General features: G+C 64.0%; 58 protein-coding genes (1 of these 58 running past the window's edge). 37 read left to right on the forward strand and 21 right to left on the reverse strand.

Translation table 11 applies throughout. The annotated features are described in order from the left end of the window. Positions 1-78: 78 nt before the first annotated feature. From QN397_RS05100 to QN397_RS05115, 4 genes are read left to right on the forward strand one after another with little or no spacing between them, the layout of a single operon-like run. On the forward strand, positions 79-402 hold the full coding sequence (locus tag QN397_RS05100; RefSeq protein ID WP_323500252.1) for a metalloregulator ArsR/SmtB family transcription factor: 324 nt from the start codon (positions 79-81) through the stop codon (positions 400-402). After that, positions 402-836 carry a YeeE/YedE family protein gene (locus QN397_RS05105; RefSeq protein ID WP_323500253.1) on the forward strand — a complete coding sequence of 145 codons (435 nt, stop codon included), beginning with the start codon at positions 402-404 and terminating at the stop codon, positions 834-836. The genes QN397_RS05100 and QN397_RS05105 overlap by 1 nt, the downstream gene beginning before the upstream one ends. An 11-nt stretch (positions 837-847) precedes the next feature. Then, the gene (locus tag QN397_RS05110) at positions 848-1285 is read left to right on the forward strand and encodes a YeeE/YedE family protein (RefSeq protein WP_323500254.1); all 438 of its coding nucleotides are present in this window, start codon (positions 848-850) and stop codon (positions 1283-1285) included. Between the two features lie 9 nt (positions 1286-1294). Next, on the forward strand, positions 1295-1975 hold the full coding sequence (locus QN397_RS05115; RefSeq protein ID WP_323500255.1) for a DUF599 domain-containing protein: 681 nt from the start codon (positions 1295-1297) through the stop codon (positions 1973-1975). Positions 1976-1986: 11 nt separating this feature from the next. On the opposite strand, the gene QN397_RS05120 is transcribed toward QN397_RS05115, so the two are convergent. Continuing rightward, complete coding sequence (locus QN397_RS05120) at positions 1987-2166, reverse strand: DUF2892 domain-containing protein (RefSeq protein WP_323497189.1); 180 nt, start codon at positions 2164-2166, stop codon at positions 1987-1989. Between the two features lie 263 nt (positions 2167-2429). On the opposite strand from QN397_RS05120, the gene QN397_RS05125 reads away from it, so the two are divergent. Then, the gene (locus QN397_RS05125; protein WP_323500256.1) at positions 2430-3158 is read left to right on the forward strand and encodes a glutathione S-transferase; all 729 of its coding nucleotides are present in this window, start codon (positions 2430-2432) and stop codon (positions 3156-3158) included. On the opposite strand, the gene rsmI is transcribed toward QN397_RS05125, so the two are convergent. Continuing rightward, positions 3155-4141: a 16S rRNA (cytidine(1402)-2'-O)-methyltransferase gene (gene rsmI, locus QN397_RS05130; RefSeq protein WP_323500257.1), complete on the reverse strand. Its 987-nt coding sequence runs from the start codon at positions 4139-4141 to the stop codon at positions 3155-3157. The genes QN397_RS05125 and rsmI overlap by 4 nt on opposite strands. Positions 4142-4174: 33 nt before the next feature. On the opposite strand from rsmI, the gene QN397_RS05135 reads away from it, so the two are divergent. Genes QN397_RS05135 through QN397_RS05145 form a run of 3 tightly spaced genes read left to right on the forward strand, consistent with a single transcriptional unit; the run spans position 4175 to position 5973 of the window. After that, complete coding sequence (locus tag QN397_RS05135) at positions 4175-4546, forward strand: YraN family protein (RefSeq protein WP_323500258.1); 372 nt, start codon at positions 4175-4177, stop codon at positions 4544-4546. A gap of 48 nt (positions 4547-4594) precedes the next feature. Beyond that, positions 4595-5203: an SIS domain-containing protein gene (locus QN397_RS05140; protein WP_323497185.1), complete on the forward strand. Its 609-nt coding sequence runs from the start codon at positions 4595-4597 to the stop codon at positions 5201-5203. Then, the gene (locus QN397_RS05145; RefSeq protein WP_323500259.1) at positions 5200-5973 is read left to right on the forward strand and encodes a BON domain-containing protein; all 774 of its coding nucleotides are present in this window, start codon (positions 5200-5202) and stop codon (positions 5971-5973) included. The genes QN397_RS05140 and QN397_RS05145 overlap by 4 nt, the downstream gene beginning before the upstream one ends. A 17-nt stretch (positions 5974-5990) precedes the next feature. Here the strand turns inward: QN397_RS05145 and QN397_RS05150 are convergent, their stop codons facing one another. From QN397_RS05150 to QN397_RS05160, 3 genes are read right to left on the reverse strand one after another with little or no spacing between them, the layout of a single operon-like run. Continuing rightward, complete coding sequence (locus QN397_RS05150) at positions 5991-6914, reverse strand: NAD(P)-dependent oxidoreductase (RefSeq protein WP_323497183.1); 924 nt, start codon at positions 6912-6914, stop codon at positions 5991-5993. A 23-nt stretch (positions 6915-6937) separates the two neighbouring features. Further along, the gene (locus QN397_RS05155; RefSeq protein ID WP_187054055.1) at positions 6938-8074 is read right to left on the reverse strand and encodes a PilT/PilU family type 4a pilus ATPase; all 1137 of its coding nucleotides are present in this window, start codon (positions 8072-8074) and stop codon (positions 6938-6940) included. A 31-nt stretch (positions 8075-8105) separates the two neighbouring features. After that, complete coding sequence (locus QN397_RS05160; protein WP_187054056.1) at positions 8106-9149, reverse strand: type IV pilus twitching motility protein PilT; 1044 nt, start codon at positions 9147-9149, stop codon at positions 8106-8108. A 47-nt stretch (positions 9150-9196) separates the two neighbouring features. Here QN397_RS05160 and QN397_RS05165 point away from each other — a divergent pair, with 47 nt between their 5' ends. From QN397_RS05165 to QN397_RS05175, 3 genes are all read left to right on the forward strand, one after another. Continuing rightward, complete coding sequence (locus tag QN397_RS05165; RefSeq protein ID WP_323500260.1) at positions 9197-9883, forward strand: YggS family pyridoxal phosphate-dependent enzyme; 687 nt, start codon at positions 9197-9199, stop codon at positions 9881-9883. Between the two features lie 101 nt (positions 9884-9984). After that, positions 9985-11259 carry a Glu/Leu/Phe/Val family dehydrogenase gene (locus QN397_RS05170; RefSeq protein ID WP_187054058.1) on the forward strand — a complete coding sequence of 425 codons (1275 nt, stop codon included), beginning with the start codon at positions 9985-9987 and terminating at the stop codon, positions 11257-11259. A 123-nt stretch (positions 11260-11382) separates the two neighbouring features. Then, positions 11383-12027 carry a DUF2242 domain-containing protein gene (locus tag QN397_RS05175; RefSeq protein WP_323500261.1) on the forward strand — a complete coding sequence of 215 codons (645 nt, stop codon included), beginning with the start codon at positions 11383-11385 and terminating at the stop codon, positions 12025-12027. 16 nt (positions 12028-12043) lie between these two features. On the opposite strand, the gene QN397_RS05180 is transcribed toward QN397_RS05175, so the two are convergent. Continuing rightward, complete coding sequence (locus tag QN397_RS05180; RefSeq protein ID WP_323500262.1) at positions 12044-12511, reverse strand: response regulator; 468 nt, start codon at positions 12509-12511, stop codon at positions 12044-12046. A gap of 68 nt (positions 12512-12579) precedes the next feature. Further along, positions 12580-13491, reverse strand: coding sequence for an arginase (gene rocF / locus QN397_RS05185; protein WP_187054061.1), 912 nt, complete (start codon positions 13489-13491; stop codon positions 12580-12582). A gap of 149 nt (positions 13492-13640) precedes the next feature. On the opposite strand from rocF, the gene QN397_RS05190 reads away from it, so the two are divergent. From QN397_RS05190 to QN397_RS05210, 5 genes are all read left to right on the forward strand, one after another. Beyond that, the gene (locus tag QN397_RS05190) at positions 13641-15320 is read left to right on the forward strand and encodes a wax ester/triacylglycerol synthase family O-acyltransferase (RefSeq protein ID WP_323500263.1); all 1680 of its coding nucleotides are present in this window, start codon (positions 13641-13643) and stop codon (positions 15318-15320) included. 125 nt (positions 15321-15445) lie between these two features. Further along, on the forward strand, positions 15446-15943 hold the full coding sequence (locus QN397_RS05195) for a hypothetical protein (RefSeq protein WP_323500264.1): 498 nt from the start codon (positions 15446-15448) through the stop codon (positions 15941-15943). Between the two features lie 175 nt (positions 15944-16118). Beyond that, on the forward strand, positions 16119-16466 hold the full coding sequence (locus tag QN397_RS05200; protein ID WP_323500265.1) for a phasin family protein: 348 nt from the start codon (positions 16119-16121) through the stop codon (positions 16464-16466). Positions 16467-16500: 34 nt separating this feature from the next. After that, positions 16501-17133 carry a TetR/AcrR family transcriptional regulator gene (locus tag QN397_RS05205; protein ID WP_323500266.1) on the forward strand — a complete coding sequence of 211 codons (633 nt, stop codon included), beginning with the start codon at positions 16501-16503 and terminating at the stop codon, positions 17131-17133. Positions 17134-17208: 75 nt separating this feature from the next. Then, complete coding sequence (locus QN397_RS05210) at positions 17209-18003, forward strand: esterase/lipase family protein (RefSeq protein ID WP_323500267.1); 795 nt, start codon at positions 17209-17211, stop codon at positions 18001-18003. A gap of 23 nt (positions 18004-18026) precedes the next feature. Here QN397_RS05210 and QN397_RS05215 read toward each other — a convergent pair whose 3' ends face one another. After that, entirely contained in the window at positions 18027-21254 is a 3228-nt protein-coding gene (locus tag QN397_RS05215; protein WP_323500268.1) for a bifunctional cytochrome P450/NADPH--P450 reductase, read from the reverse strand. Positions 21255-21354: 100 nt separating this feature from the next. Then, positions 21355-22008, reverse strand: a complete 654-nt coding sequence (locus tag QN397_RS05220) for a TetR/AcrR family transcriptional regulator (protein ID WP_323500269.1) — start codon at positions 22006-22008, stop codon at positions 21355-21357. 128 nt (positions 22009-22136) lie between these two features. On the opposite strand from QN397_RS05220, the gene QN397_RS05225 reads away from it, so the two are divergent. After that, entirely contained in the window at positions 22137-25433 is a 3297-nt protein-coding gene (locus tag QN397_RS05225) for a carboxyl transferase domain-containing protein (protein WP_323500270.1), read from the forward strand. Between the two features lie 175 nt (positions 25434-25608). Beyond that, entirely contained in the window at positions 25609-26847 is a 1239-nt protein-coding gene (locus QN397_RS05230; RefSeq protein ID WP_323500271.1) for an SGNH/GDSL hydrolase family protein, read from the forward strand. A gap of 40 nt (positions 26848-26887) precedes the next feature. Here the strand turns inward: QN397_RS05230 and QN397_RS05235 are convergent, their stop codons facing one another. The 4 genes from QN397_RS05235 to purU are packed head-to-tail and all read right to left on the reverse strand — an operon-like array spanning position 26888 to position 30392. Beyond that, a complete protein-coding gene (locus QN397_RS05235) occupies positions 26888-27613 on the reverse strand; it encodes an LrgB family protein (protein WP_323500272.1) in 726 nt (241 codons plus the stop codon). A 1-nt stretch (position 27614) separates the two neighbouring features. Continuing rightward, positions 27615-27992: a CidA/LrgA family protein gene (locus QN397_RS05240; RefSeq protein ID WP_323497169.1), complete on the reverse strand. Its 378-nt coding sequence runs from the start codon at positions 27990-27992 to the stop codon at positions 27615-27617. Between the two features lie 10 nt (positions 27993-28002). Next, a complete protein-coding gene (locus QN397_RS05245; protein WP_323500273.1) occupies positions 28003-29508 on the reverse strand; it encodes an FAD-linked oxidase C-terminal domain-containing protein in 1506 nt (501 codons plus the stop codon). A 32-nt stretch (positions 29509-29540) separates the two neighbouring features. Then, positions 29541-30392: a formyltetrahydrofolate deformylase gene (purU, locus tag QN397_RS05250; RefSeq protein WP_187054075.1), complete on the reverse strand. Its 852-nt coding sequence runs from the start codon at positions 30390-30392 to the stop codon at positions 29541-29543. Positions 30393-30481: 89 nt separating this feature from the next. Between purU and QN397_RS05255 the strand changes: the two genes are divergently transcribed. Continuing rightward, positions 30482-31816, forward strand: coding sequence for an aminotransferase class III-fold pyridoxal phosphate-dependent enzyme (locus QN397_RS05255; RefSeq protein WP_323500274.1), 1335 nt, complete (start codon positions 30482-30484; stop codon positions 31814-31816). Positions 31817-31856: 40 nt separating this feature from the next. Here QN397_RS05255 and QN397_RS05260 read toward each other — a convergent pair whose 3' ends face one another. From QN397_RS05260 to QN397_RS05270, 3 genes are all read right to left on the reverse strand, one after another. After that, entirely contained in the window at positions 31857-32609 is a 753-nt protein-coding gene (locus QN397_RS05260) for a ChaN family lipoprotein (RefSeq protein ID WP_323500275.1), read from the reverse strand. A 203-nt stretch (positions 32610-32812) separates the two neighbouring features. After that, on the reverse strand, positions 32813-33091 hold the full coding sequence (locus tag QN397_RS05265) for a DUF3567 domain-containing protein (RefSeq protein ID WP_323500369.1): 279 nt from the start codon (positions 33089-33091) through the stop codon (positions 32813-32815). 143 nt (positions 33092-33234) lie between these two features. Then, the gene (locus QN397_RS05270) at positions 33235-34491 is read right to left on the reverse strand and encodes a DUF3108 domain-containing protein (protein WP_323500276.1); all 1257 of its coding nucleotides are present in this window, start codon (positions 34489-34491) and stop codon (positions 33235-33237) included. A gap of 71 nt (positions 34492-34562) precedes the next feature. Between QN397_RS05270 and QN397_RS05275 the strand changes: the two genes are divergently transcribed. Next, the gene (locus tag QN397_RS05275) at positions 34563-35678 is read left to right on the forward strand and encodes a fumarylacetoacetate hydrolase family protein (RefSeq protein ID WP_323500277.1); all 1116 of its coding nucleotides are present in this window, start codon (positions 34563-34565) and stop codon (positions 35676-35678) included. Positions 35679-35723: 45 nt separating this feature from the next. On the opposite strand, the gene QN397_RS05280 is transcribed toward QN397_RS05275, so the two are convergent. Further along, positions 35724-36137 carry a VOC family protein gene (locus QN397_RS05280; RefSeq protein ID WP_323500278.1) on the reverse strand — a complete coding sequence of 138 codons (414 nt, stop codon included), beginning with the start codon at positions 36135-36137 and terminating at the stop codon, positions 35724-35726. A 54-nt stretch (positions 36138-36191) separates the two neighbouring features. Between QN397_RS05280 and QN397_RS05285 the strand changes: the two genes are divergently transcribed. From QN397_RS05285 to QN397_RS05330, 10 genes are all read left to right on the forward strand, one after another. Next, positions 36192-36563 (forward strand): DUF2946 family protein, encoded by a 372-nt coding sequence (locus QN397_RS05285; protein WP_323500279.1) that lies wholly within the window; start codon positions 36192-36194, stop codon positions 36561-36563. A 101-nt stretch (positions 36564-36664) separates the two neighbouring features. Further along, a complete protein-coding gene (locus QN397_RS05290; protein WP_323500280.1) occupies positions 36665-39043 on the forward strand; it encodes a TonB-dependent receptor in 2379 nt (792 codons plus the stop codon). Positions 39044-39069: 26 nt separating this feature from the next. Then, the gene (locus QN397_RS05295; RefSeq protein ID WP_323500281.1) at positions 39070-39981 is read left to right on the forward strand and encodes a copper chaperone PCu(A)C; all 912 of its coding nucleotides are present in this window, start codon (positions 39070-39072) and stop codon (positions 39979-39981) included. A 63-nt stretch (positions 39982-40044) separates the two neighbouring features. Next, positions 40045-40815 carry a PhaM family polyhydroxyalkanoate granule multifunctional regulatory protein gene (locus tag QN397_RS05300; protein WP_323500282.1) on the forward strand — a complete coding sequence of 257 codons (771 nt, stop codon included), beginning with the start codon at positions 40045-40047 and terminating at the stop codon, positions 40813-40815. Between the two features lie 4 nt (positions 40816-40819). After that, entirely contained in the window at positions 40820-42097 is a 1278-nt protein-coding gene (locus tag QN397_RS05305; protein WP_323500283.1) for an FIST signal transduction protein, read from the forward strand. 112 nt (positions 42098-42209) lie between these two features. Beyond that, on the forward strand, positions 42210-42542 hold the full coding sequence (locus tag QN397_RS05310; RefSeq protein WP_323500284.1) for an FHA domain-containing protein: 333 nt from the start codon (positions 42210-42212) through the stop codon (positions 42540-42542). 110 nt (positions 42543-42652) lie between these two features. Then, positions 42653-43084 carry a DUF805 domain-containing protein gene (locus tag QN397_RS05315; protein ID WP_323500285.1) on the forward strand — a complete coding sequence of 144 codons (432 nt, stop codon included), beginning with the start codon at positions 42653-42655 and terminating at the stop codon, positions 43082-43084. Positions 43085-43186: 102 nt separating this feature from the next. Then, positions 43187-43582 (forward strand): hypothetical protein, encoded by a 396-nt coding sequence (locus QN397_RS05320; RefSeq protein ID WP_323500286.1) that lies wholly within the window; start codon positions 43187-43189, stop codon positions 43580-43582. 455 nt (positions 43583-44037) lie between these two features. Continuing rightward, positions 44038-44559, forward strand: a complete 522-nt coding sequence (locus tag QN397_RS05325; protein ID WP_323500287.1) for a hypothetical protein — start codon at positions 44038-44040, stop codon at positions 44557-44559. Positions 44560-44584: 25 nt separating this feature from the next. After that, positions 44585-45301, forward strand: coding sequence for a response regulator transcription factor (locus QN397_RS05330; protein ID WP_187054087.1), 717 nt, complete (start codon positions 44585-44587; stop codon positions 45299-45301). A gap of 73 nt (positions 45302-45374) precedes the next feature. Here the strand turns inward: QN397_RS05330 and QN397_RS05335 are convergent, their stop codons facing one another. Further along, on the reverse strand, positions 45375-46106 hold the full coding sequence (locus QN397_RS05335; protein ID WP_323500288.1) for a helix-turn-helix domain-containing protein: 732 nt from the start codon (positions 46104-46106) through the stop codon (positions 45375-45377). Between the two features lie 158 nt (positions 46107-46264). Here QN397_RS05335 and QN397_RS05340 point away from each other — a divergent pair, with 158 nt between their 5' ends. The 6 genes from QN397_RS05340 (at position 46265) to QN397_RS05365 (ending at position 51899) form a co-directional block, all read left to right on the forward strand. After that, complete coding sequence (locus tag QN397_RS05340; protein WP_323500289.1) at positions 46265-47161, forward strand: hypothetical protein; 897 nt, start codon at positions 46265-46267, stop codon at positions 47159-47161. Between the two features lie 23 nt (positions 47162-47184). Further along, complete coding sequence (locus QN397_RS05345; RefSeq protein ID WP_323500290.1) at positions 47185-49149, forward strand: MFS transporter; 1965 nt, start codon at positions 47185-47187, stop codon at positions 49147-49149. Between the two features lie 64 nt (positions 49150-49213). Continuing rightward, positions 49214-49783: a phosphatase PAP2 family protein gene (locus QN397_RS05350; RefSeq protein WP_323500291.1), complete on the forward strand. Its 570-nt coding sequence runs from the start codon at positions 49214-49216 to the stop codon at positions 49781-49783. Between the two features lie 252 nt (positions 49784-50035). Beyond that, positions 50036-50260, forward strand: a complete 225-nt coding sequence (locus tag QN397_RS05355; protein WP_323500292.1) for a hypothetical protein — start codon at positions 50036-50038, stop codon at positions 50258-50260. A gap of 6 nt (positions 50261-50266) precedes the next feature. Then, entirely contained in the window at positions 50267-51382 is a 1116-nt protein-coding gene (locus tag QN397_RS05360) for a serine endopeptidase (protein ID WP_323500293.1), read from the forward strand. A gap of 124 nt (positions 51383-51506) precedes the next feature. Next, positions 51507-51899, forward strand: coding sequence for a DUF3597 domain-containing protein (locus QN397_RS05365; protein ID WP_323500294.1), 393 nt, complete (start codon positions 51507-51509; stop codon positions 51897-51899). A gap of 93 nt (positions 51900-51992) precedes the next feature. Here QN397_RS05365 and QN397_RS05370 read toward each other — a convergent pair whose 3' ends face one another. Beyond that, positions 51993-52805, reverse strand: coding sequence for an SDR family oxidoreductase (locus QN397_RS05370; RefSeq protein ID WP_323500295.1), 813 nt, complete (start codon positions 52803-52805; stop codon positions 51993-51995). Between the two features lie 86 nt (positions 52806-52891). Between QN397_RS05370 and QN397_RS05375 the strand changes: the two genes are divergently transcribed. Further along, entirely contained in the window at positions 52892-53830 is a 939-nt protein-coding gene (locus tag QN397_RS05375) for an aldose 1-epimerase (protein WP_323500296.1), read from the forward strand. A gap of 34 nt (positions 53831-53864) precedes the next feature. Here the strand turns inward: QN397_RS05375 and tgt are convergent, their stop codons facing one another. Together tgt and QN397_RS05385 are read right to left on the reverse strand one after the other, a co-directional pair. Next, positions 53865-55061, reverse strand: coding sequence for a tRNA guanosine(34) transglycosylase Tgt (gene tgt, locus QN397_RS05380; protein ID WP_323500297.1), 1197 nt, complete (start codon positions 55059-55061; stop codon positions 53865-53867). Continuing rightward, positions 55058-55565, reverse strand: partial view of a PQQ-dependent sugar dehydrogenase gene (locus tag QN397_RS05385; RefSeq protein ID WP_323500298.1) — the final stretch only. The gene runs 716 nt beyond the window's last position; the window shows 508 of its 1224 coding nt (coding positions 717-1224); its start codon lies off the right edge, out of view — the gene reads right to left on this strand; the stop codon is at positions 55058-55060. The genes tgt and QN397_RS05385 overlap by 4 nt, the downstream gene beginning before the upstream one ends.

Genomic DNA, 55565 nt, shown 5'->3' on the forward strand with positions numbered 1-55565 from the left:
GTATAGTATATATATAAATATAATGAAGAGAACCGATTGACCTGCTGTCCGCTCAACATACTGCTGCACTGACGCTCCATGAAACGCCCGAAAGCCGTCATCGATCCCGAAGTCCTCCGCCATGCAGCGGACGAGGCTGTCAGCGCCCTCAAGCTGCTGGCCAACGTTGAGCGCATGCTGCTGCTGTGCCAGCTTGCGCAAGGCGAGATGTGCGTCAGTGAACTCGAAGAACATCTGGAGATCCGTCAACCAACGCTTTCACAGCAGCTCGGCGTTCTGCGCACAGAGGGGGTCGTCAGCACGCGCCGTCAGGGCAAGAACATTTTCTACAGCGTCGCAAATCCAAACCTGCTCGAAATCCTGGCCGTGCTCTACCGGCTCTACTGTCCCAAGGAACAATGATGTCCATCGCCTTGAATGAATTCACCCCCTGGTCCGCCTTGGCCGGTGGGATGCTCATAGGTCTGGCCGCGGCGATGTTCGTGCTGCTGAACGGCCGCATCGCCGGTATCAGTGGCGTCATCGGCGGGCTGTTCAAGCCGAACAAGGGCGACCTGGCCTGGCGTGCCGCATTCGTGCTGGGCCTCGTGGGTGCGCCCTGGGTCTATGAGTTGGTCGCGGCGCTTCCCCAACCCCGAATCGATGCGTCTTTTGGTGCTTTGGTGATCGCCGGCCTGCTGGTGGGTGTGGGCACTCGGTACGGGTCGGGTTGCACCAGTGGACATGGCGTGTGCGGGTTGGCGCGTTTGTCGCCGAGATCGATGGTCGCCACTGGGGCCTTTATGGTTGCTGGCTTCGCGACCGTGTTCATCATCCGCCATTGGCTTGGCATCTGAGGAGACATTGAATGACGGTTTTTACATCGTTGCTGGCCGGCCTCGTCTTCGGACTTGGCCTCATCGTGTCTGGCATGGCTAATCCGGCCAAGGTGCTGGGCTTCTTGGACCTGGGTGGCGCCTGGGACCCTTCGCTGGCCTTTGTGATGGCGGGCGCGATTGCCGTCGGAGCGCTGGCGTTCGCGCTGGCCAGGAAGCGCACCGTGTCATTCCTCGGTGCGCCGATGAAGTTGCCCACGTCGCGGGACATCGACAGTCGTCTGCTGATCGGCAGCGTCGTATTCGGTATCGGATGGGGTGTCGCCGGTTTCTGCCCCGGGCCCGGTCTGGTCGCACTGGGAATGGGCGAGGTCAAGGCGCTTGTATTCGTAGCGGCGATGCTCGTGGGCATGGGCGCCTTCGAACTGCTCGAGCGTCGCAAGCAGCCTGCCGGCCTTCGACCCACCTGAATCAAAGCGATGTCCGCCGTCCTCGCCTGGCTGAGTACTCTGGTGACCATCGCAGTGTTGGTGGCGTACGAGACGGTGCTCATGGTCGCGCAGCGACGCCGCCCCGAGCGCATGGCACGCAGCGCGCATGCGGCGCTGCGGGAAGACTGGTTCATTGCCGTGTCGCAGAACCCTGGCTCGGAGATTCTCGCGGTGCAGACGCTGCGAAACTCGCTGATGTCGGCGACCATGACGGCATCGACAGCGATGCTTGGATTGATCGGCACTGTCACTCTTGCTGCACCCTCACTGCATGCGAGTCTGGATGAAGCGGCGATGCTGCCGAGCCTGACTCCGAAGCTGGTGCTCGAGCTCCTGTTGCTTGCGTTGCTGTTCGCCTCACTGGTGTGCTCGGCAATGGCTGTTCGCTACTACAACCATGTGGGTTTCATCAGCGGCGTGCCGGTGGAGTCCGCATTGCGCAAGCGCTGGAATCAGGCCGGCATCGCCTACGTGCGTCGCGCCGGCTTGTTGTATAGCTGGGGTCTGCGTCACCTTATATTGGTAGCCCCGATCCTTGCTTGCCTGCTCCACCCCTTCGCAGGGCCGGTCGCGGCGACCGTTGTAGTCCTCGTCCTGGTCCGATTCGACAAGGTAGCCGCCAGCGGATCGCCCAACTCCACGGCGTATTTGGGAAGCCGTTCCAACTGATCGACAGCCGCTCAGTTGGGCGGTACCTGCGAGAACTCTTCAAACCCGGCGATGGCATGGGCTGCCTGCGTCAGCGAAGGGCCCCGCCCATGATTAGCCTTGCCGATGGTGCCGAGTACGCTGGCCGCGATCAAGCCCGGGCCAATTGCGATTCGCATGATGCGGTCAGCGGTGCCGACGTTGGGCTTCATTTATTGTTCCTTTGCACAATCAACACCATGGCGCAGCGAGCTGGACTGGCATGTGATGTGGATCAATAAACCAGGCTGTCGGATGGCCGCGTCGAATTTCAGAGGCCGACAAGGCCCAAGTTTCAGCCCGCACGATCTATTTGGGAGCGGGTTTTTCTTTGGCCGGGAAGTTGCCTTGCGCCGATGAACTGCACGCACCTTCGACAACGTCGGTCCCCTCGGCTTGCCTGCTTGCATGCAGGCAAGTTCTGAGAAGATTGCCTATGGCTTATCGATTGCATTACTGGCCGACCATTCAGGGCCGCGGTGAATTCGTGCGACTGGCGCTCGAAGCTGCCGGCGCCGAGTATGTCGACGTCGCGCGTCAATCGCCTGCAAAGGGTGGTGGTGAAGCGGCGCTGGGGCGCAGCCTGCAAGATCCGAAGAATACGCGCGCATCGTTCGCGCCGCCGTTCCTTGTCGATGGCGAAGTTGTGGTCGGGCAAACCGCCGCCATCCTTCTATACCTCGGGTCGCGGCTCGGCCTCGCGGGCGCGGGCGAGGTCGATGGGCTGTGGACGCATCAGTTGCAATTGACCATCGCCGACGCGGTGGCCGAGGCGCACGACACGCACCATCCGATCTCGGTCGATGCCTATTACGAAGACCAGCGTGCTGCCGCCTTGGAGCGTGCCAAGGCCTTTCGGGAAGAGCGCATGCCGAAGTTCCTGGGATGGTTCGAGCAGATCTTGCAACGCAATCCGGCCGGCGATCTGCATCTGGTTGGCAGTGCGCTCACCTACGCGGACCTGTCGCTGTTCCAGTTGGTCGCCGGTCTGCGCTATGCGTTTCCCAAAGCCACTGCACGCGTTCTGGCCGACACGCCTCTCGTTTCCAAGCTTCACGGCAATGTGAGTCGCCGCGAGCGGGTGCACGCCTATCTGCAGAGTCCGCGCCGCATCGCCTTCAACGAAGAGGGCATCTTCAGGCACTACCCGGAACTTGACGGCTAATCGCTCGGCTCGTCGTCGAGATCGCTGTTCGTGTGGTGGTCGCCATCACGCCTGCTCCCGTCCTTGCGGATGCGCAGCGCAGTGTCGTAGAGCGCATTGCGCGGCGCGCCGCTGATCTCCGCGGCGAGGCGCACGGCGGTCTTCACCGGCAGCTCTTCGAGCAGCAGTCGCAGCACACGTTCGCCTTCCGCGCCATCATCGACAGCGACTGCCTTCGGATGCAAAGCGAGTGCGAATTCCCCGCGCGTGCGGTCTCGTCCCGCGGTGAACCACGCCGGTAGCTCGCTGGCAGCCAGGGTAACGATCTCTTCGAATTGCTTGGTCAGTTCACGACCGATAGTGATCCGCCGGTCGCCCAGCACGGTCAGCGCTCTGGCCACGGCTTCGATGCGGTGCGGTGCTTCGAGCAAGACGACAGCGCGCGGTTCCAGCGCGAGCGCTTGCACGGCCGTGTCGCGTTCGCCAGCCTTGCTTGGCAGAAAGCCCGCGAAGACGAAAGCGCTGCTGTCGTCACCACCCGCGACGAGACCCGCAGCGCTGATCAGCGTGGTAACGGCGCTCGCGCCCGGCAAGGGAAGCACGCGAAGCCCGGCTGCGCGCACGGCAGCCACCAGCCGCGCGCCGGGATCGCTCACGCCCGGCGTGCCGGCGTCGCTCACGTACGCGATGCGTTCGCCTTGAGACAGGCGTGCGATGACGCCCTGCGCCGCTTCGGCTTCGTTGTGCTGGTGCAGCGCGAGCAGCTGGCCGCCAGGTCGGTCGATGCCATAGGCCCGCAACAAGCTTTGCGTATGCCGAGTGTCTTCGCAGGCGACAGCGTCGACCATCTGCAAAACATGCAGCGCGCGCAACGTGATGTCGGCCAGGTTGCCGATCGGCGTAGCGACGACGTAGAGCGTGCTCTGGGGATAATCCTGCCTGCCCGCGGCATCGCCCGCGGCCGAGAGGGCTGCGCCGAACGAGGCGGCGGTGATTGAAGCCAATGGTTTCTCCGGGACAACAACAGGATCGCAGGGATGGCGACAACTAAAACCACCAAGCAGCGTGGCGATGCAGCCGAAGACGCCGCGCTCGAACACCTGCAGGACGCCGGACTGGTACCGGTCGCCCGCAATTATCGAACGCCGGGTCGCGGCGGCGGCGAGATCGATTTGATCATGCGCGATCCACGCGACGGCACACTCGTGTTCGTGGAGGTGCGGCAGCGAGCGAGCGGTACGCATGGCGGCGCTGGCGGCAGCATCACTGGCGTCAAGCAGCGTCGCATCATCTTCGCCGCGCGCCACTACCTCAGCCGGCTGCGCACACTGCCGCCGTGCCGGTTCGATGTGGTGCTGGTCGAGGAAAAAATCGAGTGGCTGCAAGGCGCCTTCGACGCGGGTCACTAATGGCTCGAACGATTTGTTGCAGCGCCTGTCGTTATCATCCGACCCCAAATGCTTGAGCAACGGATACAGCAGCACTTCATCGACAGCGCCGACCTCAAATACCAGGCGGGCCCGGCGCTCAGCAAACCGATTTCGCAAGCGATGCAGGCGCTGCTGGCCTGCGTGACCAGCGGCGGCAAGGTGCTGGCCTGTGGCTCCGGCGTGTCGGGGCTGCTGGCAGCGCAGTTCGCTGCGCACTTCGTCGGCCGGTTCGAGCGCGAGCGACCCGAGCTCGCCGCCATCGCCTTGCCCGGTGACGCCACCGATCCGGCGGCCGACACGCCTGGCGCCATCGACAGCGACCGCTTTGCGCGCCAGCTGCGGGCGCTAGGCCACGCCGGCGACGTGTTGCTGGTGCTGAGCGCCAGCGGGCAGTCGTCCGCGGTGCTGGCGGCGGTCACGGCGGCGCATGCGCGCGACATGACCGTCGTTGCGCTGTTGGGCCATGCGGCCGGCAGTGGCGGCGCCATCGGCCGCGCATTGCGCGAAACAGACGTACAGGTCACGGTGCCGCACGAACGCGCGGCACGCATCCACGAAGTCCACCTCCTCGCGCTGCATTGCCTGTGCGACGGAGTGGACGCCCAATTACTCGGAGAACAGGAAGGTTCCACATGACGATTCCAACGACATCGACCCGCAGCATCGCCACGGCGATGGCCGCACTCACGCTGGGCGCCGCCTTGGTGGCCGGCCTTTCCGGCTGCGTGCCGCTGGTCATCGGCGGAGCCGCGGCGGCCGGTGCCGGCCTGGTCGCGACCGATCGCCGCAGTTCCGGCGCCCAGCTGGACGACCAGGGCATCGAACTGCGCGGCGCCGCACGCATCCGGGAGATCGCGAACGACGACATGAACGTCACGCTGGTGAGTTTCAACCGGCAGGTGCTGATGGTCGGTACCGTCGGCAGCGAGGCCGACAAGCGTCGCGCCGAAGAGGTCTTGCGCCGCGTCGACAACGTGCGGTCGGTGGTGAATGAACTCGTGGTCGGCCCGTCGAGTTCGTTCCCGCAGCGTTCCAACGACACCTACATCACCGGCAAGGTGAAGGCATCGCTGCTCGATGCCAAGGACATCTTCGCCAACTCGTTCAAGATCGTGACCGAGCGCAGCACTGTCTACATCATGGGCATCGCGACCCGTCGCGAGACCGATCGCGCAACCGAAATCACGCGCGGTGTGTCGGGCGTGGACCGCGTGGTGCGTGTGGTCGAAATCGTCAGCGACGCGGAGTTGGCGAACCAGACCCGCGCAAACACCGCACCGGCGCCGGTGTCCTCGCCGTCCTCAAGCGTCGCGCCGGCCTCGACCTCGCGCTCCAACGTCCCGCTGCCCCCGATGGAGCCGATGCCTGCGCCGAGCGGCGGCGCCAGCACCACGCCGGTTCGCTAGCAGAGCGAGCGCTGTTCCTATTTCAGCCTGGTGATAAGGCTGGAAGTATCCCAGCGCTTGCCGCCGGCCTGTTGCACTTCGGCGTAGAACTTGTCGACCAGTTGCGTCACCGGCAGCTGCGCGCCGTTGCGTTTGGCTTCGTCGAACACCAGGCCCAGGTCCTTGCGCATCCAGTCGACCGCGAAGCCGAAATCGAACTTGCCCTCGATCATCGTTTTGCCGCGGTTTTCCATTTGCCAGCTTTGCGCTGCGCCCTTGCTGATGACACCGAGCACCGCTTCCATGTCGAGACCGGCGCGCTGGCCGAAGGCGATGGCTTCCGACAATCCCTGCACGAGTCCCGCGATGCAGATCTGATTGACCATCTTCGCCAACTGGCCCGCACCGCTTTCACCCAGCAGGGTCACCGCGCGTGCGAACGCGTCGATCACCGGCTTGACCTGTGCGAACGTGGCGGCGTTGCCACCGCACATCACGGTCAGCGCGCCGTTTTGAGCGCCCGCCTGCCCGCCCGACACCGGCGCATCGATGAACTGCAGGCCTAGAGCCAGGCCAGCTTTGGACAACTCGCGCGCGACATCGGCCGAGGCCGTGGTGTGGTCGACGAACACCGAGCCCTTCTTCATGCCCGCAAAAGCGCCATCGGCACCCAGCACCACCGAGCGCAGATCGTCATCGTTGCCTACGCAGCAAAAAACGATGTCCGCATCGGCCACGGTTTCGCGCGGCGTGGCCGCATGACCGAGCTTGGCCACCGCGCCGGCTGCAGCAATCTCCTTTTGCCAGGCAGCGGACTTGGCGGCGGTGCGGTTGTAAACCGTCACACTGTGCCCGGCCAAAGCAAGGTGCCCGGCCATTGGGTAACCCATCACGCCAAGGCCGAGAAAAGCGACCTTGTGCGAAGGGACGAGGGAATAGATTTTGGTATTGAGGCTGCTCATGCCCCGAGCTTAGCGCCGCGAGCTCAGACTATGGCGAAATGCTCGGTGCCGGCAGACAGATCTTGCGACTTGGCGCGCCGGCTGTTCAGCTTGATCTGCAGACGCAGGTCGTTCGCCGAATCGGCATTCCGAATGGCGTCGTCGAAAGTGATCGCGTTGTTTTCGAACAAATCGAACAGCGCCTGGTCGAAAGTCTGCATGCCCAGGTTGCGACTCTTCTTCATGATCTCTTTGATCTCGCCGACCTCGCCCTTGAAGATCATGTCGGAGATCAGGGGCGTGTTGAGCAAAATCTCGACCGCTGCGATGCGCCCCTGGCCGTCTTCGGTCGGAATCAGGCGCTGCGACACCAGGGAGCGCAGATTCAGGGACAAGTCCATCAACAACTGGTTGCGGCGCTCTTCCGGAAAGAAATTGATGATGCGGTCGAGCGCCTGGTTGGCGCTGTTGGCATGCAGCGTCGCCATGCAAAGGTGACCGGTTTCGGCGAATGCGACGGCATGCTCCATCGTCTCGCGATCGCGGATTTCGCCCATCAAAATGACGTCGGGCGCCTGGCGCAGCGTGTTCTTGAGAGCGGCTTCCCAGCTGTCGGTATCGATGCCCACTTCACGCTGCGTTACTACGCAGTTTTTGTGCGGGTGCACGAACTCGACCGGGTCCTCGACGGTCACGATGTGGCCGTACGAATTTTCGTTGCGCCAGTCGATCATGGCGGCCAGCGTGGTCGACTTGCCCGAGCCCGTGGCGCCAACCAGGATGGTCAGGCCGCGCTTGGTCATCGCCACGTCCTTGAGCACCTGCGGCATGCCGAGGCCGTCGATGGTCGGCAGCTTGGCGGGAATGGTCCGCATCACCATGCCGACCTTTCCCTGCTGCACGAATGCGTTCACCCGAAAGCGCCCGACACCGGTCGGCGAGATTGCGAAGTTGCATTCCTTGGTCCGCTCGAACTCGGCCGTCTGGCGGTCGTTCATGACCGATCGGGTGAGCGCCAGCGTGTGCTGCGAACCGAGCGCCTGGCCCGACACCTTGGTCACTTTGCCGTCGACCTTGATGGCCGGCGGGAAGTCGGCGGTGATGAACAAGTCGCTGCCGTTGCGGCTCACCATGAGCTTGAGCAGTTCGTTGATGAACTGGCTGGCCTGATCGCGTTCCATGTGTCTGCTCCGGAAAGATCCAGAAAAAAAATCAGCCCGGGAAGTTCTCCGGGATCTTGGCTTTGCCGCGTGCCTCGGCAGATGAAATCACGCTGCGGCGCACCAGGTCGGTCAGGTTCTGGTCGAGCGTCTGCATGCCCTGACCGCTGCCAGTTTGAATCGACGAGTACATTTGCGCAACCTTGCCTTCGCGGATCAGATTGCGAATGGCCGGCGTGCCCAGCATGATCTCGTGCGCCGCAACACGGCCCTGGCCATCCTTGGTCTTGCACAGCGTCTGAGAAATCACCGCTTGAAGCGACTCCGACAGCATGGCGCGGATCATGTCTTTTTCTTCGCCCGGGAACACGTCGATGATCCGGTCGATGGTCTTGGCCGCCGACGAGGTGTGCAGGGTGCCGAACACCAGATGGCCCGTTTCAGCCGCCGTCATGGCCAGGCGAATCGTTTCCAGGTCGCGCATTTCGCCGACCAGAATCGCATCAGGATCTTCGCGCAGGGCAGAGCGCAGAGCGGCCGCGAAAGACAGCGTCATCGGCCCGACTTCGCGCTGATTGATCAGGCACTTTTTCGATTCGTGGACGAATTCGATCGGGTCTTCTACCGTCAGGATGTGGCCGTACTCGGTTTCGTTCAGGTAATTGACCATCGCGGCGAGCGTGGTCGATTTGCCCGAGCCGGTCGGGCCTGTCACCAGCACCAGGCCGCGCGGCTTCAATGCGAGTTCGCCGAAGATTTTGGGCGCGTTGAGTTGCTCCAGCGACAGGATCTTCGAAGGAATGGTCCGGAATACCGCCGCAGCGCCGCGCGACTGGTTGAAGGCATTCACCCGAAAGCGGGCCAGGCCGTCGATCTCGAAAGAGAAGTCGACTTCCAGAAATTCTTCGTAGTGTTTGCGGTGCGTGTCGCTCATGATGTCGTACACCATGGCGTGCACCGCCTTGTGATCGAGCGCGTCGACATTGATGCGCCTCACGTCGCCATGCACCCGGATCATCGGCGGCAAGCCGGACGAGAGATGCAAGTCCGAAGCCTTGTTTTTGACGCTGAACGCCAGCAGTTGGGTAATGTCCACGGGGTCCTCGAATGGGTCGGTGACGTTTTGATACGCTTTTGACGATTATGACGATGATTCGTGACAACCTCCAGCAAGTTACCTCCCGGATCGTGACGGCTTGCACAGCCGCCGGACGGGATCCGGCGAGCGTGCGCTTGCTTGCGGTATCGAAAACCTTCCCAGCAGAGGCGGTCCGCGATGCGTATGGAGCAGGTCAACGCGCTTTTGGGGAAAACTACATTCAGGAGGGTGTGGGCAAGATCCAGTCCTTGGCGGACATTCGTGCCGAACTTGAGTGGCACTGCATCGGCCCGCTCCAGAGCAACAAGACGCGTCTGGTGGCCGAGCATTTCGACTGGGTCCACAGTGTCGACCGGTTGAAGATCGCCCAGCGCCTGAGCGAGCAGCGGCCGGCTGAGTTGGCACCGCTTCAGGTCTGTTTGCAGGTCAATGTCGATGGCGGCGCCAACAAGTCGGGTGCGTCGCCGGACGAGGCGCTGGCGTTTGCGCAGGCTGTTGCGGCGTTGCCACGGTTGCGACTGCGCGGGCTGATGGCGATCCCGGAACCGGCGGCCGGCTTCGACGCGCAGCGGGCGCTTTTCATGACGGCGGCTGCAGTTTTCGACCGGATCAAGGCGTCGGGCATCGAGCTCGATACGCTGTCGCTGGGCATGAGTGCCGATCTGGAAGCCGCCATCGCTGCCGGCAGCACGATGGTCCGGGTCGGGACGGCGATCTTCGGCGGGCGCTGACCGCGTCGGCATAACGCCCTGCGCTGCGCGCATAAGTCATGGCGCAGTCACAGGGCAAGGTCTATCGTCGACGGCATCCACCCAACACACGGAAGCCTCGAATGAGCGAAAAACTTTCCTTCGTCAATCCCACACCCACCAGTCCGTGGGGGACATATTTGCAGCAGGTCGACCGTGTGATGCCTTACCTGGGCGACCTGGCCAAGTGGGCTGAAACGCTCAAGCGACCGAAGCGCGCGCTGATCGTCGACGTACCGATCGAAATGGACGACGGCCGCATCGCGCACTATGAAGGCTATCGCGTGCAGCACAACATGAGCCGCGGGCCGGGCAAGGGCGGTGTGCGTTTCCACCCCGATGTCACGCTGGAAGAAGTGATGGCGCTGTCGGCCTGGATGACGGTCAAGACGGCTGCGGTCAACCTGCCGTACGGCGGCGCCAAGGGCGGCATTCGCGTCGACCCCAAGAAGCTGTCGCTCAAAGAGCTGGAGAAAGTCACGCGCCGCTACACCAGCGAGATCGGCATCATCATCGGCCCGCACACCGACATCCCGGCGCCCGACGTCAATACCAACGGCCAGATCATGGCGTGGATGATGGACACCTATTCGATGAACACCGGCGGCACCGCCACTGGTGTCGTCACCGGAAAGCCACTGCACCTCGGTGGTTCGCTGGGCCGCGTCAAGGCGACCGGCCGCGGCGTGTTCGTCACCGGCCGGGAAGCCGCTCGCCGCCTGGGCCTCGACCTGCGCGGTGCGCGTATTGCGGTACAGGGCTTCGGCAACGTGGGTTCTGTCGCAGCAGAGCTTTTTGTAGAGGCCGGCGCAAAGATCGTCGCTGTGCAGGATCACACCGGCACCATCGTCAACGAGAAAGGGCTCGACCTGGCCGAGCTGATTCCGGTGTCGCGCACGCCCGCCGGCGCGGTGAGCTTCAAGGGTGGCGACGTCGTGCCCAACGAAGCCTTCTGGGACGTGGCCTGCGACATCCTGATTCCAGCCGCGCTCGAAGGCCAGATCACCGCCGCGCGCGCCAAGAAGACCACCGCCAAGCTGGTGCTCGAAGGCGCCAACGGCCCGACGGTGCCCGAGGCCGACGACATCCTGGCCGAGCGCGGCGTGCTGGTGGTGCCCGACGTGATCTGTAACGCTGGCGGTGTGACGGTGAGCTACTTCGAATGGGTGCAGGATTTCTCGTCGTTCTTCTGGGACGAAGACGAGATCAACGTGCGGCTCGACCGCATCATGATGAATGCGTTGAACCAGATCTGGGACACGGCCGACAAGCACAAGATCAGCTTGCGCACTGCCACCTATGCGGTGGCCTGCGAGCGTATTTTGATGGCGCGGCAGGAACGCGGTCTGTACCCTTGAGTTCACTTTCAAGCGTGAGGTAGAGGTGCTCGTTTCTGGGCGCGGGGAACGCTTGCGTTCGAGGTGTGTCGAAGCCGGGTGCCGGCAAGTCGTCGGTGATTTCGCCGCTAGCATCGACACGCCATGTCCACAGTCTTTTCTTCTCGCGCTTTCGTCCCTTTTTCTGCCGCGCTGGCTGTCGCCGCTGCGCTGCTTTTGTCCGGTTGCGGCAGCACGCCAAAGCCTGTCTCCTACGAGCCGGAAGAGTTCGATTCGACCACCACCCACACCCGCAGCTATTCGGCCAGCGAGGGACAAACTTGTGAAGCGGCGCGTCGCGCTCTGCTGAGTCAGGGCTACATGCTCACGGCGTCGAGCACCGACCTGGTGACGGGCCGCAAGAGCTTCCAGCCGACCGGTGAGGTACACGTCGAAGTCGAGTTGCGCGTGGTCTGCGCATCAGAGGTCGCCAAGGGTCATCGCACCGTGACCTTCGTGACGGCGCTGCAAGACCGCTATGCGCTGAAGAAAGTCAACAACTCGGCAAGCGTGGGTGTCGGCGCCATCGGCTCACTTTCTCTGCCGTATTCGTCGAGCGACGATGCCATGGTGAAGATAGCGAGCGAGACGCTGACCGACGAAGGCTTCTACGATCGCTTTTTTGCGTTGCTCGAACGGTTCCTGAAGGCTCAGCAGGGCAACGAGCCCTCGGTGTCGCCGGCGGCGCTGGGATCGCCAGAGGCCATGCCGGCCGCGCCCGCCAGTCCGGCAACAGCGCCACCCAAGTAATCGACAGAGCGAAGGTTCAGGCCGCGCGGGCCGTCGCCAGCGCGGCTTCGAGCTGCTCGACGGTAAACGGTTTGGCAAGCCAGATGGTTCCGGGCATCGGATCGTCGGGCTGTATTTGCCCGCTCGCAAAAATCACCTTCATGCGATGGCCCGACGGCAGGCTTTGCACCAGGTCGTAACCCGACAAGGCAGGCAGGCCAATGTCGGTGAGCAGCACGTCGAACGCGCCGTCCATGAAGCGCGACTTGGCCACTTCTGCACTCTTGACGCCCGTGGCCCAGTGGCCGAGCAGCTGCAGCAGTTCGACGGTGGCCGACAGCGCCGCAGCGTCGTCCTCCACCACGAGTACCCGCAGTTTGCCCGGCGCTGCGGACGTCTCCTCGGGATTCGGCGGATTGTCTCGGGCGTCGTTGGAGTGGGGCACGTCGGTCGTCATCGGGGAGATCCGGTCATGGCTCAACTTTAGGGCCAGCGTCTGCGACATGGCCGTCTCCTCCGGCACAAGCTGGCGTAGGAGGCGCGCTTTTTTCAAGCAGGCCGCCCAATTGCGCTTCACCGCGTCAGCGTCGACTTCCCAAAAAGACTCTCGATCAACGCCACTGCTACTTCCGCGGTCTGGTTCCGCACATCCAGTGCCGGATTCAATTCGACCACATCGAGCGACCCCAGGCGCCCGGTGTCCGCCGCCATTTCCATGCACAGCTGCATCTCGCGATAGGTCGGCCCGCCGCGCACACCCGTTCCCACACCGGGCGCATCCGCCGGATCGAGGCAATCGAGGTCGAAGCTCACGTGCAGGTGGGTGTCTTCGTCGACGTCTTGCAGCGCCTCGGTCATGGTGTGGCGCATGCCGTGCTCGTCGATGTGGCGCATGTCGAACACGCGCAGGCCCATGGTGCGGATCGCTTCCTTCTCGTCATCGTCGACGCTCCGAATGCCGATGAAGCGCACCGCTTCGGGAACGAGCGCCGCACGTTCGCCGCTCCAACCGGTCAGCGCGGCCGGGCCGTGACCGAGCAGGCACGACACCGGCATGCCGTGGATGTTGCCGCTCGGGCTGGTGGTGTCGGTGTTGACGTCGGTGTGCGCGTCGAGCCACAGCACCCGCAGTTTCTGCCCGCGCTTGCGCACATGCCATGCGATCGCGCTGATGGAGCCGATGGCCAGGCAGTGGTCGCCGCCCAGCATCAGCGGCACGCGTCCGGCGCCCAACGCAGTGTCGACCGCGTTGTAGACCGCACGGTTCCAGGCGATCACTTCGTCCAGATGCCGCAGGCCATTGGTCGGTGCGGCCCAAGGCGTCGCCGGGCCAGCGAGGTTGCCGCGATCGACGACGGAAAAGCCCTGGCGCGTTAGCGTCTCGGCGAGGCCCGCGACGCGCAGGGCGTCCGGACCCATACCCGCGCCGCGCACGCTGGCGCCTACGTCGGTAGGGGCGCCGATGAGTTCGAGCGTGGCGGTCATGGTGTGGTACGAGTCATGGGTCGAGCCTACCCTTGCGCGTGCAAAAGCGGCAAGCAACCGGGTGGAAACACTGAAGCCTCGGGGCCCTTTTTTCAGTGACTGCACGGTATCCTGACAAGCGCCTTTGAGAGCGTAATCAAGGAGACAACATGAAACACCTCAGCGGCCTCGACGCCACCTTCCTGCACCTTGAAACCCCTGAGATGCCTATGCACGTGGGTTCGCTCAACGTGCTGGACTTGCCTCCAGGCTACAAGGGCGATTTCTACGAGGACGCCAAGGCTTTCATGGCCAGCCGGATTCATCTGGCCGATGTGTTCACCCGCAAGCTCGCACTGATGCCGTTCGACCTGTCGAACCCGGTCTGGGTCGACGAGGAAGACATGGACATCGACTACCACGTGCGGCACATCACGCTGCCCAAGCCGGGCACCAATCGCCAGTTGCAGCAGTACGTTGCGCGCCTGCATTCGACGCTGCTCGACCGCAGCCGCCCGCTGTGGGAGTTCTTCATCATCGACGGCTTGCAAAGCGGCCAGGCTGCGCTCTACACCAAGGTGCATCACGCTGGCATCGACGGGCAGGCCGGCGTCGCGCTCGGCAAGGCGATCTTCGATCTCGACGCGGTCGGCCGTGTCGTCAAACCGCCGCGGGCCCGTGCGCGCAGCAACAACTATTCGCTCGGCATGGCCGAACTCGCGGGCGCCGCGCTGCGCAATACGGCGCAGCAGTACGTGAAGCTGTTCAAGATGGCGCCCGCCTTTGCACGCGCCATCGGCGGCCTCGCCAAGCCGGATGAAAAAGCCGCCGAGAAATCGCTGACGACGGCACCGAAAAAGTTCAAGCTGCTGGCGCCGCGTACCCCGTTCAACGTGTCGATCACCAATCAGCGCACTTTCGCTGGCCGCACCATTTCGCTGGCCGAGACCAAGCACATCGCCAGGCATTTCGGCGTGACGCTGAACGACGTCGTCATGGGCACGGTGGCGGGCGCCCTTCGCAAGTACCTGAAAGACAGCAACGAGCTGCCCGAAAAGTCGATGGTCGGCGCCATTCCGGTGAGCCTGCGCGAAGCCGGCGACGAAACCGCCAACAACCAGGCCAGCATGATCTTGGTGAGCCTCGCGACCGACATCAAGGACCCGGTGGCACGGTTGAAGCAGATCAACGCGTCGTCGAACGCGTCGAAGTCGACCATGAACAAGTTCAAGGCGGTCATCCTCGACGACTTCCCGATGTTCGGCGCGCCGTGGCTTATCTCCGGTGTGGCCTCGATGTTCGGACGCTCGGGGCTTGTCAACGTCATTCCCCCCGTTGCCAATGTCGCTATTTCGAACGTGGCCGGTGCGCCGTTTCCAATGTACTTTGCGGGCGCGCTGGTCACCTGCTACTACCCGGTGTCGATCGCCAGCCACGGCATGGCGCTGAACGTGACGGTGCAAAGCTACAACGGCCGCATGGACTACGGCCTGATCGCCTGCCGCCGTGCGGTGCCCGACATCACCGAGATCGGCGACTACATGCTGGCCGAGCACAAGACGCTGATGGATCTGGCCGGACCGATGGCGGCGGCGCAGCCGGCGGCTGCAGCCGCAACCGCTGCTGCAGCCCCAGCGCTCGAAGTCGTTGCGAGAGCGGTGCGCAAGCCGAACCTGAAGATCGTCGGCAAGCCTGCCGGCAAACCTGTCGGCAAGAGCACTGCGAAAGCCGCGGCCAAGCCGATCCCGAAGCCGATCGTCAAGGCAGTGACCAAGCCCGCTGCCAAGTCAACGCGCAAGGCGCCGGTGCCGGCCAAGCGGGCGCGCGCCGGCGCGACTGCAAGCTCGTGAAATCATCAAAAAATTGGGGCAGTTGGACTAACTTTCTCCCGCTTCTAGTTATCGCGGCCTAGGAATTGCCGAAGAAGATCGGTCCATCGCAAACCAGCGACCCGATCAACTTCAAGGAAATTTTCATGTCTACGCAAACCTTCTCTTCCGTTGCCGTCCATGTCGTCGGGCAGTACAACGAAGCCGGCAAGACGCTCGTGAGCGCCTACCGCACGGGCGCGCATCGTCTGCTTGGCGGCGCGGCTTCGCGCTTGTCTGCGCGCTTTGCTGCAGCCCAAAAGGTCACTGGCTTCCTGGCCAACCGCCTCGACATCGACACCAGCCGCGTCGTCGCGCTGATGGACCGTGTCGCTGCTGCCAGCACCAACGGCATCGAATCGGTCGCCGGCCGCGCTGCGCAGATCGAATCGCCGGTCGCCACGTCGATGTTCAAGACGCTGAACGCCTTCAACCTGCCGATCGCCAACGTCTCCGCCCAAATCGCCGACAAGATCGTCGAGGGCGCCAAGCAGATCGAAGTGCGCTTGAGCGGTGTCGATCTGCCGAAGGCCGTTCGCACCGCCAAGGCCAAGGTCCGCGCCGCTGCAAAGCCGGTCCGTCGCGCTGTTCGCAAGGCAGCTTGAGGTGGTGACCAGGGCGCCGACTCCAAAACTGGCGCCTGCCAAAAAGGCTGCTGCGCCCAAGGCCCCCGTTGTCAGAAAGCGGGCCGCTGCCGGCAAACCTGCTGGCCCTGCCGCAATAGCCGCTGCATCCATAGCTGCACCTGCACCCAAGGCGAAACCCGGCAAGGCGGAAGTCTTGCTGCGTGCGGGCCTGAAGGCGCTCGGCAACGTTCGCGACGATGTCGTCAAGCGCCAGACCAACGTCATCGAAGGTCTGCTCGGCATCCAGCCCAAAAGCGATGCCGTACCGGGCCGCGGCTTCCCGAGCCTCGACAGCTTCGGCATCCGCAAGTTCGAAGACGTTTTCGACCAACGCGTGGCAACGGCGTTGCAGCGGCTCGGCATGCCGACACCGCAAGAAGTCCAGGCGCTGCGAGACGAGGTGCGCGAACTTCGCGAGCAACTCGATCGAATCGGTGGGGCTGATCGTTCGGTTCGCACCGCGGCAAAGACGCCCGCCTCGCCATCCCGGCGCAGGCGCTGAACTCGTCAGCATCGCGGCGGCTGTCTCCTCACCTGTGGCAAGTCCCAACACACGCGACCGCATTCTGCTGACCAGCCTCGCGCTGTTCAACGCAGAAGGTCTGGCTGCCGTGTCGACCCACAAAATCGCGGCCGAACTCGGCATCAGTCCAGGCAACCTGCACTATCACTTCAAGGCCAAGGCGCTCATCGTCGAATGGCTGTTCCGGCGTTTCGAGCAACGGCTCGAAGCGTTGAACACTTCGTCGACCTCGATTACCGCCATCGACGATCTCTGGCTCGCGCTGCACCTGCGTTTCGAGGCCATCAACGAGTACCGGTTCATCTATCGCGACATGGCTTTCCTTTCGAGCGAGTACCCGTTGCTCGGCCAGCGGGCGCAAGACCTCACCGCGCACAACCTGGTCGCAGCGCAGGCGCTGTGCGAGGGGTTGGTGGCGTCAGGCGTGATCGAGACCAGCGCCGAGCAGGCCCGAATCCTCGCGCTGCAGATGGTTTTCACCACGACTTGCTGGTTGTCGTTCGAGCGGCTGGTGCCGGGGCGCGATGCCTTGGCGAAGGCCGACCCCGGGCTTGCGGCTTTCTACACGCTTACGCTGGTTTCGCCTTACGTTTCAAGCGAATCCAGGGCTTACCTTGATTACCTGCGCGGCAAATACCTCGGATAAATGGGCCTGTTGTCCCACGGCCCGAGACACCCGCCAAGATCAGTTTAGACAACAATTTAGACAAGGAGAGATCACATGACCGTTGCCGCCCAAGCTGCAATCGACCCAAGCCGCCAGGAAGCAATCAAGCCGCCGTCGCGCCTGCTGCTGCTGGCGGAAGTCCGAGCGCTTTGGGAGACGGGCGCCGGCATCGCCATGTGGCCTCTGCTGCAACTCACGCCGCGCGGAGATGGCCATCCGGTGCTGGTGCTCCCGGGCCTGGTCGCCAGTGACACCTCGACCGGGATCCTGCGCCGCTACCTTGAAAGCCGCGGCTACGACGCGCATGGATGGGGTCTCGGACGCAATATGGGACCGCGCGCAGGTGTCGAGGCCGGCATGGTCAAGTTGCTGCGAGAACTGCACGGCAAGAACGGCCAGAAGGTCAGCGTCGTCGGCTGGAGCCTCGGCGGCGTGTATGCCCGTTTGCTGGCATCGGCACATCCTGAACTCGTGCGCAATGTCATCACGCTGGGCAGTCCGTTTTCTGGCAGCCCGCGTGCGACCAATGCATGGCGCGTGTACGAAGGCGTGAGCGGCCAAAGCTCGCACGACCCCAAGCGCATGAAGTACGTCAGCCCAACGCCTCCGGTACCGACCACTTCGATTTTCAGCCGCACCGATGGCGTGGTGGCATGGCAATGCAGTCTTGAGAAGACCGGCCCGCAGTCGGAAAACATCGAGGTGATCGCCAGCCACATCGGCCTCGGTGCGCATCCTGCGGTGATGTACGCGCTGGCAGATCGCCTGTCGCAGCCTGAAGGACAGTGGAAGCCATTCAACCGCACGCTGCTCGGGCCCCTGGTCTACCCCAATCCCGATAGAACTTAGCGCGTTCCGTTTGCCTGGGCCAGTTAGTTACTTGCCCAGACATCCAGCACGTAGCGCTGCTGGGCGAGCATCCCGGCCATCCACGTCGCACTGTCCTCTCCATGCTCGCGTGCGATGTCGCTCAAAGTACGGCGCACATCGGGCTCCATGCGCGAGCCGTCGCCACATACGTACACCGTGGCGCCAGCCTCGATCAGTTTCCAGACTGAGCCGGCTTGCTCGCGAATCAGGTCCTGCACATAGGCCTTGCGCCCTCCGGCCCGCGAGAACGCGGTGTGCAAGTCGACCAGGCCATTCTCTGCCCATGCCTTTAATTCATCCGCGTAGATGAAGTCCTGCTCGGGATGCCGGCAGCCGAAGAACAGCATCGCATCACCGATCACCGTGCCCTTGGCCTTCTGCGCAGCACGCTCCTGCAAGAAGCCGCGAAACGGCGCCAGCCCGGTACCGGGGCCGATCATGATGACCGGCTTGCTCGCGTCGTCAGGCAGGCCGAAGCCGTCCGCGGTGGTCGCACGGACGAAGCCATGCACCGTGTCGCCGGGTTTGGCGCGCGAGAGAAAGTTGGAGCACACACCCTCGAAAGTGCCGCGCCCCGATCGCGCAGGCGCACTCACCACACCGACCGTCACGCTGCAGCGCGACGCGTCGACTTTGGGCGAGGACGAGATTGAGTAGTAGCGCGGCGACAGCGGCGACAGCATTTCGAGATACACCGCCAACGGCAGCTCGCACGCCGGAAATTCCTCCAGCAGATCGAGCACCGATTTGCGCGGCATCAGCACTTCGCTCTTGTAGTGAGCCGCTGCTGCTTCGTCCCCGCCTATGCTCGCGCCCAACGCGTTCTGCGTCACCGGGCAACGGGTGTGCTCTGCCATGGTGCCGATCTGCTTGCGCGTGGCGACGTCCTGCAGTTCGACATAGTCGCCGAGCAGCCGCTCGACCGCGATCACTTCATCGACTGGCAAGAACGCCTTGCGCCCGGTGGCGGCTTTGAGCCGAACGTGCGCGTCGCGCGACAGGCCGAAGCGCTTCATCGCCCGCTCGACTTGGGCGGGGCTGTTGCGCGGCACCACGCTCAAATGGTCACCGGCGCGATAGCCGACGCCTTCCGGCAGTGCGAGTTCGATGTGGCGGGTCGAGCGGTCGGACGGCGTGGCGCCGGTCGTGGTCTGCAACTCATCATTGACGATGACGCGCAGCGCCACCGCACCGAGGGATTCGACCAGCCCGCTGGTCTGCGGCGGCGGCAACTCTTCGAGCGTGTAGAGCGCTTTGGCCTTCGCTGCGTTCGCGTCGGCCTCGATGTGGAAGCGGGTGTTGAGCACCGGCCACAACGCGTCGGCCCAATCCTGGAAGGCGCCGTCCATGTCTTCGCGCGCATCGCCTTCGCCACGCGCATGGATGCGCTCGGCGCCGAGCTGCGCCAGCTTCTCGTCGATGCGCCGCGGCACCGCCTGGTACGTCGATGCCCAGTCGGTGTTGCCGCAGCCGAAAACGCTGTAACTCACGCCGTTCAACGAGTCGTCGGCTGCATCGAGCCAGCGCCAGAACTCGACGGCGTTGTCTGGCGCGGTGCCGTTGTACGACGCGCTGACGATCGCCACCGCACCGTTGGCCGGCAAGCGCTCTGCATAGTCGTCGAGCGATGCGATGGTGGTGGAGAAGCCGCGCATTTCTCCGGCCTGCGCGAGCTGCCTCGCGAGGTCTTCTGCAGAGCCGAGATTGGAGCCATGCAGCACCAGCAACGATGTACCGTGCCTTGCGCCGCGCGTCGTCATCGGCACTGCCAGCGCACCCGCGACTTCCGATGCAGCAGCATCCGCCAGCGCCGCACCGGGCCGGCTGCGCAACGCCATCGGGTCGCGCGGCTCGACTTTGATCTTGAAGCCTTCAGGCTTGATCGTCAGCGCCTCCTTGACCTTCAACTGGTAGTCGGTGTGATCGATCAGCTTGAAGCGCTGGATCACCATGCCGAGCGTGAGCACGGCTTCCTGCAAGGCGAACTGGCGACCGATGCAGGCGCGCTGCCCGTTGCCGAAGGGCTTGAACGCATTGGCTGGGCGGGTGCGCTCGGCTTCGCGGGTGAAGTGCTCGGGATTGAACTGGTCGGCGTTCTCGCCCCAGATGCCTTTGTCGCGATGCAGTGCGAGCGCATGCATGATGACCATGTTCTTCTTGTGGATCGTGTATTTGCCACCGATGGTGGTGTTCTCTTTGGCGCGCATCGAGATGGCCGGCGCGGTCGGGTACAGCCGCAGCGACTCCTTCAATATCTGCAGCACGTACTGCAGCCGATTCACCTGCGCATAGGTCGGCCGCACCGTGAGATCGGTACCGAACACGCTGTCGACTTCGGCCTGCGCCCGCGCCAGCACGTCGGGATTCTTGATGAGAAAGTAAGTCGCGAAAGACAGCAATCCGCTGGTCGTCTCGTGGCCCGCGATCAGGAACTCGATGCACTCGTCGCGGATCATCTTGTCGTCGAGCTTCTCGCCGCTCTTCTTGTCGACGCCGGCGATCATGTAGCTCAGCAGATCGGGCTTGCTGGCGATGTCGGCGCCGCTCTCGCGCCGCTCCTTGATGATGTCCTCGACCATCGTGTGCATGTAGCGGATGTCCTTGCGCTGCTGCGCAAGCTGCTTCTTCATCATGAACTCTTCGAGCGGCAAACCGCGCCGGTCTTGCACCGTTTCGAGCGTGCGAACCATCGCATCGACGAAGGGATGAAAGCCCTCGCGATAGAACGAGTTGAAGCGATAGCCGAAGCCGCACAGGCCGATGGTGTCGAGCGTCAGCGCGGTCATGTCGCGCGTGACGTCGACCTCGTCGTCGAAGTTGAGACGCTCCCACTTGGTGACGAGTTGCTCGGCGATGTCCAGCATCATCGGGTGGTAGGCCTGCATCGCGCGCTGGCTGAAGTTGGCCAGCAGGATGTTGTGCGGCTTGCTCCAGGTAGCCTCGTGCGCGTCGGAAGTGAAGAGTCCGTGCGACGCGGCACGGAGGCGCCGCAACGCGCCCTTGGTGCTCTTGTCGAAGCGCGCTTCTTCGCACAGCTCGTCGACCAGTGCAGGTGACGACACCACGATCACCGGCATGCCCGGCATGTCGAGCCAATAGATGCCGCCCAGCTCCTGGGCGATGCGCCACATGTCCATCACGGGGGACGCGGAATCGATCGACAACAGATTGCCGACGAAGGGCTTCTTGGCCGGATGGGGAATCGGATAGAGCGCGTTGTTGCCTGCCATGGGGAGCCTTGTTGGAGTCTTGCAGAGACTTGCTTTTCGGGTCGAAATGACTCCCGGAGTATTGGGACCACCACGAGGGGCGACGTGGCGGGGTATTCCCTTAGCGCAGGCCGATCACGCGCCACGCGTAGCTGCACAGCGTGCGCACCATTTCGTCGGTCGAAAGGCGCCCGTCGGGCCGGTACCAGGTGTAGCAAAAGCCGGGCAGGCTGCAAGCGGCCAGCGCGGTGATCTTGGCATCGCCGAAATCGAGGTCGCCGTCATTGCGCGCCTCTTCGAGCAGCGGACACATGCGGTCGTAGAAATGGTGCGCCAGCTTGAGCGCTGCGGCCCGGTATTCAGGCCGATAGACCTGTGGCTCACGGTAGGCGAAGAACGCGCAGGGGTGATGCGCGATGGTCAGGCGGATCAACCGCTCGATGCCCTCCATCACCTTGACCACGGCACGTCGGCGATCGTCCGCGGGGAAGTCCATCGCCGTCAGGCAATCGACGGCTGGGCGCCATGACAGCGTCTCGAAGATCTCCTGCTTGTCGCGAAAGTAGTAGTAGACGAAGGGCTTGGTGACGCCGAGCGCGCGCACGATCTGCGCCATCGTCGTGTTGGCGTAGCCCTGGTCTGCGAAGAGCTGCGCTGCGACCTGAAGGATGCGCTCGCGTTGCTGGTCGGTGCGTTGCGTGGCGGCGCGCTGTCGGCCTGTGGCGGCAAAGGGTTTGCTCTGTGTTGCCGACGCTGTTCCCGAAGTTATACCCATCAGTAGGATTGTTGAAGCACCGTGCGGGCAAGGCAAGCACTCGCCTCTATCGATAACCCTGACAAAGACGCCATGGGGACTGCAGAAGACACGCGAACGACGGTGCCTGCCCAAAGACAAGGATCGAAGTGTTCAAGAAGGTATTGATTGCCAACCGCGGCGAGATCGCGGTTCGGCTGGTGCGCGCCATGCGCGATTCGGGCATTGCCAGTGTCGCGGTCCATGCGCAGGACGATGCGGCGGCTTTGCACGCGAGGTTGGCCGACACGGCGGTGGCGCTCGATGCGACGGGGCCGGCCGCGTATCTCGACATCGCCTGTTTCATCGCCGTCGCGCGTGCGCATGGCTGCGACGCGGTGCATCCGGGCTACGGCTTCCTGAGCGAGCGGGCGGACTTCGCAGAGGCCTGCGCGAAAGCCGGCCTGACCTTCATCGGCCCGACGCCCGAGCAGCTCGCGCTGTTCGGCGACAAGGCGCGCGCGCGGGCGCTGGCCATGCGGTGCGATGTGCCGGTGATGCCGGGCAGCGCGGGTGCCGTCACTTTGGCGGAGGCGCGGAGCTTCTTCGCGGAGCAGCAGGCGCTGGGTGCCGCGATCATGCTCAAAGCCATCGGCGGTGGCGGGGGCCGCGGCATGCGCACGGTGTTGAACGCGGACGATCTGCCCGAGGCTTACGCTCGCTGTACGTCGGAAGCCAGAGCGGCTTTCGGCGTCGAGGGTGTTTACGTCGAGCGCCTGATGCGCAACGCGCGCCACATCGAGGTGCAGGTGCTCGGCGACGGTACATCGGTCGCGAGCCTGGGGGAGCGCGAGTGCACCTTGCAGCGGCGTTTCCAGAAGCTGGTCGAAATCGCGCCGAGTCCTTCTCTGCCCGAAGCACTGCGCGAGCAGATCACGCAGGCTGCACTTCGGATTTCGAAGGCGGTCGGCTATCGCAGCCTCGGCACCTTCGAGTTTCTGGTCGATGCCGAATCGACGACCTTGTCCTTTGTTTTCATCGAGGCCAATCCACGGCTGCAGGTCGAGCACACGGTGACCGAGGCGGTGACCGGGCTCGATCTGGTTCAGCTGCAGCTCGATATCGCGAGCGGCGCATCGTTGCACGACCTCGGCATTGCGCCCGATCGAATTGTCCCGCAGCGTGGCTTTGCAGTGCAGTGGCGCATCAATGCCGAGACGCTGGATGCGCAGGGCAATGCAGGGCCGTCGGGCGGCACGCTGACGCGCTTCGATCTTCCGTCAGGACCGGGCGTACGCGTGGATACGCACGGCTATGTCGGCCTCGCGCCATCGCCGCACTACGACACGCTGCTCGCCAAGCTGATCGTGCATTCGTCATCGCCAAAATTCGCAGACCTGTTGCGACGTTCGCTCGGCGCGCTGGACGAATGCCGCATCGATGGGCTTGCCACGAATCTTTCGCTGTTGCGCGCTCTGGCCGCACGGCCAGAGTTCGCGACGCAAGCAGTGCACACGCGTTTCGTCGAAGAACATCTGGTGGAACTGCTGGCCGACGCGTCGCACATCGATCACGCAGTTGCTCCAGTCGAGCCGCCAATAGAAGGCATGGCCACTGCGGCACAGCACGAAAAACGAGATGCATCGATGGTCCGCGCACCGATGCCCGCCAAGCTCGTGCAATTCGACGTGGTCGTGGGCGACGTGGTGCCTCTGTGTGCGCAGATCGGCGTGCTCGAAGCGATGAAGATGGAGCATCTGCTGCACGCGCCCTTCGCGGGCCGTGTCGTTGCACTGCGTGCGGCGCCGGGCGACTATCTTGTCGAAGGCCAGTCGCTGGTGCAGCTCGAAGCGATGGACTCCGAGGCAGTGCAGGCCGTTGCAGGCGCCACGCAAGACCTCGACACCCTCCGCCCCGATCTGCAAAAGGTGATCGACCGTCACGCGCCGACGCTGGATGCCAATCGCGGCCCGGCAGTCGCCAAGCGCCGAGCGCAGGGCGGTCGCACTGCTCGCGCCAACATCGCGGACCTCTGCGAGACCGTCGAGAACCCGGGCAATTTCATCGAATACGGTGCGCTCGCCATCGCAGCGCAAACACGCCGCCGCACGCTTGAAGACCTGGTCGCCAACACACCGGCCGACGGCATGATCACCGGCATCGGCAGCGTCAACGCAAAGCAGTTCGGCGCGGAGAAGTCGCGCTGCGCAGTGCTGGCCTACGACTACACCGTTCTGGCCGGCACGCAGGGCATGCGCAACCACCAGAAGACCGATCGCATGCTGTCGATCGCGCACCGGCTCAAGTTGCCGGTGGTGCTGTTCGCCGAAGGCGGCGGCGGCCGGCCGGGCGACACCGACATGCCCATCGTGGCCGGCCTCAACAATCACACTTTCAGCCAGTTCGCGGGCCTGTCGGGCAAGGTGCCTGTCGTCGGCATCGTGCATGGGCGCTGCTTTGCCGGCAACGCTGCCTTGCTCGGTTGTGCCGACGTCATCATCGCAACGAAGGCCAGCAACATCGGCATGAGCGGGCCAGCCATGATCGAAGGCGGGGGCCTCGGCACTTTCTCGCCGGAGCAGATCGGGCCGAGTGGCGTGCAGTCGAAGAACGGCGTGATCGACATCCTGGTCGACGACGAGGCCGCAGCCGTCGCGGCGGCGAAGCAGTACCTCGCGTACTTTCAGGGCACGACCCAAGACTGGCAATGCGCCGACCCGCGCACCTTGCGCCAGGTCGTGCCCGAGAACCGCCTGCGCGTGTACGACGTGCGCGCGGCGATGCGCGGCGTGGCCGACACCGGTTCGTTGCTCGAATTGCGCGCCGGCTTCGGCGTCGGCATCGTCACGGGGCTGGCGCGCATCGAAGGTCGGCCCATCGGGTTGATGGCGAACAACCCGCAGCATCTCGGTGGCGCCATCGATGTGGAGGCTGCCGACAAATCGGCGCGCTTCATGCAACTGTGCAACGCGCACGGATTGCCGATCGTCGCGCTCTGCGACACCCCTGGCTTCATGGTCGGACCCGAGATCGAAGCGCAAGCGCAAGTGCGCCATGTGTGCCGCATGTTCATGGTGGCGGCGCACCTGCGCGTGCCGTACTTCGCGGTCGTGCTGCGCAAGGGCTATGGGCTCGGTGCGCAGGCGATGACGGCTGGCGGTTTCGATGCGCCGGTGTTCACCGTGGCGTGGCCGACCGGCGAGTTCGGCGCGATGGGGCTCGAAGGCGCCGTGCGGCTCGGCTTCAGAAAGGAACTCGGTGCGGTGGCCGAAGGCGCGGAGCGCGATGCGCTGTTCAGGCAACTGGTGGCGCAACAGTACGCGAATGGTGAAGCCATCAACATGGCGCAGACGCTGGAGATCGATGCGGTGATCGACCCGGCCGACACGCGCAGCTGGCTGGTGCGCGGGCTCGAATCGGGATCGCGAGGGGTGCGCGAGGCCACGCCTTACGTCGACACCTGGTAACACCTTCGCATGGCGGCCGATCTCCCGACCCGTCATGCGGTCATGATGGCTCTCTACACTGAGCCACTTTGCCCGCATGAGTTCGATTTCGTTCCTTTTGCCGTCGCGACGACGGCCATGGCAGGCGGCTGTCGTCGCGTCCCTCCTCGCGTCCCTCCTCGCCACAACGGCTGTCTTGCCGTTCGCCGCTGCGCATGCTGCAGACAATGCCCCTCGCTGGACGGCCAGTTGGGCAGTCGCCGCCCGCGACTACAACGAGCCGTCTCCAGTGCCCGGCATCGCGACGCCGCCCGCACTGACGCTGCACGATCAAACGGTCCGTGTGCGTGTCGACCCTGCAGCCGGCGGCACCTCGGTGCGCGTGCGTTTTTCGAATGCGTTCGGCACCGCGCCGCTGCACATCGCGGCTGCGAGTGTGGCCCGCGGCACGGGCGGTGACGCGTTGTCGCCCGGGTCCATTCGGCCGCTGCTTTTCATGGGGCAGCGCGACGCCACCGTCGCACCCGGTGACCAGGTATGGAGCGATGCAGTGCGCCTCACCGTCACGCCGCGACAGCCGCTAGCGGTCAGTGCATACATCGATGCAGAGACGCGTGCCGCAACGGCGTACACGGGCCCCGCGCCGCTGAGCTGGCTGGTGCCCGGCGACGCGACCGGCACCGCGAAACTGAAGGGCGCCGTCGTATCGCCCTGGGGTCACTTCGTGACCGGCATCGATGTGGCGCGGGAGACGACCGGGGCGTCGGCATCGACACCGCCCGTGGTCGTTGCGATCGGTGACTCGATCACGTATGGCGTGGGCGCTGTCAGCGGCACCGACGGCAGCTACCCGACGCGCCTCGGCCAGCGGCTGCGCGCGCAGCCGGGAGGCGCCATCGAGACCGGCGCTACGGCAAGAACCGCCAGCGTCGCGAGCGTCATCAACGTCGGCATCGGCGGCAACCGCCTGCTCACCGACGGCATCGGGCAGAAGGCGCTCGACCGCTTCGATCGCGACGTGCTGTCGCAGAGCGGCGTGACGCACGCGATCATCCTGATAGGCACCAACGACATCGGCCTGAGCAGTTTGCCGGGTGCCGCGCCGGTCAGCGTCGACCAGCTCACTGCGGGCCTGCAACGGCTGATGGACGCCGCGCGCACGCAGGGCGTCAAGGTGCTGCTGGGCACCGTCACGCCGTTCAAGGGATCGGGTTACTGGTCGATTGAAAACGAAGCGACCCGGCAGGCGTTGAACCGATGGATTCGAGGTCGCCAAAACATCGCTGGCGTGGTCGATTTCGACGTCGCGCTGCGTGATCGCAAGGATGCGGTGGCACTGAATCCGAAGTACGACAGCGGCGACCACTTGCACCCCAGCGATGCCGGCTATGCAGCGATGGCCGAGGCGGTCGACGTGCGCGAACTGCAACCTTGACCGCAAGCTTTACCGCATTAAGAGGCGGGCGTTTTTATGTTCAGAGCAGTTTGAAGACCAATGGCATCAGCAGCGCCGCGAGCACCACTTGCAGGCCGAGCGCCAAGCCCGCATAGGCACCCGCATCTGCGTTGACATGCAGTGCCCGGGCGGCACCGATGCCATGCGCCGCAGTGCCGAGCGCGAAGCCACGCGCGGCCCAACCGCGTGACGTGGTCGCGATACGCAACGCATCGAAGAGGTACTTGCCCGAAAGCGCGCCGATCATCCCGGTCAGCACCGCGAACACCGCCGACAACGCCGGAATGCCGCCGATCTTTTCCGCGATGCCCATCGCGACCGGCGCAGTGACCGACTTGGGTGCAAGCGATAGCACCACGTCGTGCGGCAGCCCCACCGCCCAGCCCATCAGCAGCGCGGACCCGCTGGCCGCGGCGCCACCGAGCAAGGCAGCCAGCAGCAGCCGCCCATAGCGTTCGCGCAATTCGGCGCGACGCAACCACAACGGCCAGGCGAGCGCGACGACGGCAGGTCCGAGCAGGAAGTGAATAAATTGCGCACCTGCGAAGTAGGTCGGGTAGTCGATGCCGGTCGCAAGCAACCCGCAGGCGATCACCACCACCGACCACAGCACCGGGTTGGCCCACGGCGCGTTGTCCAGTCGGCTGTACGCGGCTTGTGCCAGCAGATAGACCACGAGCGTGGCAGTGAGCCCGAACAGCGGCGTGGCGGAGAGATAGATCCAGAGTTCGACGAAGCGCGGCATGTCAGCTCTCCGTGACTTTGAGCGCGTCGTCGTCGACAGTCTGACGCCGGTCGGGCCAGTACAAGACCAGCGCCGTCACCGCGAGGCCGATCCAGGTCGACACTGCGATGACGACCAGCATGCGGCCGCCGTACTGGCTCAACAACGACAGGTGCGTCATCACGCCGACACCCACCGGCACGAACAGCAGCGAAAGATGCGACAGCAAGAAGTTGGCGCACTCGCCGACCGATTCGCGCACCAGCGGAAACCGCAACGCGATCAACAGCAGGATGAGGCCGAGCACCGGCCCCGGCAGCGGCAACGACAAGCCGCGCGACACCGCCTCGCCGATCGACTGGAACACCAGCAACCACGCCAGTCCGCGCAAGCCTTGCATCCGACCGCTCTCAGAAGCGCGGAAGGTCGGCGAAAGGCAGTGTCTTGCCAGCGCGGAACACCTGTTTGCCGTACTCCGCGCAGCGCTGCAGCGTCGGGATCACCTTGCCGGGGTTCAGTAAGCCGGCCGGGTCGAACGCACGCTTGACACCGAACATCATCTCGTTTTCAGCCGCGGTGAACTGCACGCACATGCTGTTGAGCTTTTCGACGCCCACGCCGTGCTCGCCAGACACGGTGCCGCCCATCGCGACGCTGGTCTCCAGGATGTCGGCACCGAACAGTTCGCAGCGGTGAAGCTCGTCCGGGTCGTTGGCATCGAACAGCACCAGCGGGTGCAGGTTGCCGTCACCCGCATGGAACACGTTGCAGCAGCGCAGGTTGTATTTGATTTCCATCTGCTGAATGGCCAGCAGGATGTCGGCCAGCCGCTTGCGTGGAATGGTCGAATCCAGGCACATGTAGTCGGGGCTGATGCGGCCCGATGCCGGAAAAGCGTTCTTGCGGCCGCTCCAGAACTTGAGGCGTTCGTCTTCGTTGGCGCTGACTGAAATGGCGGTGGCACCGCAGCGGCGCAGCACCGCCGTCATGCGGCCGATTTCTTCTTCGACTTCTTCGGGCGTACCGTCGGATTCGCACAGCAGGATGGCGGCGGCGTCGAGGTCGTAGCCGGCGTGAACGAAGCCTTCGACCGCGGCGGTCATGGGCTTGTCCATCATCTCCAGCCCGGCCGGGATGATGCCGGCTGCAATGACGGAGGCCACCGCGTCGCCGGCTTTGCGCAACTCAGCGAAGCTCGCCATGATGCAGCGCGCCAGTTGCGGCTTGGGAACCAGCTTGACGGTGACTTCAGTGGTGACGGCCAGCATGCCTTCGCTGCCGATGACGAGTGCCAGCAGGTCGAGCCCCGGGCTGTCGAGCGCCTCGCCGCCGAACTCGATGGCCTCGCCCTCGCAGGTGAAGCCGCGCACGCGCAATACGTTGTGGAGTGTCAGCCCGTACTTCAGGCAGTGCACGCCGCCCGAGTTTTCGGCCACGTTGCCGCCGATGGTGCAGGCGATCTGGCTCGACGGATCCGGTGCGTAGTAGAGGTTGAATGGCGCCGCCGCCTCGCTGATGGCCAGGTTTCGAACGCCGCATTGCACGATGGCGGTGCGGCTCACCGGATCGATTTTCACGATGCGGTTGAACTTGGCGAGCGACAGGGTGACGCCCATGGTGTCGGGCATGGCGCCACCCGAAAGGCCGGTACCGGCGCCGCGTGCGACCACCGGCACGCCGAGCGCATGGCAGGTCTTGAGCAACGCCGCCACCTGCGCCTCGGTTTCCGGCAATGCGACCACCAGCGGCCGCGCCCGGTACGCCGTGAGGCCGTCGCATTCATACGGGGTGGTGTCTTCGTCGTGCCAGATCAGCGCATGCGATGGCAGGTGCGCCTGCAGCGCGCGCACCACCTGCGATTGGCGCTCGGATTTCTGAAGCAGATCGTGCTGAGTGGGCGTGACGGGAGCGTTCATTCAGCCACTCTACGTCACGATGCCGAGCTCTGCTACTTGAAGACTACTGTCCGGTGTCCGTTGAGCAGCACGCGATGTTCGCTGTGCCATTTGACGGCGCGCGCCAACACCTGGCTTTCGGTATCCCGGCCGCGTGCCGTCAGCGCTTCGACCGTATCGGTGTGGTCGGCGCGGGTCACGTCCTGCTCGATGATGGGGCCTTCATCGAGGTCGGCGGTCACGTAGTGGGCGGTCGCTCCGATGAGCTTCACGCCACGGTCGTGCGCCTGGTAGTAGGGCTTGGCGCCCTTGAAGCTCGGCAAGAACGAATGGTGGATGTTGATGGCGCGGCCCGACAGCTTTTTGCAAAGATCGTTGCTCAAAATCTGCATGTAGCGCGCCAGCACCACCAGTTCGGAGCCCTCGGCCTCGATGATTTCCATCTGCCTGGCCTCGGCCTGCGCCTTGGTCGTCGCCGTCATCGGGATGTGATGAAAGGGCACGTTGTAGCTGGCGGCCAGTTGATAGAAATCGCGGTGGTTCGAGACGATGGCGCGCACGTCGATGGCGAGCAGGCCGCTCTTCCAGCGAAACAGCAAATCGTTAAGGCAGTGGCCGTCCTTGCTCACCAAAATGACCGTCTTCATCGGTTCGGCGGCGGCGTGCAATTGCCAGTGCATGCCGAACCCTCCGGCAAAGGTCATGAGTTGCTCGCGCAGTGCGGCTTCCGGGTGATCGCTGCAGGCGAATCGAACCCGCATGAAAAAGAGGCCGGTGGTCGGGTCGTTGAATTGCGCCGCCTCCTCGATGTTGCCGCCGCGCTCGAGCAGAAAGCCTGAAACGGCATGCACGATGCCGGTGCGGTCGGGACAGGAGAGAGTGAGGATGTAGGCGGGCATGGTCATCAGGGGCGTGATTGTCGCAAAATGATTTCCCTGCGCCGCGGGTCTGCCCGGCGGCCTTATTCACCACGCGTCAACATCGGGAGCGTTTCATGGCCTATAGCGACTTCAACATGGACAACCAGTGGTTGCCCTTCACGCCCAACCGGCACTTCAAGAAAGACCCGCGCGTGTTCGTCGCGGCCGACGGCATGGAGTTCACCACGCACGACGGCAAGAAAGTCATCGACGGCATCTCGTCGCTTTGGTGCGTCGGCGCGGGGCACAACCGCAAACCGATCAACGAAGCCATCAAGAAGCAACTCGACACGCTCGACTACGCCACGGCTTTCCAGGTGAGCAACGACAAGGCGTTCAAGGCCGCAGAAATGATCGCCGCGATGGCGCCCGGCGACCTGAACCGCGTGCTGTTCTGCAACTCGGGCAGCGAAGCGGCAGACACCTCGATGAAGGTTGCGCTGGCCTACCACCGCGCGCGCGGCGAAGGCCATCGCAACGTATTCATCGGCCGCGAGAAGGGCTACCACGGCGTTGGTTTCGGCGGCATGTCGGTGGGCGGCATTCCGGGCAATCGGAAGGTGTTCGGATCGGCGTTTTTGCCACGCGTCGACCACATGCGCTTTATCCATGATCCGGTGAATCACGCCTACATCCATAACGAGGAACCGGTGTGGAACGAAGATCCGCTGGTCGAGCTCGAGTCGCGCATCCTGCCGCTGCACGATCCGAGCAACGTGGCCGCGATCATCGTGGAGCCGGTGGCGGGTTCGGCGGGCTGGTACCTGCCACCCAAGGGCTACCTGCAAAAGCTGCGCGCCATTTGCGACAAGCACGGCATCCTGCTGATCTTCGACGAGGTCATCACCGGTTTCGGCCGCATGGGCACCAACTTTGCAGCGGACTACTACGGCGTGGTGCCCGACATGCTCAACTTCGCCAAGTGCGTGACCAACGGCGTCATTCCCCTGGGCGGCGTGATCTGCCGCGACAAGCTCTACGACGCACTGATGAAGACGGACGCGCCGGAGCACGTGGTCGAGTTTTTCCATGGCTACACGTACTCCGGGCACCCGGTGTCTTGCGCGGCAGCCATCGCCACGCTCGAGCTGTTCCAGAAAGAGCAGCTCTTTTCGCGCGCCGGCGAAATGGGCCCGGTGCTGGGCGACGCGTTCCACAGCGCCTTCAGAGGCCTGCCGAACGTCATCGGCATTCGCAGCCTGGGCCTGGCCGCCGCCGTCGAACTGGCGCCCATCGCCGGCCTCCCGGGCAAGCGCGCCTACGACGTCTTTCTCGATTGCTTCCACAAGGGATCGCTGGTCCGGGCCGCGGGCGATGTGCTGGTGATCGCGCCGCCTTACATCGTCGAGAAATCGCACATCGACACGCTGGTCAACACGCTGGCGGATTCGATCAAGAAGTTCGCCTGAGGGGAAGCCGGCGCGGCCAATGCGCCGGCACCGGCTTCCGTCAGCCCTTGCGCAAGGAGGCGCAGTAGTCCTTGTCGGGCAGCGCCGGGGTCATCCAGATCGCGTCGTAGCCCTTGGCCTTTCCTGCGCCGCCGGCCTGCAACTGGATCGATCTGATCGACAGATCGGTCGGCAGATGCTGCGCCACGCCGATCGTCTTGGTCGCATGGCCGGCGCCGCTGATGAGCAGCACGGTCTTGCCGGGTTGTCGCACCTTGACGATGGCCTGCGCCATGGCGCGGTCGCGCCCGATCTGCACGCGGGTCATCGGGCCGATTTGCGATTCGGGCAACAGGTCGCAGTGGCCGGCGCGGACGGCCGCTTGCTGCGTTTCGCGGCCGCTGTCCGAGAGCTGCGCGTCGAGCGACACGTCGGCCATCGCGTCCTTGATGCGAGCCAGCGGCAGGTTGGCGCCGACCACCGGCACGCCGGCGCGTACTGCCACCATGATGGCCGGGCCGTAGTCGTCCCAGCCCCAAGCCTTGTCGTTCCATTTCAAGGCGTCCTGAACCTGGGCTTCGGTCGCGCCGGCCGGGAGCTTGACCGTGCCGCTACCTTCTTCCGCCATCTCGATAGCGAGCGCGGCCAGCTTGCCCTGCGCCACCAGCGCTTCCACCGCCTCGCGTTCGATGCGGTGATGGTCGGCCGCGTCGTGCTGCTCCCCCAGCAGGATGACATCGGCGGGCATCAAAGCGTCGATGCGACGTGCGATGGGGACGTCGGCAGCGACGGTACTGGGAGCTCCGGGGAGCATCGAGCAGCCGGCAAGCAACAACGAGGCGCCGAGCGAGACAACCAAAGGACGGGAGGAAGTCCGCAACGAGACCAGCCATCGAAACCGCAGTGCGGACAAACGAGCCGAAGAATTGAGCGAAAGCATCTGCGAATACTAGCGACGAGCGAGGAAAGCAGCGCGCGGCCCAATCCATCCTGGCTCAGGCGCCGAATCGACGATGCTCAATGAACCAGCACCGGGTTCTGCGCCAGCTCCGCATAACCCTCGAGCGTGTCTTCGACTTCTTCCTGCGTTGGTGTGTTGATCTGCCAGGCAGTGATTTGTTGCTGGAACAGTTCGGCCCACGAGCCGTCGAGGTAGACCTCTTTGCCCGAGCGCTTGTCGACGATCTCGAAACCGTGGCGCGCCAGCACCGGCAGGTGCGGCGCCAGCGGCTTGTCGCCCTCTGTGGGCTGCACGTGCACGACGGCGTACGAGTCCGAGTCGTACAGCATGTGCATGGCGGAACTGGAGAGGATGTCGAGAGCGTTCATTGGGGTTAGATAGCAATCAACGCGCCAGTTTCAAGAATGGATCGCACAAACAGGATTTTCGAGCGACTTTCCGGCCCGCAAGCTCACACTGAATCGTTCTCAATATGCGCTCAACCTGGCGGCTTCATCGCAAGTTGTTCGCGCAGTTGCATGTCGGCGAAGTCGCCGTTGGGCTGGGTTTGCTTGATGCGGACGGGCAGGTAGCCGAGGTCCGGCGCCAGCCACAACTCGATCCGGTCGTCGAATTCGCGACGCGGGCTGCGCGTCAATTTGCGCACCGTGAAATCGCCGGCCGGCAGGCTCAGCTTCTCTTCGCCCTCGACATTGAAGGTCCAGATCTCCGCATCGCGCGAGCTGACCGTCTGGACCGAAATGGCGCTGCCGGCCGGATAGCGCGCCGGATTGCCGGACAGCATCGCACCGAGCTGCAGCACCACGCTCAGTCGGTCTTGCGCGCCGGCCAGCAAAGGCACACTGGGCGCGTTGTTGCTGAAGACCACCTTGCCCTGGTCGCGCACGAAATGGGATGCGACCTCGGTTTTGCGATTGTCCGAAAAGCGCTCCGGCTCGATACCGGTCGGTCCGATCACGCCTCTGCTGTGCTGGGTGCGCAGCGTGCGGAACAAAAAAGTGAGCGCCAGGCGCGCGTCGTAGGCGTTGCCGTCCTGCAGCCAGTCGAGCCGCCCAAAAACCCCCTGCATCGGCGACGCGCCTTGCTGGCCGGTCACGGCGAAGGCGAGTTGCACGGAACCCGGCACGCGCAAGGCCGTCGGGCCGGTCATGGCGCCTTGCGGGCTCGTGCCGCTGCCGGCGTTGCCTGCGGAGGCTGCGCCCCCGGAGCCGCCGGGAGCGCTGGCGGCGGCTTCCGGTGCTGTTGCAGCCGTGGTGTCGGCGGGCGTCGGTTCGACGGCCGGCGCCTTGGCCGCTGGCTCGATCACGGGTTCGACGGCAGGCTGCGGCACGATCTCTACTGGCGGTGGTGGTGGCCGCGGCGTTTCGACAGGCGCGCGTGGCTTGGGCGGCGTGATCGTGCGCGCGGCGCGTGGGTGTACCGGTTTTGGCGCGGACGCTGCTGCGGGCGTGGCTGCTTGTGCGGGCGTGGCAGCAGAACCAGCAGCAGGCTCCGCACTCGGCGGCGGCGCGATCACGATGGTCCGCGTGCTGAACTTGCCCGCCAGCGGTGCCGGCTGTGGGCCGACGGCCATCGGCGTCAGTCCGAGCAGCGCGAGGTGGACGAGGGCGACCGCCAGCGTCACCACCACCAGCGCGCGCCAGGGCGGCCGCGGCAGGTCGGGCAAGGGAGGAGCGGTCAACGACGACATGACGAATGGAGTAGGGCGCAAGGCAGCAGGTTCACCTTGTGTCATGAGCTCACTCGGTAAACTGCCGCCGCCAAGACAGTTTCTTCAGTTTCCCAGATTAGCAAGCCGCCACAATCATGAAACTCGCCACCCTGAAGGACGGCTCCCGCGACGGGCAGTTGGTCGTCGTCTCCCGTGACCTCACGCTCGCCCACTACGCCACCGGCATCGCCAGCCGGCTGCAGCAGGTGCTCGACGACTGGGGCTTCATGAGCCCGCAGCTGCAGGACCTGTACGACGCGCTCAACCAAGGCCGCGCACGCCATGCGTTTCCGTTCGACGCCGCGCAGTGCATGGCGCCGTTGCCGCGGGCCTACCAATGGGCCGACGGCTCGGCCTACCTCAACCACGTCGAACTGGTGCGCCAGGCCCGCAACGCCGAGGTGCCCGAAAGCTTCTACGCCGATCCGCTGATGTACCAGGGCGGCAGCGACGACTTCCTGGGCCCGATGGACGAGGTGCCGGTGCCCAGCGAATCGATGGGCATCGACTTCGAAGCCGAGATCGCGGTCGTCACCGGCGACGTGAAGATGGGCGCGAGTCCCGAGCAGGCGCTCGACGGCATTCGCCTCGTGATGCTGGCCAACGATGTCAGCCTGCGCAACCTGATTCCTGCCGAACTCGCCAAGGGCTTCGGCTTTTTCCAGAGCAAGCCGGCCACCGCATTCAGCCCTGTGGCCGTCACGCTCGACGAGATCGGCACTGCCTGGCAAAACGGCCGCGTGCACTTGCGGCTGGAGAGCACCTGGAACGGCCGCAAGGTCGGCCTGTGCGACGCCGGACCGGAGATGACCTTTCACTTCGGCCAACTGATCGCGCATATCGCGAAGACACGCAACGTGCGCGCCGGCAGCATCGTCGGCAGCGGCACGGTGAGCAACAAGGGCGTCGAAAAAGACGGCCGCATGGACTGGCCGAAGGGCTATTCGTGCATTGCAGAAAAGCGCTGCATCGAGACGATTCAAGACGGCGCGCCCGCGACCGATTTCATGAAGTTTGGCGACACCATCAAGATCGAGATGAAGGGGCTGGACGGCAAGTCGCTGTTCGGCGCGATCGATCAGGAGATCGTGATGGCGGGGGAGGTGGCTGTGGCGAAGGTCAGGCGTGGGGCGAAGTCGCTGGCGGATGCGGGTGAGGCGAGCGAGGCTGTGGCGTCAGCGGCGAGCGCTACCGATCCTGCAAAAGACTAACCCGCGGCCGCAACGAATACGGCCTTTGTCCGATCGTTCGGCGCTTCACTTGTCGTAGACAGTGGCAAGCGAGCGAAAGCCCTTGACCTCGATCGGATTGCCGAACGGGTCGCAAAAGAACATGGTCCATTGCTCGCCTGGCTGGCCTTCGAAGCGAACCTGCGGTTTCAGCACGAAGTCGGTCTGCGCCGCTTCGAGCCGCGCTGCCATCGCCTTCCAGTCGGGCAGTTCGAGCGCCAGGCCGAAGTGCGGCATCGGCACCATCGCGTCGCCAACGCGGCCGGTGTTGGTGGTGGCGAAAGGCTCACCCAGATGCAATGAAATCTGGTGGCCGAAGAAGTCGAAATCGACCCAGGTGTCGGTGCTTCGGCCTTCGGTGCAGCCGAGCACGCCGCCATAGAAGCGACGGGCGACATCGAGGTCGCGCACATGAAAGGCCAGATGAAAAATGGTGTGCATGAGAGGTCTCGATCGCTGGAAAGCGGAGTGTGCCTCAAGCCATAATCGCAACCGATGTTCACCCCGCGCCGCCCTCGCTTCCACGTGCAGTTTCTTGCGCGCTTGGTGCTGGCGTGGTTTGCGCTGTCGCTCGGCGTGGCCATCGCGTCACCCATCGTCAACCCGCAGGCGATGGAACTGGTGTGTTCGAGCGCGGGCGCGTTCAAGGTCGTTGTGCAAACCGACGATGGCGCGCAAGACCTGGGCAGCATGCACATGGATTGCCCGCTGTGCATGATCGCTGGTGCGCCGCCGCCTTTGCCGGTGGTCGCGGCCATCGCGCTTGCGTTGCCGCTCGGCCGGGCGGTGCAATCGATTCCGGCCGCGCGCATCGCCGCGGCCACTGCCGCGCCGCCACCGGCGCGCGCGCCGCCCGCTTTCTCCTGATCCTCTTGTCGATGTCGTAGCGCGCTGCGCCCGGAGAGGGTGCCGCGCCGCCGCCTTCCTTGCAATGGAGCGTCGCTTCGTGGCGACGTGGAGAATTTCACTTGAACAAGACCCTTCTTTCGCTCGCGCTCGGCGCAGCGTTCCCGTGGTCGGCGTTGCCGGCTTTGGCGCAAAACGCAGTGCCTGTCTCGAAACCTTCCGCCGCACCGGCAGCATCCGCGGACGAAACCCCCGAGCGCGTGAAGTCGCTCGGCGTCGTCACCGTCACCGGTGGCCGCCCGACGTCGCTGCCCACGCAGATCCCGACCACCATCGAGGGCGTGACGCGAGAAGAGATCGAGACCCGCATCAACGCGTCCGACAGCGAAGACGCGCTCAAGTACCTGCCCAGCCTGCTGGTGCGCAAGCGCTACATCGGCGACTACAACCACGCGATCCTGTCGACGCGCGCCTCCGGCACCGGCAACAGTGCGCGCTCTGCTGTCTATGCCGATGGCATCCTGCTGTCGAACTACCTGGGCAATGGCATCGCCAACGGCACCAATTACGCGCCGCGCTGGGGGCTCGTCACACCCGAGGAGATCGAGCGGGTCGACGTGATGTACGGGCCTTTTTCTGCCGCCTATCCGGGCAACTCGGCGGGTGCGGTGGTCGACTTCGTGACGCGCATGCCGACCAGGCTCGAAGCGCACGTCAAGGCGGGCTACTCGTCGCAGCCCAACGACCTCTACAGCACCAGCAAGACCTTCAACAGCTGGCAGACCAGCGCATCGCTCGGGAGTCGCAGCGGCGAGAACAACGAGGGTCCGTGGTCGTGGTGGGTCGACATCAACCGCACCGACAGCCATGGCCAGCCGCTGACCTTCACCACAGCCACGCTGGCCTCTGGCGTGGCTGGTGCGCGCGGCACGCCCGTCGCTGGCGCGGTGGCCGGCCTGAACACCACCAACACGCCGTGGTACATCCTGGGTACCGGCACGGCGTATCACACGATCCAGGACCACGCCAAGATCAAGTTGGCCTATGACTTGACGCCGACCATCACCGCCAGCTACACACTGGGCTATTGGCAGAACACATCGGAGGGCCGCTCGGCCAGCTATCTGAACAATGCGGCTGGCTTGCCGGTCTACAGCGGCCCGGTCAACATCAACGGCCGCAGTTTCACGCTGGCGCCGACGGCCTTTCCGCTGACCAACGACAGCCAGACCCACACCATGCACGGCCTGTCGGTCAAGAGCCACACGCAGGGCGTGTTCGACTGGGAGGTGTCGGCCAGCCTGTACGACTACTCGAAAGACCAGCAGCGCGCACCGACCGTCGCATTGCCGCTGGCCGCTTTCGGGGGTGCCGGCACGCTGCAAGACCAGGGCGACGGGCGCACCGGCTGGAACACGCTGGCGGCCAAGGGCACGTGGCGCCCGCAAGGCGATGGCGGTGCGCACATCGTCGACTTCGGTGTCGGGCGCGATGCGTACAAGCTGGGCATCCAGAAGTCCAATGTGGGGGGCAGTTGGGTCGACGGCCCGGCGCTTGGGTCGCTGTCGCAAGTCAGCAATGTCGGCGGCCGCACCGAGACACTCAACGCATGGGTGCAGGACAGCTGGCGTTTCGCGCCGAAGTGGAAGACGGTACTGGGCCTGCGTTACGAGGACTGGCAGGCGACCGATGGCTTCACGGCCACCACTGTGGCCAGCACGCTGCCTTATGCCAAACGCAGCGAGTCCGACGTGTCGCCCAAGGCGGCGCTGGCCTATCAGTTGACCGACGATACGGTGCTCAAGGCATCGGTCGGGCGCGCGATGCGCTATCCGACCGTGGGTGAGCTGTATGGCGCGACATCGGGTGGTGCGCTGTCGTTCATCAACGACCCAACCCTGAAGCCGGAGAAGTCTTGGACCGGTGAACTGTCTCTAGAGAAAGACCTGGGCAACGGCACCGCGCGCGCTACGTTGTTCCACGAGACGACGAAGAACGCGCTGTTCAACCAGCTGATCCCCGGATCGACCGTCTCTCGCGTGCAGAACGTGGACAAGGTGCGCACCACCGGCGTCGAGCTGGCGTACACCGGGCAAGACGTGCTGATGAAAGGGCTCGATGTCGGCGGCAGCCTGACCTACGCGAACTCTAGGACGGTGGCCGATGCGGCGTTTCCTGCAGCGGTCGGCAAGTGGCAGCCGCGCGTGCCGCGCGTGCGCTCCACCGCGTACGCCACGTACAAGCCGGACGATCGATGGGCCTTTACCGTGGCAGCGCGCTACAGCGGCAAGCAGTATTCCGCCCTTGATAACAGCGACGTAAACGCCTTCGCCTACTTCGGCGCCAGCAAGTACTTCACCGTCGATTTGCGCGTCCGCTGCCAGATCGACAAGCAATGGTCGGCCGCCTTCGGCATCGACAACGCCAACAACTACCAGTACTGGAACTTCCACCCGTACCCGCAGCGCACCTACACGGCCGAACTTCGCTTCGACCTGTGACTCACACACTCCAAAGGACTTCCTCAATGACCACTTCGACCGCCCTCAGAACCATTACCGCTTGCGTATTGCTCACCGGCACCGCTGCCGCCCTGGCCCATGTCACGCTGCCCCTCGGCGGCGCGACGGCAGGCAGCGACTACCGCGCGGTCTTCCGTGTCGGCCATGCCTGCAAGGATGCTGGGGCGACCACTGGCATCGGCGTGCGCCTGCCTGTCGGCTTCATGCTGGCGAATGCCGAGCCACGGGCCGGCTGGAAGCTCGACGTGCAGCGGGCTGCCGCCAATGCGGCAGGGGAGGCCGAGGTGCGCTGGACGGCCGAGTCGCCGCAAAACGCGTTGCCGGGCAAAGAGCGCGCCGAATTCGTGCTCAACGGCAAGGTGCCAGCCGCGCCGGGGCCACTCTGGTTCAAGGTGCTGCAAACCTGCGATGTCGGCAGCACGGATTGGGCTCAGGTCCCGGCCAGCGGCACGTCGACCGACGGCATGGCGGCGCCGGCGGCGCAATTGATGGTGGTCGCGGCGGGCGTTGCCACTGTCGACGTGCGGGATGCCTATGTGCGTCAGTCGGTGGCAGGGCAGAGTGGCACCGGCGCTTTCATGAAGCTGACCTCGCCATCGGGCTCACGGCTGGTCGGCATCTCGACGCCCGCAGCCGGTGTCGCAGAAGTGCACGAGATGAAGATGGAGGGCGACACCATGAAGATGCGCGCCGTGCCGGGCGGCGTCGACCTGCCGGCCGGTCAAACGGTAGAGCTCAAGCCAGGCGGCTATCACGTCATGTTGATGGACTTGAAAGCGGCCTTGCCCAAGGGCATATCTGTGCCGGTGACGCTGCGTTTCGAAGACGCCAAAGGCGCGAAGACTTCTCTGGAACTGAAGCTGCCCGTCGGTGCACCAGAAGGCGCTCCGGCCACCCCGATGCAGCACATGCACTGACGCTGAAAACGCGGTCCCCTGGAGTAAGCTGACGGCACAAAAAACCTCCAGGAGACACCTGCCATGACCGATGCAAGCAAGCCCTTTGCCTTCAGCCAGTTCGTTCCCGGCTTCGATTTCCTGAAGAACCTCGCTACCGGCAGTGCTGGCAGCGGCGGCGGCGGTATCGGCGCTGGTGGTGCGCTGCCGGGGTTGTCGAGCTGGGTGGCGCCCACGCTGAGTGTCGAAGAGGTGGACAAGCGCATCCAGGAGCTGAAGACGGTTCAATACTGGCTCGAACAAAACGGCCACGCCCTCAAGGCCACGATTCAGGCGCTCGAAGTGCAGAAGATGACGCTGTCGACCCTGCGCGGCATGAATGTTCGGATGGAAGACATCGCGAGTGCGTTCACGCGGGCTGCTGCGCCTGCTGCCGAGGCCTCGGCGTCGCCATCGGCCTCTTCTTTTTTTACGCCATCGTCGTCAGCTGCGGCTTCGGAGCCCGAGGCAGAGGCAGAGGCAGAGGCAGAGGCAGAGGCAGAAGCCGAAACCGACGCGAAGGCCGAAGGCGAACCTACGGGCGCTGCCGGCGTGGTCGATCCGTTGAAGTGGTGGGGCTCGCTCACCCAGCAGTTTCAGGAGATCGCTGCGTCGGCACTGCACGACGCAGCGCAACTCAAGATGCCTGCCATGCCGAAGTCGCCGGCCGAAGCCGCAGACAAGTCCAAACCCAAAGCCGGCAGCCCGCTCGCCGCAAAGAAGAAATCGCCCGCCTCTCGCAAGACCAGCGCGACAGGCAGAAAATCCCCAGAGAAACCCGCCGCGGCGCCCAGACGCCCGGTCGCAAAACGATGAACCCATGAAACTGTTTCCCACCGGTCACGCCACCCATCCGCAATGGCGCATGGCGGCCGGCCTCGTGCTCGCCCAGTTGCGAGCGCAAATGACTTTGCCCGACTACGCGTCGTCGCCGACGCTCGGGCTGCTCTACATCACCGATCACTACGGCGCCGATGCACAAGACATCCTGGCGCATTTGAGTGCCGAGCTGCCGGAGGTGACCGACTGGTCCGGCACCATCGGCATTGGCGTCGCAGCCAACAACGCCGAGTATTTCAACGAGCCTGGCATCAGCTTGATGCTGTGCGCGCTGCCGAGCGATCAATACCGCGTGTTCTCCGGCGTGGCGCCATTGGGCAGCGCCGAGATGAGCGGCTTCGAGGCGCACACAGCGCTGGTTCATGCCGACCCGGCCACGCCTGAACTCGCCGAGTTGATCACCGAAATGGCCGGTCGCACCAGCACCGGTTATCTGTTCGGCGGTCTCTCGTCGGGCCGCGCCGGTGCCCTGCAATTCGCAGTCGGTGGCAACGGCAACATCCGTGGACACGGAGCGGCGAGCGGCGTATTTTCAGGTGGCTTGTCGGGCGTCGTCTTCGGCGAAGGCGTGCGACTGGTATCGCGTGTCACGCAAGGCTGCCAGCCGATTCGCTCGGGCGCTGCACGCGAACGAGAGATCACCGAGGCAGACGGCAATCTGGTGCTGAAGCTCGACGGTCAGCCGGCGCTCGACGTGCTGCTGGCCGACTTGCAGGTATCGCTCGAACGGCCGCAGGAAGCCATCGATGCTGTGCGCAATACGTTGATCGGCCTTGCCACGGCGGGCAGCGACGGCATTCGGCGCACCGGTGATCTCGGCTCCGACGTGCTGGTGCGGCACATCATCGGACTCGATCCGACGCGTCGCGGCATTGCCATCGCCGACCAGGCTGAAGCCGGGATGCGACTCACGTTCTGCCGCCGCAACGCGCAGGCCGCACGCGCCGACCTGATGCGCATCTGCGCCGAGATTCGCGAAGAGCTCGAGCCCGAAGAACAAACACTGGCGGTGGCGAGTGCTGTCGCTGCCGGCGAAGCAGAAGCCGCACCGCATCCGGCACGCCGCATTGCAGGCGCGGTGTACGTGAGCTGTTCGGGCCGCGGCGGACAGCACTTCGGTGCCCCCAGTGCCGAACTTCAGATCGTTCGCCATGCGCTCGGCGACGCTCCGCTCGTCGGCTTTTTCGCAGCCGGCGAGATCGCGCGCCATCACCTCTATGGCTACACCGGCGTACTGACAGTTTTCACCAGCGAATAATCGGCGATCAGCGTGCGGTCGTTGACGGAAATGTGCCGCTGTCTCACCTTGTCTGACACATTGAATTGCGGGTCGCGCGAGACTTCGAGTGTCACTGCACAAGGGAGGAGACATGAAACGAAGCCTGCTTCGGCTGGACGAAGGTTTGTCCAGACTGATCGTATTTTCCGGCGCTCACGCGATGCTGGGGCGCGACGGTGTTTGCGACGTCGTGGTCTCCGACACGAGCGTCAGTCGTCAGCACGCATGCATTGAAATGCCGGACGACGCGCCGGCTGCCATCCGCGATCTCCACAGCTTGAACGGCGTCTTCGTTAACGAACGCCTCGTCGACGAGCGGCAGGCTTTGCAACACCTCGATGTGTTGAAGATAGGCAAGACACGCTTTCGCTTCTTCGAGGTCGAGAGCTATCGCGACTCCGACCTGATGATCTCGAGCAGTTGAAAAACGCGAGGAGTCGGAGTCCGTATGTGAACAGCTTGCCACTGATCGCCTGCGAGTTGTCACGAACTAAAAAGTTAATGAAACGTTAACCGAAAAGACGCCGGCGGGTTGTGGGCAATAAGACTCAGGCCGCGCTGTGGGGCGGCTCGAAATGGATAGCTTCCGCCGCCAAAATCGGTGGTTCACAAAGGGAGCTATTCATGAATATTCAACAAGCCGTCGAAACTTGCTTTCGCAAGTACGTCGATTTTTCGGGTCGCGCCTCGCGCTCAGAGTATTGGTGGTTTTTATTGGCCTATCTGATCGTTGCGATCGTCGGGCGATTGATCAACCAATACATCCCGATTGCCGTCATTCTTGTCGTGCTGTTGCCATTGATGGCGGTCACTGTGCGACGTCTGCATGACATCGGTAAGTCGGGCTGGATGATCTTGATCGGGCTCATCCCCATCATCGGAATGCTGGTGCTGATCTATCTGTATGTACAGCCTTCGCAGCCAGGCGCGAACCGCTGGGGATCTTCGGACGCACTCGCGTCGTGAGCATGGTGCACTGCCCTACGAAAGGCACTTCGAAAGGCATTTCTATCGAAGACTGATCCTGCCCAGCCACGACTCCTCAATTCGAATATCACAACTCAAAAAATGAAAAAGCTTCTCGCACTTATCGCCATTGCTGTCACGCTCACCGCCTGTTCGAAGACTGAAACGACTCCTGCGGCTGCAGCTGTCGAACCGGCCGCTGCGACGGCACCTGCTGCATCCGCCGCGTCTTCCGCAACTTCTGCTGCACTGGCCACACCTGCCACCACACCCACGACTGCTTCTGCGGACATTCCGAAGGAATGCCAGGACTATCTGGACAAGGTCAGCGCTTGCGCTGGCAAACAACACGGCGCCGCAGGCGACGCGATAAAGGCCAGCATGGAACAGACCAAGGCTGCGTGGGCCAGCATGGGCACCGACAAGGCAACGCTCAGTGCCGCTTGCAAAGCAGTAAACGACGCTTTTGTTCAACAGGCAGCGGCAATGAAATGCTGATCGTTTAACGACCAGATAGCGCGAAGCCGGCTTTGCCGGCGTTCTTGCAAGTGCATCGGCAACGGTGCATTTGCAAGAGCCAAACGCTCACCGCTCGGTGCCATTCGCGCGCTGACTTCGCTTCGCACTTTTTCTGTTGTGTCGCAAGTTCTCTTCGACCACACCTGCACTAATTCGCCATTCGATCGTCCCGAAAAGTCACATGTCATTCACATGTGAATGTGAGGACTTTTACATTTCAATTTTTGTTTTGGCGGTATGTCACAGAAGCGTGTCAAGAACTGTGTCATCCCCTTTCCTCTTATGTAGAGGCTGAACACAATCGCCTCAGTTTCAAGCCTGTCACACAAAAAATCCCGGTCACCGGGGAGGAATTTCACAATGAACAAGTCTCACCGTTCCATCTGGACTGATGAAAGCGGCGTCGCCAATGTCGAAGTGACGGGCGATCGGTAATGCCCGCGCTCACCCCGGTCAGCGCCAGCACCAGCGGCAGCGCAATGTCGTCCAGCACGGCGCAGCCATACGCGTACGACACCGGTTCATCCGCAAAGACGATCGCATTGCTCGACCCGCTCGGGAGCACACGTGCCCGCACCTGGAAGATTCTCAAAGGGCTTCGGCTTCTTGCGGCGCCATTCGACTGTGCGAGCGATCTGTTGTCTTGCTACGTTTCAGGGCAACAGTTCGGGATGCTGGTTGTGAGCTTTGCCGGCTCGAACGCAAGCGCTCGGACAGAGCTCGATTTGTTGTGTCGACTGGCAGGGGCACAAACGCCGATCGCGCTGCTCATGCAGCCGAACCAGGTCGAACTGGCGACCCACGTGATGGGCAGCGAGCGCAACGACTTCTTGCTGCTTCCCGCGAGCGACGACGAGCTTCAGCAACGGTTGTCGCGTCTTCACGCCATGTGGGGTGTCAAGCCGGCAGATTGGTACCAAAACGAAACAGTGCCGCCAATGACCCGTCGGAGCTGATGTGCAGCCTGTGGGATCGAACGCTTTGTTCGGCGGACCCTCAGAAGCGCGCCTGCGCGTGGCCTTGCTCGAAGACTCGATCGACGAAGCCGATACGGTCACGGATCTGCTTCGGCGCAATGCGCACGATGTTGTGCACCTGGCCAATGGCGATGCCTTCTACGACCTGCTGCAGCGAGACAGCTTCGACTTGCTGATGCTCGACTGGAACGTGCCCGGTCTTTCGGGCTATGAAGTACTGCGACGAGTGAGGGGCGACATGGGCTCCAACGTGCCGGTGCTGATGTTGACTGCGCGCGCCGGCGAATTCGAAACGGTGCAAGCGCTCAACGGCGGCGCCGACGACTACCTCGTCAAACCGTGCCGACCCTTCGAACTGCTGGCCCGCATCAACGTGCTGATGCGCCGTTTGACGGTACCGACCCTCACGCAAAGCGTCGAGCAGACCGAAGGCATGCACTTCGATGCAGCGCAGCGGGTCGTGACGCGTGACGGTGTTGCAGTGAAGCTCACGCACAAAGAGTTCGAAGTCGCCCGTTTGCTGTTCAAGCACTTCGGTAGTCCGCTGTCGCGGGAGCACCTGAACCAGGCGATCTGGAATGGCCAAGCCATGGCACGCACCATCGACACGCACGTATCGCGCGTACGCACCCAACTCGGTCTCACGGTCGAGAACGGATTTCAGCTACAGGCGGTCTATGGCTTCGGATATCGGCTGGAACGATTGCGAGTGGAGGGCTGAACGTGCGCCGTCTTGGCGGAGTGTTTCTGTAGGCAGCATCTGCTTTGTCGTCGGCAGTGCGATGCCGAAAGCGCTAGCGCCGCAAGCGCGTGAACAGTTCGAACTCCCAGTTGCGCATGCCCAGCAGCAGCGTGTAGCCCTCGCGATCCTTCGGGGATAGCTTCTGGTCGGTCTGGTGCTGCTGCGCGAAGTCTTGCGCGACGCGCTGCAGTCGTTCGAGAAAAGCCGGCGCCAATGATTGGCTGATCGATCCGTGCACCAGCAGCAGTCCTTCCGCCGGTCCGTCGAAGCCGCCGCGGTAGTAGTCCAGCACCACGTTCTCGCGAAAGAACTCCATCACCGGCCCGTGCGGCCGCCAGCGAAAAGTCTTGGCAAGCTTCAGCCGATACCGGTTGAGCGGCCGCAGTTCGATGATGCCGATGCGGTCCAACTGCGCCAAACAGCCGATGCACTCCGCCTCGCTGATCCGATACGCAGTGACGATCTGCTCCAGCGTCCACTGGCTCAGCACGCTGATGGCGACCAGCAGCAGTTTCTTGTCGCGCACCACGGCTTTTTCCTGCTCCTGCGTGAGTTCCTTGAGCAGCGGCTGGGCATCGGCAACACGCCGCGCCAGTTCGGCGAAATCCATCTTCAGCGCACGACAGATCGCGTCGACGCGCGATAGCGGCATGTCGCCCTTGGCCAGCATGCGTTTAACGCTCGATTCCGCCATGTCCAGCGCACGCGCCAGATCGGCGTAGGTCATGCGAACGCTCTTGAGTTCGTTCTTGAGGGCGAGGACGAGGTCGACTGTGGTGCTCATGGTGTGTACGTCTGGTCTCGGCAAAGAAGGTGTTGGTACTGAAATTTGGTACCGATGGGCGTGGATAACTGCGCCGTATCGATTTTCGATGCCTGCGGAGCGATTGACAACCTAAATTCCGGCCGACCGCGAACCACTACCCGCCTACGGAGCCCACCATGCACCTGCCATCCTTGCCCGACTTGTCGTTGCCCGCATCAACTCGCCGCGAGCGCATCTTGTTCGCCGCATTCGCATTGCTGGCGCTTTTCGCCGTTGCGTGCCCTGCGTTCAGCGGGCCCGACGCGGTCTCTGTTTTTGCCGATGACCGTGGCTGGCACAGTTTGCCGAACGCGATTGACGTGTTGAGCAACCTGCCGTTCCTCGCGATCGGCCTGCTGGGGCTGCGGTGGCTTCGTTGGCTCGATCGGCCGGAGCTGTCTGCCACGCCGACAGCCGCATCGGCTGGAGAGCCCGTCGACCTCGGCGTGAGCCAACGTCTGGGCAACAGCTTCGACTGCGCCTGGATGTTCTTCGCCGGGCTGATCGCTTGCGCAGTCGCCTCGGTGGTCTATCACCTGCAGCCCGACACGTTGCGGCTCGCTGCCGACCGCGCCGGCATGGCGATCGCCTTCGCTGGACTGATCGGACTGGCCGTGTGCGACAGGGTAAGCCAGCGTGCCGGTTGGGCCGCCGCCTGGGCCACATTGGCAGGCGGGTTGCTGGCGGTGGCGATCTGGTTCGAAACAGGCAACGTCGCGCCGTGGGCCACGGTGCAGTTCGGCGGCATGGCGCTGGTGCTCATGCTGGCGTTGACCAAGCCGTTGCCCGAAGTGTCCGGAAATGGGGGCGCGGTGGGGCTCAAGCTCGGTTGGGTCATCTTTTTCTACGCGCTCGCCAAGCTGTTCGAGCTGTCGGACCACGCGGTCTACGAGGCCACCCACCACATCGTGTCGGGCCACAGCGTGAAGCACCTCACGGCGGCGCTTGCCGGCTTGCCCGTGCTGCATGCTTTGCAGACCGTCGGGCGCAGGACCCTGCGGCACAATTCGGGCGCGGCCGCGATCACGGCCTGAGGAGCCCGCGAGGGACACATCGAATGACCACACCCGCTGCTGCCGTCACGGCCTCACCAGCTTTGCAAACGCCCGACGCCAACGCGCACGCCAACCAGTTCGCGTTGCTGAAGCAGCGGCGTTTCGCACCTTTCTTCTGGACGCAGTTCGCCGGCGCGGCCAACGACAACCTCTTCAAGTTCGCCTTCACCGTGATGGTGACTTACCAGCTGCAGTTGAGCTGGATGCCGCCGGCCATGGCGGGCCTGGTGATCGGTGCCCTGTTTATCCTGCCGTTCCTTTTGTTTTCCGCGACGTCTGGCCAGCTCACCGACAAGTTCGACAAGACGAAGATGATCCGCTTCGTCAAGAACCTCGAGATCGTGATCATGCTCATTGCGGCATGGGGCTTCATGAGCGCCAACGCGGTCGTGCTGCTGGGCTGCGTGTTTTTGATGGGGCTGCACTCGACGCTGTTCGGCCCGGTCAAGTTCGCCTACCTGCCGCAAGTGCTCGATGCGCGAGAGCTCACCGGCGGCAATGGCATGGTCGAGATGGGCACCTTCGTGGCCATCTTGCTGGGCCAGGTGGCGGGCGGGTTGCTGGTCGCGGTGCCGCAGATCGGGCACACGTCGGTGGCGGTCGCTTGCGTGTTGCTGGCATTGGTCGGGCGCGGCGTGGCGCAGGCGATTCCGCGCGCACCCGCGACCGACCCCAACCTCGTCATCAACTGGAACCCGTTCAGCGAAACCTGGCGCAACCTCAAATTGGCGCACGGCAACGTGGTGGTTTTCAGGTCGCTGCTCGGCATCTCCTGGATGTGGTTCTTCGGTGCGGTGTTCCTGAGCCAGTTTCCGAGCTTCGCCAAGGAAGTGCTGCACGGCGACGAGCAAGTGGCGTCGCTGCTGTTGGTGGTGTTTTCGATCGGCATCGGCACCGGCTCGCTGTTGTGCGAAACGTTGAGCCGGCGCCAGGTCGAGATCGGCCTGGTGCCGTTGGGCGCGATCGGCATGAGCGTTTTCGCGATCGACCTGTACTTCGCTTCACGTGCCTTGCCGGCCCTGGCCGAGATGGGTATCGGCGACTTCTTAGTGCGCCCGGCGCACTGGCGCGCGATGGCCGACCTCGGCCTCCTGTCGCTGTTCGCGGGTCTCTACAGCGTGCCGATGTACGCGCTCATTCAGTTGCGGAGCCAGCCGACACATCGCGCGCGCATCATCGCGGCCAACAACATCCTCAACGCGCTTTTCATGATTGCGAGTTCGGTGATTGCCGGCGCCTTGCTCGGCGCCGGCTTCACCATTCCGCAGATCTTCTTGTTCACCGGCATCGCCAACGCCATCGTCGCTTTCTACATCTTCATGCTGGTGCCGGAATACCTGTTGCGCTTCGTCTCCTGGGTGTTGTCGCGCTTCATCTATCGGTTCAAGGTGTGCGGCGACGAGAACATTCCTACCGAGGGCGCCGCTATCCTCGTTTGCAACCACGTGAGCTTCATCGATGCGGTGCTGCTGATGGCCGCGAGCCCGCGACCGATCCGTTTCATCATGGACCACCAGATCTTCAAGGTGCCGGTGCTGGGTTGGCTTTTCAAGCTGGCCAAGGCGATTCCGATTGCACCGAACAAAGAGAATCCTGCGGCCTACGAGTCGGCGTTTGCACAGGCCATTGGCGTGCTGCGCGAAGGCGACCTGCTGGCGATCTTTCCGGAAGGTGCGCTCACACGCGATGGCGAGTTGCAACCTTTCAAGGGCGGCATCATGAAGATCGTCGACATGGCGCGCAGCGAGGGCATGGAGGTGCCGGTCGTGCCGATGGCGCTGACCAACCTGTGGGGCTCTTATTTCAGCCGCATTGAAAAGCGCGGAGATAAAAACGTGGCGATGGTCAAGCCGTTCCGGCGTGGCCTCTTCAGCAGCGTTGGCCTGAATGTCGGTAGCGCCGCGGCTCCGGCCGACGTCCAGCCCGAACTACTGCAACAGCGCGTGCGTGCGCTGTTGACTGCATGAAGCACCCACGGAGCACTTTCTGAGCTGGCATCTACTGACCCTTCTGGGCGACAGCGGTCTGCTGTTGCCTTGTGCCGCGCTGATCGCGGTCTGGCTCGGCGTCTCACCACGCACCCGCAACGGCGCGATCCGCTGGGTCGTGATCTTCGGGCTCGGCAGCAGCATCGTGTTTGCGTCCAAGCTGGCGTTCCTCGGCTGGGGCATCGGCAATGCGCGGCTCGACTTCACCGGCGTCAGCGGACACACCATGCTGGCGACCAGTATCTGGCCCGTGGCGTTGTGGCTGATGGCCTCGCGTTGGGGCCACGCACCGCGTGTGGCCTTCGCCATCGGCGGCTGGTTGCTGGCCTTCGTCATCGGTGTCTCTCGATTGGTGCTCGAGGCCCATTCCATCTCCGAGGTGTTGGCGGGCTACCTGATGGGGGGCATCGTGAGCGTCACCTTTCTGGCGATTCAACACAACCGGCCGCACCCGAAGCTGCGCTGGCCCTGGGTGGCGGTCAGCTTGGCGCTGCCGCTGGTGTTCGTGCCCATCGGAGCGCCCGCTCCGACGCAAGACCTGATCGAGCGGATCGCGGTCCGGGTCGCACATCTCGAGCGGCCCTTTACGCGCGACGATCTTCATCGGCACTGAGCCGTTGCTCGCTGCGCGGTATCTCCTGCGGATACCACGAGCCCATTGCGCCGCCACCGGCGCATGAATTCGCCTCCTTCATGCGGTGTGCGACCCATCATCCGCACACCTTCACTATGCCGCGAGGCACTTCACCGTCATGAACCGCTCCAGTTGCCATTCTCGTGATCGCCGTCAGCACTACAGCGAGTGCTGTCGTGGCGATACCGGCGGCGTCATCGACCGTGCGTTGCAGCACAAGGAGAGGCTGACGTGATTCGTCGAATCACCAACTTCGCGTCTTACGAGGCCGAGCGGGCTGCCAAGGTGCCCCGCTGGCAGCGCGTGCTGTGGGCGGCGTTGCGCATCGTGCTGCTGGCGCTGGCTGTCAGCTTGGCGGCGCTCTTTCTGTTCCCGACCAAGCCGGCCCATGCTGAAGTTCAAAGCCATGAGCTGATCACCCTCACGTTCGGCCCGATCACCGCACTTACGCTGTAAATAAAAATGAGCAAATCCTTACGTCTTTCCGAAAAATGGTTTCGCCGCGGCCTTTGGCTGGTGTCGGTGGTGTTCGCCGGGTTCTTGATCGGCCTCGGCAGCACGCTGGTCGGCGATTTGCCGCAGGTCGAGCGCGTGCGCCAGATGGACGACTTCATCGATCATGCTGCGGCCGATCCGCTGCGCGCCACCGTCAAGACCTCGGAGGCAGCAGAACATAAGGCATCGCAAGAGCTTGAACAGGCCGAGTTGCAGCTCAACGTCGCGCAGCAAGCCAGCCGGAATGCGCGCGAGACTTTCGGTAACTGGATCGCGACTCGGCGCGCCACCGCGCAGCCGGATCAGGACAGCGAGTTGATCGCACGCACCAAGGCGCTCGATGCTTTGAAGGCCGCCGAAGACAAAGCCGAGGTTCGCTTGAGCGCGCAGCAGCAGATCGCGCTCGACGCGCGGCAAGCACAGGAGCGTGCGCAGGAACAACTCGGGGTCCTCGAGCACGATGCCAACATCAAGCTCGAAGCCGAATACCGGCGTATCGAATTGCGCGTGTTCGGCTATCGACTGGCGCTAACCTTGCCACTTCTCGCGGTTGCCGGCTGGCTCTTCGTGAAGAAGCGCAAGAGCACCTACTGGCCGTTTGTCTGGGGCTTCATCTACTTCGCGTTATTCGCATTTTTCGTCGAGCTGGTGCCTTACCTGCCGAGCTACGGCGGTTACGTGCGCTACATCGTAGGCATCGTCATCACGGTGCTGGTGGGGCGCTACGCGATCGTCGGACTCAACCGTTACCTCGCTAAACAAAAGCTGGCCGAGCAGCAGCCCGATCAAGTCCGACGCGAGGAGCTGAGCTACGACGTGGCGCTCGCGCGGCTCGCCAAAAGCGTGTGTCCCGGTTGCGAGCGCCCGGTCGACTTGAAGAGCACCGACATCGACTTTTGCCCGCATTGCGGCATCGGCCTGTACGACCACTGCGGGCATTGCGCCGCACGCAAGAGTGCCTTCTCGAAGTTCTGCCATGCCTGCGGTACATCGGCTGCGGCGTCGGCTACGGCTTCGGCTGTGACCCCGCCGGCCGACTCTAGGGCGGCCGGTCCGCTGACAGGTCCGATGCCTGCGTTGTAACAGGGTCGTCGCAGGCCCGTGATACAACGCGCTGCTGCTTCGCGGTCACCGAAAGGTGCGGCGACGGCAGGTTCGGGAAGGGCCCGATTCAACCACCATCCTTCACCTTCGACGGAGCAAAAACATGAGCATTTTCGGCAGCATTCTTTCCAAGATTTTCCCTTCGGCCCATGCCGCTGACGCTACGGCCACGGCTGCTGCTCCCACGCCAGCACCTGCGCCGGCCGGTGCCCCGGCCGCGGCTGCACCACCACCAGCCATTCCGCTGGGCGACGTGGCCGCTGTGCTCGACGCCATGCCGGGCGCCAAAAACCTGAACTGGCGCACTTCGATCGTCGACTTGATGAAGCTGCTCGGCCTCGACAGCAGTCTGGACGAGCGCAAGAAGCTCGCCGCTGAACTGAGCTATGGCGAAGACACCAGCGACAGCGCCAAGATGAACATCTGGCTGCATCGCCAGGTCATGACCAAGCTGGCGGCCAACGGCGGCACGGTGCCAGCTGAGCTGCGCGACTGACCTGCGCGCTCATCCGCGCTCCGGCTTATGCCGGATGCGGACAGCAAGAAGCCCGGCTTGCCGGGCTTCTTGCTTGGTGCATGGTCGGCAAGATCAGGTCCAGCCTGCATCCACCACGTAGTCCTGGGCTGTGCACATCTTCGAGTCGTCAGCAGCCAGAAAGAGCGCCATGCTGGCGATGTCTTCAGCCATGACGCGGCCCGGCAGGCACTGGGCCGCATCGATCTCGGCCGCTGACTCGGGCTTGACCCACAAGCGCAATTGCCGCTCCGTCATCACCCAGCCCGGCACGATCGAATTGACACGGAGGTTCTGCTTGCCCAGATCTCGCGCCAGCGAGCGCGTGAGCCCGCGTGCCGCAGCCTTGCACGCCTGGTACACCGGATAGCCGGCGCCCTTGATCATCCAACTGATCGAGCCGAAGTTGATGATCGATCCGCCGCCGAGCGTGCGCATGTCTCCGGCCACTGCTTGCGCCGCGAAGAACTGGTGCTTGATGTTGACCGCGACCAGCCGGTCGAAGTCTTCGCTGGTGACATCGGCCATGTCGTGGCGCCGGTCGTTCGCCGCGTTGTTGACCAGCACGCCGATCGGGCCAAAGTGTTTGCGTACCGTGTCGATCGCGCCGTGCAGCGCAACCACATCGGTGACGTCGCAGGTCAAGAAGAGGGGTGCATTGGGCCCTTTCAGTCGTGCAGCCAATGCGGCGCCGGCAACGGCGTCCAAGTCGCAAAAGCCGACTCTCGCGCCCTGCGCATGGAATGCGCTGACCAGCGCTTCGCCGATGCCGGTCGCACCCCCGGAGATAAACACGACGCGGCCTTCGAGCGATGGGTATCGCGCCGAAAGCGAAGCGGAAGGTGAGGTCGAGGGCGGGGGAGTCGAAGGCACGATGGACGATGTCATGCTGCAATTTTCGTCGACCGTGTTCACGCCCGCTACCCGTGTGAACGAGAATGCCGCGATCGAGGCGATTCGCCCGCAGGACCTGCATGAACCCAGTCGAAGTCCCGGACCAGGCAGCCGATGCTCTGGTGCATCTCGAAGCCGGCGCGCTGCGTATGACGCTGGCGCCATCGGTCGGCGGCGCCATCGCTGCCTTCTGGAGCGAACGCGACGGTGCGCGCACTGACTGGCTCCGGCCGGCGACGCCAGCAGCACTGGCGCAGCGCAACCCGTCTGGCATGGCGAGTTATCCGCTGTTGCCTTGGTGCAATCGCATCCGCGATGGCCATGCCCGCTTCGGCGTCCGGGAGATCGACGTGCCACCCGGACATCCCGCCTCGCCTTCAGGTCGCCATCCACTGCATGGCCTCGGGTGGCTGCGGTCCTGGACGGTCGACGAGGCGACGCCGGCGCGCGTAAAGCTCTCATTGCAGGTGGATGCCTGCGCTGCATGGCCCTGGCGTTTCGAGGCATCGCAGGTTTTCGAGCTCGATGCGACTGGCCTGGTTACGACGATTGCGCTGACCAACCGTGATGACGTGGCGATGCCGGCCGGCATCGGTCACCACCCTTACTTTCCGCACCACCCGGGCACGCGCCTGCAGACCGTGACCGACGCCATGTGGCGTGGCGATGCCGAGGTGATGCCCGTCGCGCTCGAAGCGACACCCGAGGTGGCGATGCTGCGCGATGGCGTCGGCCTCGATGCGCTCGACCTCGACAACAACTTTGCCGGCTGGCAGCACAGCGCACGCATCGAGTGGCCCGGCAGCGGGCACGCCATCGTCATGGCGGCCGAGTCGCCGCTGGATTTCTTCGTGCTGTATTGCCCGCGCGGCGCCGACCACTTTTGCGCCGAGCCGGTAAGCCAATGCACCGACGCCATCAACCTGTCGGACCGCTACCCGGTCGAGACTTTGGGCGGCACGGTGCTGGCGCCGGGCGCATCGTTGACGGGTCGTTGGACGTTGCGTCCCGAAAGCTGAGGGCGGCAGGCGGACAGTGCCGGCGCTGCTCCGTTCAGATGCCGCGCGCGCGGACGGACTTGAACTGCGCGCGGAACTCCGCAAAGCGACCCACGTCGAGCGCCTGGCGGATCTCTCGCATCAGGTTCAGGTAATAGTGCAGGTTGTGGATGGTGCACAGCATCGGCCCGAGCATCTCGGCACAGCGGTCGAGGTGGTGCATGTAAGCGCGGCTGAAGCCATCGCGCCCGCCATCGTCCCAACTCACGCCTGATGTGCCTGCGCAGGCGTGGCAAGTGCAGCTCGGATCGAGTGGCTGCGGGTCGGTTTTGTGGCGCGCGTTGCGCAGCTTCAAGTCGCCATAGCGCGTGAAGATGGTGCCGTTGCGCGCATTGCGCGTGGGCATCACGCAGTCGAACATGTCGACGCCATCGGCAACGCCCTGCACCAGGTCTTCCGGCGTGCCGACGCCCATCAGGTAGCGCGGCTTGTCCGTGGGCAGCCGGTGCGGCGTGTGCCCCATGATGTGCAGCATCTCTTCCTTTGGCTCGCCGACACTCACCCCGCCGATGGCATAGCCGGGAAAGTCCATGTCGACCAGCGCGGCCAGCGACTCTTCGCGCAGGTTCTCGAACATGCCGCCCTGCACGATGCCGAACAGCGCGTTGGGGTTGTCTAGCCGCTCGAACTCGGTCTTGCAGCGCGCTGCCCAGCGCAGGCTGAGCGCCATCGACGTGCGCGCTTCGGCCTCGGTCGTGATGTGGCCTGCCGTGTCGTACGGCGTGCACTCGTCGAACTGCATCGCGATATCGCTGTTCAGGATGGTCTGGATCTGCATCGAGACTTCGGGCGTCAAGAAGAGCTTGTCGCCGTTCACGGGCGATGCGAACTTGACGCCTTCTTCGCTGATCTTGCGCATGGCACCGAGCGACCACACCTGGAAACCGCCCGAGTCGGTGAGAAGCGGCTTGTTCCACTTCTCGAACTGATGCAGTCCGCCGAAGCTCGCCATCACGTCGAGTCCCGGACGCATCCACAGATGGAAGGTGTTGCCCAGGATGATCTGTGCGCCCATCTCTTCCAGGCTGCGCGGCATCACGCCTTTGACGGTGCCGTACGTGCCGACGGGCATGAAGATGGGCGTTTGAACGACGCCGTGGTTGAGGGTGAGCGTGCCGCGGCGCGCATGGCTGGTTGCATCGGTCGCGAGCAGGTCGAACTTCAGGCGGGGCAGGGTGGACGTGTCGGTCATTTTTTCGGGGAGGGCAGCAACATGAGGATGGTGCGATTGAGGTCCTCGACCACCAGCAGGCGGCCCTGGCGGTCGACGCTGATACCGGTGGGCTTGCCCATCGGGCGCACGCCGGGCTTGGGGTCCCAGCCCGAGAGCCAGTCGATCGGCTTGCCTGAAGGCAGCCCCTGCGCGTTGAGCTTGTAGCCGACCACGCGGTGACCCGGCGGTTGGTGGCCGCGCCATGCGACCAGAACCTGTCCGGCGAAGCGGCTGCCAGTGGGGCCGACCATCATCTGCAGTGGCGCGACGTGCGCTGGCCAAAGCATGAGCGGAGCTTCGGTCGTCTTGCAGTCGTACCGGTTCTCGTAGCCACGCGCGGGCTGGCGATTGCCGACGCAGTAAGGCCAGCCGTAATCGCGGCCGGCCTGCAGGCGGTTGAGTTCTTCGGGCGGCTGACCGACTTCTTCATAGTCGATGGAGTTCTCGCCTTGCAGCACCGTGCCCTTGGCCGGCCCGTCGGGC

It is taken from the genome of Variovorax sp. RTB1, assembly GCF_035018765.1.
Classification (GTDB): domain Bacteria; phylum Pseudomonadota; class Gammaproteobacteria; order Burkholderiales; family Burkholderiaceae_C; genus Variovorax.

Excerpts from the sequence above, each read along its gene's own strand:
- QN397_RS05220 (WP_323500269.1), bottom strand. The coding sequence starts at position 22,008 with ATGGGTATAACTTCGGGAACAGCGTCGGCAACACAGAGCAAACCCTTT.
- QN397_RS05320 (WP_323500286.1), top strand. The coding sequence starts at position 43,187 with ATGAAAAAGCTTCTCGCACTTATCGCCATTGCTGTCACGCTCACCGCC.
- QN397_RS05305 (WP_323500283.1), top strand. The coding sequence starts at position 40,820 with ATGAAACTGTTTCCCACCGGTCACGCCACCCATCCGCAATGGCGCATG.
- QN397_RS05215 (WP_323500268.1), bottom strand. The coding sequence starts at position 21,254 with ATGGCAGGCAACAACGCGCTCTATCCGATTCCCCATCCGGCCAAGAAG.
- rocF (WP_187054061.1), bottom strand. The coding sequence starts at position 13,491 with ATGACCGCCACGCTCGAACTCATCGGCGCCCCTACCGACGTAGGCGCC.
- QN397_RS05180 (WP_323500262.1), bottom strand. The coding sequence starts at position 12,511 with ATGTCGCAGACGCTGGCCCTAAAGTTGAGCCATGACCGGATCTCCCCG.
- tgt (WP_323500297.1), bottom strand. The coding sequence starts at position 55,061 with ATGACCGACACGTCCACCCTGCCCCGCCTGAAGTTCGACCTGCTCGCG.
- QN397_RS05280 (WP_323500278.1), bottom strand. The coding sequence starts at position 36,137 with ATGCACACCATTTTTCATCTGGCCTTTCATGTGCGCGACCTCGATGTC.
- QN397_RS05310 (WP_323500284.1), top strand. The coding sequence starts at position 42,210 with ATGAAACGAAGCCTGCTTCGGCTGGACGAAGGTTTGTCCAGACTGATC.
- QN397_RS05260 (WP_323500275.1), bottom strand. The coding sequence starts at position 32,609 with ATGCTCCCCGGAGCTCCCAGTACCGTCGCTGCCGACGTCCCCATCGCA.
- QN397_RS05335 (WP_323500288.1), bottom strand. The coding sequence starts at position 46,106 with ATGAGCACCACAGTCGACCTCGTCCTCGCCCTCAAGAACGAACTCAAG.
- QN397_RS05120 (WP_323497189.1), bottom strand. The coding sequence starts at position 2,166 with ATGAAGCCCAACGTCGGCACCGCTGACCGCATCATGCGAATCGCAATT.
- QN397_RS05105 (WP_323500253.1), top strand. The coding sequence starts at position 402 with ATGTCCATCGCCTTGAATGAATTCACCCCCTGGTCCGCCTTGGCCGGT.
- QN397_RS05210 (WP_323500267.1), top strand. The coding sequence starts at position 17,209 with ATGACCGTTGCCGCCCAAGCTGCAATCGACCCAAGCCGCCAGGAAGCA.
- QN397_RS05195 (WP_323500264.1), top strand. The coding sequence starts at position 15,446 with ATGTCTACGCAAACCTTCTCTTCCGTTGCCGTCCATGTCGTCGGGCAG.
- QN397_RS05365 (WP_323500294.1), top strand. The coding sequence starts at position 51,507 with ATGAGCATTTTCGGCAGCATTCTTTCCAAGATTTTCCCTTCGGCCCAT.
- QN397_RS05270 (WP_323500276.1), bottom strand. The coding sequence starts at position 34,491 with ATGACACAAGGTGAACCTGCTGCCTTGCGCCCTACTCCATTCGTCATG.
- QN397_RS05375 (WP_323500296.1), top strand. The coding sequence starts at position 52,892 with ATGAACCCAGTCGAAGTCCCGGACCAGGCAGCCGATGCTCTGGTGCAT.
- QN397_RS05175 (WP_323500261.1), top strand. The coding sequence starts at position 11,383 with ATGTCCACAGTCTTTTCTTCTCGCGCTTTCGTCCCTTTTTCTGCCGCG.
- QN397_RS05245 (WP_323500273.1), bottom strand. The coding sequence starts at position 29,508 with ATGAACGCTCCCGTCACGCCCACTCAGCACGATCTGCTTCAGAAATCC.
- QN397_RS05125 (WP_323500256.1), top strand. The coding sequence starts at position 2,430 with ATGGCTTATCGATTGCATTACTGGCCGACCATTCAGGGCCGCGGTGAA.
- QN397_RS05100 (WP_323500252.1), top strand. The coding sequence starts at position 79 with ATGAAACGCCCGAAAGCCGTCATCGATCCCGAAGTCCTCCGCCATGCA.
- purU (WP_187054075.1), bottom strand. The coding sequence starts at position 30,392 with ATGACCATGCCCGCCTACATCCTCACTCTCTCCTGTCCCGACCGCACC.
- QN397_RS05345 (WP_323500290.1), top strand. The coding sequence starts at position 47,185 with ATGACCACACCCGCTGCTGCCGTCACGGCCTCACCAGCTTTGCAAACG.
- QN397_RS05115 (WP_323500255.1), top strand. The coding sequence starts at position 1,295 with ATGTCCGCCGTCCTCGCCTGGCTGAGTACTCTGGTGACCATCGCAGTG.
- QN397_RS05240 (WP_323497169.1), bottom strand. The coding sequence starts at position 27,992 with ATGCAAGGCTTGCGCGGACTGGCGTGGTTGCTGGTGTTCCAGTCGATC.
- QN397_RS05150 (WP_323497183.1), bottom strand. The coding sequence starts at position 6,914 with ATGAGCAGCCTCAATACCAAAATCTATTCCCTCGTCCCTTCGCACAAG.
- QN397_RS05255 (WP_323500274.1), top strand. The coding sequence starts at position 30,482 with ATGGCCTATAGCGACTTCAACATGGACAACCAGTGGTTGCCCTTCACG.
- QN397_RS05140 (WP_323497185.1), top strand. The coding sequence starts at position 4,595 with ATGCTTGAGCAACGGATACAGCAGCACTTCATCGACAGCGCCGACCTC.
- QN397_RS05235 (WP_323500272.1), bottom strand. The coding sequence starts at position 27,613 with ATGCCGCGCTTCGTCGAACTCTGGATCTATCTCTCCGCCACGCCGCTG.
- QN397_RS05340 (WP_323500289.1), top strand. The coding sequence starts at position 46,265 with ATGCACCTGCCATCCTTGCCCGACTTGTCGTTGCCCGCATCAACTCGC.
- QN397_RS05275 (WP_323500277.1), top strand. The coding sequence starts at position 34,563 with ATGAAACTCGCCACCCTGAAGGACGGCTCCCGCGACGGGCAGTTGGTC.
- QN397_RS05370 (WP_323500295.1), bottom strand. The coding sequence starts at position 52,805 with ATGACATCGTCCATCGTGCCTTCGACTCCCCCGCCCTCGACCTCACCT.
- QN397_RS05265 (WP_323500369.1), bottom strand. The coding sequence starts at position 33,091 with ATGCACATGCTGTACGACTCGGACTCGTACGCCGTCGTGCACGTGCAG.
- QN397_RS05295 (WP_323500281.1), top strand. The coding sequence starts at position 39,070 with ATGACCACTTCGACCGCCCTCAGAACCATTACCGCTTGCGTATTGCTC.
- QN397_RS05155 (WP_187054055.1), bottom strand. The coding sequence starts at position 8,074 with ATGGAACGCGATCAGGCCAGCCAGTTCATCAACGAACTGCTCAAGCTC.
- QN397_RS05165 (WP_323500260.1), top strand. The coding sequence starts at position 9,197 with ATGACGATGATTCGTGACAACCTCCAGCAAGTTACCTCCCGGATCGTG.
- QN397_RS05325 (WP_323500287.1), top strand. The coding sequence starts at position 44,038 with ATGCCCGCGCTCACCCCGGTCAGCGCCAGCACCAGCGGCAGCGCAATG.
- QN397_RS05145 (WP_323500259.1), top strand. The coding sequence starts at position 5,200 with ATGACGATTCCAACGACATCGACCCGCAGCATCGCCACGGCGATGGCC.
- QN397_RS05170 (WP_187054058.1), top strand. The coding sequence starts at position 9,985 with ATGAGCGAAAAACTTTCCTTCGTCAATCCCACACCCACCAGTCCGTGG.
- QN397_RS05110 (WP_323500254.1), top strand. The coding sequence starts at position 848 with ATGACGGTTTTTACATCGTTGCTGGCCGGCCTCGTCTTCGGACTTGGC.
- QN397_RS05285 (WP_323500279.1), top strand. The coding sequence starts at position 36,192 with ATGTTCACCCCGCGCCGCCCTCGCTTCCACGTGCAGTTTCTTGCGCGC.
- QN397_RS05300 (WP_323500282.1), top strand. The coding sequence starts at position 40,045 with ATGACCGATGCAAGCAAGCCCTTTGCCTTCAGCCAGTTCGTTCCCGGC.
- QN397_RS05135 (WP_323500258.1), top strand. The coding sequence starts at position 4,175 with ATGGCGACAACTAAAACCACCAAGCAGCGTGGCGATGCAGCCGAAGAC.
- QN397_RS05360 (WP_323500293.1), top strand. The coding sequence starts at position 50,267 with ATGAGCAAATCCTTACGTCTTTCCGAAAAATGGTTTCGCCGCGGCCTT.
- QN397_RS05190 (WP_323500263.1), top strand. The coding sequence starts at position 13,641 with ATGAAACACCTCAGCGGCCTCGACGCCACCTTCCTGCACCTTGAAACC.